Below are 57,671 nucleotides of genomic sequence, written 5' to 3'. Positions count from 1 at the left end.
GGGTCGCGCCCGTCATCGCGCAAGGCTCCCACCGCAGCGCGCCCGCGCAGTTGGTCGGTGCTCACGCGAAAATACTCGGCGATACGGGAGATGTGTTTATCCGACGGATCAACGATCTTGCCGCTGAGGATCCGGGACAGTGTGGATTGAGGCACGCCGGTGCGCCGATGAAGCTCCGTGGGGGAGATCCGGTCGCGATCCAGCAGCTCTCTTAAGACGATAGAAACATTGCGTTTTTGCATAACGCGGATAGTGACGGGAGTTTTTAAGGTTGGCAAATGCTAATTTGCATATTTATGCATTAAACATCCAATTGTGTTTAGCCTGAAACAAAATACTGTATATCCAGACAGTTAAATACTCACTATTATTGCGAGCGCCTGAGGTAAGACGCGGCAAATGAACAGCCTCCCTTGCTTATCGACAATTCAGGGGCTATGTATAAAACTCGTCAATCACCTAGCCAGCAACGACGGAGGTGCTCATGGCTTATTCAGCGCTAGCTGTTGCTAACGCCTTCATTGAACGCGCGAAGGAAGGCAAGGTTTCGGGCCTGACCCCGATGAAGCTGCAGAAACTGCTGTTCTATACACAGTCCTGGCATTTGCGCGAGCGAGACCAGCCCCTGATGGATGACCACTTCGCCCGCTGGCAATATGGCCCGGTCATTCCGTCGCTTTACCATGAGCTGAAATCCTACGGTAATCGCCCGGTGACCTCACTGCTCAGCAACCTGAAGCCCGACGCCGAAGACATTGTCTTCGTTACACCGAGGGTTCCGGAGAGCGATACCTATACCCATCGTTTGATTGACCGGATCATTAACAAATACGGCAAATGGTCCGGCACCCAACTGTCCAACCTGTCCCACGAGGACGGCACAGCCTGGGCCCTCAAGGGCGCCGACGGCTCCGCCATAGACTGGGAAGACATGGCAGCACTCATTCACCCAAAGAGCCGTATCCGTGAGTGAAGAACTCGACAACCTGGAACTCACCCTGCCCCCCGTGGCAGGGCCTGACCAGGACTCCCAGGCCGGTGGCGAGCAAGCCATAGGCACCGACGATGAAAGAAGCCAGAACCTCAAAGACCAGAAAGCCGAGCGGCAACTGCGCAAGAAGTATGCGGGGCGTGCGTTTTGGTTTGCTGCCTGCGGCGTGATCTTCTGGGCGGTCCTGCTGGTGTGGAATGGCTGGTCGACGTATTACTCGGGTAAAGCGCCGTTCTCGGACAATGTATTGATTGCCATCACTACGGCGACTTCAATCAACTTGTTTGCGGCGTTTCTTGGGGTGATCAGAGGGTTGTTTCCGGCCAGTGGGCGTAGATCCAAATAGTTTGGTCGTATTCACGATCTGCATCCTGCATTGAGATATGAAAAGTCAGCTCATCATCTTCCAGGCACTGACCGGATTGTTTAACGCTGCTGCAATGCCTGATTAAACCGCTAACCTGTGGCGAGGGAGCTTCTTGAGGCGACGCCGCTTTCGCGTTTTACCTGGCCGTTTGCGACCTGCGAAGGGCCGACCTCGCGTGTTAACCTTGCCTCCATCGCAAAAAATGCTGGGCCAAGCGCCCCCTTTGCCCCATCACTTTCAACGAATTTGCCTACTACCCAATGAGTAAAAACACTTCAGACCTGTCCTCCCACACCCCGATGATGCAGCAGTACTGGCGCCTGAAAAACCAGCACCCTGATCAGTTGATGTTCTATCGCATGGGCGACTTCTACGAGATCTTCTACGAAGACGCGAAGAAGGCCGCCAAGCTGCTGGACATTACCCTGACCGCGCGCGGGCAGTCGGCGGGGCAGTCGATTCCGATGTGTGGCATTCCTTATCACTCGTTGGAAGGCTACCTGGTCAAGCTGGTGAAGCTGGGCGAGTCGGTGGTGATCTGTGAACAGATCGGCGACCCGGCTACCAGTAAAGGGCCGGTGGAACGTCAAGTGGTGCGCATTATTACGCCGGGTACGGTGAGTGATGAAGCGTTGCTGGATGAGCGTCGCGATAACCTGATCGCTGCGGTGTTGGGCGATGAGCGTCTGTTCGGCCTGTCGGTGCTGGATATCACCAGCGGCAACTTCAGCGTGCTGGAGATCAAGGGCTGGGAGAACCTGCTGGCGGAGCTGGAGCGTATCAACCCGGTGGAGTTGTTGATCCCGGATGATTGGCCCAAGGACTTGCCGGCGGAGAAACGTCGTGGGACCAAGCGGCGTGCACCGTGGGATTTCGAGCGTGATTCGGCGCTGAAAAGTCTGTGCCAGCAGTTTTCGGTGCAAGACCTTAAAGGTTTTGGCTGTGAAACGCTGACCCTGGCCATCGGCGCTGCTGGCTGCCTGCTCAGCTACGCGAAGGAAACCCAGCGCACCGCCCTGCCCCACTTGCGCAGCCTGCGTCATGAACGCCTGGACGATACCGTGGTGCTCGATGGCGCCAGCCGTCGCAACCTGGAATTGGATACCAACCTGGCCGGCGGGCGCGATAACACCCTGCAATCGGTGGTCGACCGCTGCCAGACCGCGATGGGCAGTCGCTTGCTGACCCGTTGGCTGAACCGTCCGCTGCGGGACTTGACCGTGCTGCAAGCGCGTCAAACCTCTATTACCTGCCTGCTCGATGGCTATCGCTTTGAAAAGCTGCAGCCGCAACTCAAAGAAATCGGTGATATCGAGCGTATCCTGGCGCGGATCGGCCTGCGCAATGCACGACCCCGCGACCTGGCGCGCCTTCGTGATGCCTTGAGCGCCCTGCCGCAGTTGCAACTGGCAATGACTGAGTTGGATACGCCTCACTTGCAACAGCTGGCGGTGACTGCCGGCACTTACCCGGACCTCGCGGCGCTGCTGGAAAAAGCCATCATCGACAACCCGCCCGCGATCATCCGTGATGGCGGCGTGTTGAAAACCGGCTACGACAGCGAGCTGGATGAGCTGCAGTCCCTGAGCGAAAACGCCGGCCAGTTCCTGATCGACCTGGAAGCCCGCGAAAAAGCCCGCACCGGTCTGGCTAACCTGAAGGTGGGCTACAACCGCGTGCATGGCTACTTTATTGAGTTGCCGAGCAAGCAAGCGGAGTCGGCGCCTATCGATTATCAACGCCGCCAGACGCTCAAGGGTGCCGAGCGTTTTATCACCCCAGAGCTCAAGGAGTTCGAAGACAAGGCGCTGTCAGCCAAAAGCCGCGCCCTGGCCCGGGAAAAGATGCTTTACGAAGCCTTGCTCGAGGATTTGATCAGCCGTTTGGCGCCATTGCAGGACACTGCGGCCGCCCTGGCGGAGCTGGATGTACTGAGCAACCTCGCCGAACGAGCGCTGAACCTTGACCTGAACTGCCCACGGTTTGTCAGCGAGCCATGCATGCGCATTGTGCAAGGTCGCCACCCGGTGGTGGAGCAGGTATTGACCACGCCATTCGTCGCCAACGACCTGTCGCTGGACGACGATACCCGCATGTTGGTGATCACCGGTCCGAACATGGGTGGTAAATCCACCTATATGCGCCAGACCGCGTTGATCGTGTTGTTGGCCCATATCGGCAGCTTTGTGCCGGCGGCCAGTTGCGAGCTGTCCCTGGTGGACCGCATCTTCACGCGGATCGGCTCCAGTGATGACCTTGCGGGTGGCCGTTCGACCTTTATGGTGGAAATGAGCGAGACCGCCAACATCCTGCACAACGCCACCGAGCGCAGTCTGGTGCTGATGGACGAAGTGGGTCGCGGCACCAGCACCTTCGACGGCCTGTCCCTGGCTTGGGCGGCGGCCGAACGCCTGGCGCATTTGCGCGCTTATACACTGTTTGCCACGCACTACTTCGAACTCACGGTGTTGCCGGAAAGCGAGCCACTGGTGGCCAACGTGCATCTCAATGCCACCGAGCACAATGAGCGCATCGTGTTCCTGCACCATGTGCTGCCAGGGCCAGCGAGCCAGAGCTATGGCTTGGCCGTAGCACAGTTGGCCGGCGTGCCGAATGACGTGATTACTCGCGCCCGCGAACACCTCAGCCGCCTGGAAACCACAGCCCTGCCCCATGAAACCGTGGTCGCCAGCCCTGCCAAGGCCAGCAAGAAAACCGCCGCGCCGCACCAGAGCGATATGTTCGCCAGCCTGCCCCATCCGGTGCTGGATGAGTTGGCAAAGCTTGATCTGGATGACTTGACGCCGCGTAAAGCGCTCGAAATGTTATATGCACTGAAGACTCGGATATAACGCAGACGCTTGCAAGCTGATAGAATCTCGCGCGGTTTGGGATGCTGCGGGCTTTTAGCCTGGTCCGCAGACTATCGCTCTCAAACCTCGCGAACCCCACCACAAGGGGTTTCGCTGCCGCCGCCTGAGGAGAAAATTAGAAATGACCTTCGTCGTCACCGACAACTGCATCAAGTGCAAGTACACCGACTGCGTAGAAGTGTGTCCGGTGGACTGCTTCTACGAAGGCCCGAACTTCCTGGTTATTCACCCGGATGAGTGCATCGACTGCGCCCTGTGTGAACCAGAATGCCCGGCCGTCGCGATTTTCTCCGAGGACGAAGTGCCTGCGGAGATGCAGGAGTTTATTCAGCTGAACGTCGAGTTGGCGGAAATCTGGCCGAATATCACCGAGCGCAAAGACCCGATGCCCGATGCAGCGGAGTGGGATGGCAAAAAAGGTAAGATTGCAGACCTCGAACGCTGATAGCGTCGCCGCCCCCAAAAGGCCCCTTGCGGGCCTTTTTGCGTTTCTGATGGGAGCGTTTTTACTTTTCTACAGGCGAAAAAAGGGGCGGTATGACCCGCCCACATTTTTTCCCTAGTCCCTGTATTCCTTTTCATCATCCTGATGAATCGCATCCTGCGACGTTCCTTCAAACCATCGTTCCTTGATGGCTGTGTCAATCCGTGGACACAGGGCTGATGTTAGAGGGTTCGAAGATAAGTTCAACGCGACCCGGTTCGATCGACTGGCACGCTCTGACACCTAAACACAGATAAATAAGTCTTGTTTTTCAATGAGATGAAAAAAGTCTCAAAAAAATCGAGACGTCCATGCATGATAAAAAAACCGATCGCTTACGCAAAGGTAAGCAAATGCTTACACGCACAATTGCGGAAAAGGGCAATAAGCCTCATTGCCCCCACCGCTTACTGTTGAAAGGCATCAGTCGTCACTGACAGTAATGGTCGGCATCGCCGGCGCAGCAGCTTCCTGCAAGACAATTCTCGCGCCGACATGCCGGGCCAGTTCCTGGTAGATCATCGCGACCTGCCCGTCCGGTTCGGACGCCACGGTTGGTTTGCCACCATCTGCCTGTTCACGAATGCCCATCGCCAGCGGCAACGAAGCGAGCAGCTCGACACCGTATTGGGTCGCGAGCTTTTCGCCCCCACCTTCACCGAACAGATGCTCGGCATGACCGCAGTTGGAGCAGATGTGCACCGCCATGTTTTCCACGACGCCGAGCACAGGGATATTGACTTTGCGGAACATCTCGACGCCTTTCCTGGCGTCCAGCAGCGCGAGGTCCTGAGGCGTGGTGACGATCACCGCACCGGCCACCGGCACTTTTTGCGCCAGGGTCAGCTGGATGTCGCCGGTGCCTGGCGGCATGTCGATCACCAGGTAATCGAGGTCGCCCCAGGCGGTCTGTGTGACCAATTGCAGCAACGCCCCGGAAACCATCGGCCCGCGCCAGACCATCGGCGTGTTGTCATCGGTAAGAAAGGCCATGGACATCACTTCCACACCGAGCGACTCGATGGGTACAAACCATTTCTGATCCTTGACCTTCGGCCGCGTGCCTTCGGCGATGCCGAACATCACGCCTTGGCTTGGGCCGTAGATATCGGCGTCGAGAATCCCCACCCGCGCGCCTTCGCGGGCCAGGGCCAGGGCCAGGTTGGCCGCGGTGGTGGATTTGCCCACACCACCCTTGCCGGAGGCCACCGCCACCACGTTCTTGACGTTGGCCAGGCCCGGGATCTGCGCCTGGGCCTTGTGCGGGGCGATCACGCATTGGATATCGACCTTGGCCGAACCCACGCCGTCGATGCCCTCAATGGCCATTTGGAGCATCTGCGCCCAGCCGCGTTTGAACAAGCCTGCGGCATAGCCCAGTTGCATCTGTACCGACACCTGGTCGCCCTGGACCTCGATGCTGCGCACACAACCGGCACTGACCGGGTCCTGGTTCAAATAAGGATCGGTGTACTGGCGAAGAACGGCTTCCACCGCTGCGCGATTGACGGCGCTCATGGGCTACTCCCGAAAAAAGACTGACTGAAACAGGCGGCTATCCTAACCGTTCCGGCGGTTGAACGGCACGCTTTCGAGGTTCCGGAAGATTCTGAAACAGCGTCACGGGGTGAAATAAATTTCCCGGCGCTTTATAGTGGCCGACCTCCGTTTCATCAAGTAGCCGAGCCCCATGTCCGAGCCACGCAAGATCCTCGTCACCAGCGCCCTGCCCTATGCCAATGGTTCCATCCATCTTGGCCATATGCTTGAGTACATCCAGACCGATATGTGGGTGCGCTTCCAGAAGCATCGCGGCAATCAATGCATTTATGTCTGCGCGGACGACGCCCACGGTTCGGCCATCATGTTGCGCGCCGAAAAGGAAGGTATCACCCCGGAACAACTGATCGCCAACGTGCAGGCTGAACACAGCGCCGACTTTGCCGAGTTCCTGGTGAACTTCGACAACTTCCATTCGACCCACTCCGACGAAAACCGCGAGTTGTCGAGCCAGATCTACCTGCGGTTGAAGGAAGCCGGGCACATCGACCAACGTTCGGTGACCCAGTATTTCGACCCGGAAAAGAAGATGTTCCTGGCCGACCGCTTCATCAAGGGCACCTGCCCCAAATGCGGCACCGAAGACCAGTACGGCGACAACTGCGAAAAATGCGGCGCGACCTACGCACCGACCGACCTGAAGGATCCCAAGTCGGCGATCTCCGGTGCCACTCCGGTGCTCAAGGACTCGCAGCACTTCTTCTTCAAGCTCCCGGATTTCCAGCAAATGCTGCAAACCTGGACGCGCAGCGGTACCTTGCAGGACGCCGTGGCCAACAAACTCTCCGAATGGCTCGACAGTGGCCTGCAGCAGTGGGACATCTCCCGCGACGCGCCATACTTCGGCTTCGAGATCCCGGGCGAGCCGGGCAAGTACTTCTATGTATGGCTGGACGCGCCGATCGGCTACATGGCCAGCTTCAAGAACCTGTGCGACCGCACCCCGGAGCTGGACTTCGACGCGTTCTGGGGCAAGGACTCCACTGCCGAGCTGTACCACTTCATCGGCAAGGACATCGTCAACTTCCACGCGCTGTTCTGGCCGGCGATGCTTGAAGGCTCGGGCTACCGCAAGCCGACCGGCATTGCCGTGCACGGCTACCTGACGGTGAACGGGCAGAAAATGTCCAAGTCCCGTGGCACCTTTATCAAGGCGCGCACCTACCTGGACCACCTGTCGCCTGAATACCTGCGCTACTACTACGCATCCAAGCTGGGCCGGGGTGTCGACGACCTGGACCTGAACCTGGAAGACTTCGTACAGAAGGTCAACTCGGATCTGGTGGGTAAAGTCGTCAACATCGCCAGCCGTTGCGCCGGGTTTATCCACAAGGGCAACGCCGGTGTACTGGTAGCCGAGAACGCCGCACCGGAACTGACCGACGCCTTCCTGGCCGCCGCACCAAGCATCGCCGACGCCTATGAGGCCCGCGACTTCGCCCGCGCCATGCGCGAAATCATGGGCCTGGCCGACCGTGCCAACGCCTGGATCGCCGACAAGGCCCCGTGGTCGCTGAACAAGCAGGAAGGCAAGGAAGCTGAGGTTCAGGCTATCTGCGCCACCGGCGTCAATCTGTTCCGCCAGTTGGTGATCTTCCTCAAGCCGGTGCTGCCATTGCTGGCCGCCGATGCCGAGGCGTTCCTGAATGTGGCGCCGCTGACCTGGAACGATCACGCCACCTTGCTCGGTAATCATCAGTTGAACGCGTTCAAGCCCTTGATGACCCGCATTGACCCGGTGAAAGTCCAGGCCATGACCGATGCTTCGAAGGAAGACCTGGTCGCCAGCCAGACCGATACCGGCCAATCTGCGCCTGCGGGCAATGGCGAACTGGCCAAGGACCCGATTTCTCCGGAAATCGATTTCGACGCCTTTGCCGCCGTGGACCTGCGCGTAGCACTGATTATCAAGGCCGAAGCCGTGGAGGGCGCCGACAAGTTGCTGCGCCTGACATTGGATATCGGTGACGAACAGCGCAACGTGTTCTCCGGGATCAAGAGCGCTTACCCGGACCCGTCCAAGCTCGATGGGCGCCTGACCATGATGATCGCCAACCTCAAGCCACGGAAAATGAAGTTTGGCATTTCCGAAGGCATGGTGATGGCGGCGGGCCCTGGCGGCGAAGAAATCTACCTGCTGAGCCCCGACAGCGGCGCCAAGCCGGGCCAACGCATCAAGTAATCCCTGCAAAATGCCCCGCTATTGCCACGGCGGGGCTTTTCAGCTTGCCCACCTCCCTGGGCCGGGCGTAAACGCTATGATCACAGCATGAACCTCATTCAACGTATCGACGCGCTGCTGCCGCAGACTCAATGCGGCAAGTGCGGGCACCCGGGTTGCAAGCCTTATGCAGAAGGCATCGCCAGGGGCGAGGCCATCAACAAGTGCCCGCCCGGTGGGCAGGAAACTATCGCCGGGCTTGCGCAACTGCTGCACCTGCCAGTGCTGGACCTGGACACCAGCCGCGGGGAAGCGCCCGCGCAGATTGCCTATATCCGTGAGGCCGAATGCATCGGTTGTACCAAATGCATCCAGGCTTGCCCGGTGGACGCCATTGTGGGCGCCGCCAAGCTGATGCACACCGTGATTACCGACGAGTGCACCGGTTGCGACCTCTGTGTCGCCCCCTGCCCCGTCGACTGTATCGAGATGCGTGCGCTCGCTGACGTACTGCCTATCGTGGGCGGCTTGGCAGGCACCGATGACGAGCGGCGTGAACGCGACCTCAAACGTGATCGGGCGCGACGGCGTTTCGAACAACGCAACGCCCGCCTGCAACGTGAGGAAGCCTGCAAGCTCGCCGAACGCCTGACACGGGCCAAACGCGCAGCTGCGGTGGAAACGACACAGGTCAATAATCATCAGGCCGCTCAGGACGCCGCGATCAAGCAGGCCAAAATCAGCGTCACCATGAGTCGCGCTCAATTGCACAAATCGTTGAAGGCGTTTGGGCATCCCCCGACCTTTGAGCAACAGTCGCAATTGATTATGCTGCAACGGCAGTTCGAGGCTTGCGAACAGGCGCTTGCCGCGCTGGAGGCCAACAGTGCGCCGCCGACAACGCCCCCCAAGAGCGTTGACCTCAAGCGTGCAAAGATCCAACTGGCCATGCGCCGAGCCGAGTTGAAAAAGGCCCAGGCCGAGCAGGCTGGCGAGCAGCAACTGGCAGCCTTGAGCGCTGCGTTGAACGCCGCCGAGCAGACGCTGCAGGATGCCGAGGCCAACACCGACGCCTGAACCTGCGCTTTGCATTGCTAACATCACGTCGACCGTCAGCAAGGAAACGTCCGCCCCTATGAATGCCGCAAAACGCCTGGAAATCTTCCGCAGGTTTCATGAAGACAATCCGGAACCGAAAACCGAACTGGCCTACTCCTCCCCTTTCGAATTACTGATTGCGGTGATCCTGTCAGCCCAATCCACGGACGTCGGTGTCAACAAGGCCACGGCGAAGCTGTATCCCGTGGCCAATACCCCGGCCGCGATTTACGCCCTGGGTGTGGAAGGTTTGTCCGAGTACATCAAGACCATCGGCCTGTATAACAGCAAGGCCAAGAATGTGATCGAAACGTGCCGCCTGCTGGTAGAGCTGCATGGTGGTGAAGTCCCGAAAACGCGCGAAGCCCTGGAAGCCTTGCCAGGGGTGGGCCGCAAAACGGCCAACGTGGTACTCAATACCGCATTCCGGCAGTTGACCATGGCTGTGGATACGCACATCTTCCGGGTCAGTAACCGAACCGGCATTGCGCGGGGCAAAAATGTGGTCGAGGTGGAAAAGCAACTGATGAAGTTCGTGCCCAAGCCGTATTTGCTCGACTCCCATCATTGGCTGATCCTGCATGGGCGCTACGTTTGCCAGGCTCGCAAGCCCCGCTGCGGCAGCTGTCGCATCGAAGATCTGTGTGAATACAAGGACAAGACGTCCGACGATTGAGCGACCATTGATTTTTTTGATCAGTCGATTGAAAAAATCTTTTTTACCCGTTCGCCGATTATCGCTATAAGGAGCCCCAATGGCAGTCTTAGCCCGGAGTTAATCTTATGAGCGCTGGCAAAGAACAACTGGAAGTGGAAGACGACCTCGCTGAGTCGGATGAGGACGCGGTAGAGACACCTGTAGAGGTAGCCAAGACCAATTTGAGCAAACGTCGCACTATCGACAATCTTCTGGAAGAGCGACGCTTGCAAAAACAGCTGGCCGATTACGACTTCGATCTGTGATCGATGCGTGAACGACCGGAAGCCTCCCTGACGGAGGCTTTTTTCTGCCGGATACACGGGTTTTGAGTGGTGCAACGTCCTCCTACACCAAGCCGTTGCGCTGGGCCAACTCGATCAGGTCCACAAGGGAGCGGGCATTGAGCTTGAGTAGCAGGCGAGTCTTGTAGGTACTGACGGTTTTGTTACTGAGGAACATGCCGTCGGCAATCTCCTTGTTGGTTTTGCCACGTGCCAGTTGCTGCAGCACCATCATCTCTCGCCCCGACAAGCGTTCAACCATTTCAGCTTCGCTGGCATTGCCCATGGTTGAACGCACTGAATTGAGCGCCTGGTTCGGGAAGTAGCTGTAGCCTGAGAGCACCGCCTTGATGGCGCTCAACAACTCGGTAAGATCCTGCTGCTTGCAGACATAGCCGGCCGCCCCTGCCTGCATGCAGCGCATGGAAAAATGGCCAGGGGCCTGGGACGTCAGCACCAGCACCTTGAACGATATGGCTTGCTTGGTTGAAGCCAACCGGCAAATCACCTCCAGGCCGTCGAGCTTGGGGATTCCGATATCCAGTATCACAATATCCGGCATGTGTTCCCGTGCAAGTTGCAACGCATCGACACCGTTATCGGTCTCGGCAACGACCTCATAACCATGACGCTCCATTAGCATGCGCACAGCAAGACGAATGACGGGATGATCATCCACGATCAGCACTTTATTCATGAGAAAGTCCAATTTCGCTGTTCGAATTATTTAGAGCAAACACAATAGCCTAGTCGATTACTAGTTGGCATAGCATTCCACCCCGAGCAACGGCAGGGAGAGACCCAACCCACAGGAAGATAGGAATTAGCCTACAAAAAATCGCAAACTTAGATGTATAGGGCTTTATGGATGCTTTCAGACTTTTCTCGACGCGCACATATTTTGAGTGAAATGTCCTTGGCATAAGCCTATGAAGGTAAACGCACCGCACAAGACTTTCAGGAAATACCCCTTGCCTGGAGCCTGGCTGCACGCAGAACGACAAGGAAAGCCCGTCTGTATTAGTTCCATTTAACATATTTATAGATTTCCATAATTCCTACAGAAGATTCAACGAATAACCTCGCTTTTGCAGTTACATGAGTGAATTTTCTGTCAGACATAGTTCCTTAGCAGATGTAAAAAATCATTCAGCGTTAAAAACAAAACGCAAAAAAGTAAAACAACCAGTAAAGTTTCAGAAAAAACACACTCAAGCACCCGCTAAACACTGATAAACATCATTGCCCTATTTATGTTCATCCAATAATAAACAAGCAAAAAAAATGGCCCCTTGGATAAGGGGCCATTTTTCACAACCGAGGCAACACTCAGAACAACGAGCGGCCCTTGTTGGCAGCAATCCGCATACGCAGGGCGTTCAGCTTGATGAAGCCCGCCGCATCCGCCTGGTTGTAGGCGCCACCGTCTTCTTCAAACGTCGCAATGTTGGAGTCGAACAGCGACTCATCGGATTTACGACCCGTGACGATCACGTTGCCCTTGTAGAGTTTCAGGCGCACAACGCCGTTCACGTGGGCCTGGGAGGCGTCGATCATCTGTTGCAGCATCAGACGCTCAGGGCTCCACCAGTAACCGGTGTAGATCAGGCTGGCGTACTTGGGCATCAGCTCGTCTTTAAGGTGGGCGACTTCACGGTCCAGGGTGATGGATTCGATGGCACGGTGAGCACGCAGCATGATGGTGCCGCCCGGGGTTTCATAGCAGCCGCGGGACTTCATGCCCACATAGCGGTTCTCGACGATGTCGAGACGGCCGATACCATGCTGGCCACCGATACGGTTGAGGGTCGCCAGCACGGTGGCCGGAGACATTTCAACGCCGTCCAACGCGACGATGTCGCCGTTGCGGTAAGTCAGTTCCAGATACTGTGGCTTGTCTGGAGCGTTCTCCGGGGAGACGGTCCATTTCCACATGTCTTCTTCGTGCTCGGTCCAGGTGTCTTCCAGCACGCCGCCCTCATAGGAGATGTGCAGCAGGTTGGCGTCCATCGAGTACGGCGACTTCTTCTTGCCATGACGCTCGATCGGGATCGCGTGCTTTTCAGCGTAATCCATCAGCTTTTCACGGGAGAGCAGGTCCCATTCACGCCAAGGGGCGATCACTTTTACCCCTGGCTTGAGTGCATAGGCACCCAGTTCGAAACGCACCTGGTCGTTGCCCTTGCCAGTGGCGCCGTGGGAAATGGCATCAGCGCCGGTTTCGTTGGCGATCTCGATCAGACGTTTGGCGATCAGCGGACGTGCGATGGAGGTACCCAGCAGGTACTCACCTTCGTAGACAGTGTTGGCGCGAAACATCGGGAATACGAAATCGCGGACGAACTCTTCGCGCAGGTCGTCAATGTAGATCTCTTTCACGCCCATGGCTTGCGCCTTGGCACGTGCAGGTTCGACCTCTTCGCCCTGACCCAGGTCAGCGGTGAAGGTCACCACCTCACAGTTATAAGTATCCTGCAGCCACTTGAGGATCACCGAAGTGTCCAGGCCGCCGGAATACGCGAGAACGACCTTGTTTACGTCGGCCATGCCATCACTCCACGGGGTTGTACGGAAAGGCAACGATTCTACCGATCAAAACCGCGAAATTACAGGGGCGCGACAGCAAATGAAGATAAAGCGACAGATTATGTCGAGTGGGCGACCGATGGTCGCACCTACGAGGTAGCCGCCGGGTTGCTCGGTACCGTGGCTTGGGATGCCGGTTTCTCGGGGGCAGCGACCCGCTCAAGCTGGATATTCACACGGCGGTTGCGGGCGCGGTTGGCGGCACTGGTGTTGGGTGCCAGAGGGTAGCTCTCGCCGTGGAAACGCAGGGTGATCTGCGATTCCTGAATGCCATTGGCCTTGAAGTAATCCATCACCGCCAGGGCGCGGCGGCGCGAGACGTCGCGATTGGTCAGGCGATTGCCACTGTTATCCGAGTGGCCGTTCAACTCGACATGATTGACGGTAGGGTCGGCCTTCATGAACGCAAGAATCACAGACAGCTTCTTCCTGGCGGCAGCGTCCAGCTCAATGCCGCCACCGGGGAATCCGACTTCAGTCTGCTTGACCTGATCGTAATTCATGGGCAACAGCTTGGCAGTGCACGACTGATAGTCGCTGTAAGCCTTGCTGAACCTCACCGGCAGCAGACGCACCTCCGAGTACCCGCCCTCGCGCGCGTAATGCCGTACGGTCGGGCTGCGCCCCTCAAGCAATCCAGTGAACAGGCGCCCGGCCTGGGCCTGGGAGCTATTGAACAGTACGTCGCCACTGCCGACACGTACCGCCCCGAGGTTGATATCGCCTCGGCCCGGCTGCCAGGGCGCAGCGGCGGCCAACAAGGTTGCCGAGCCTGCGCCAAACGCACCGTTATAGGCTTTCAGGCGAAACGTCGCCTGCTCGCCGGCCCGGCGCACGAACTCCCCGGAACCAAAGTCGGTGATCGGCTGCGTCAGGCGGCACTCGAACTGGTCGCCCTCTACCTTCCACTCAATATTCTCCAGACGGGTCTGGAACGTGAGGGCCATAGCGGGCAGGCTGGCGAACACACTGAGCAGGGCTAGATAATGCTGGCGCACGGGAGGCTCCACTGGTTTCTACAACACTTCAAAGCGTCATACATCGTTAGGGCATACCCGGGGATATCGGTCGCATCCGGCAAAACTTGATAGCGAGTGCCTGCAAGAGTCTTTTCCGGTAGCATTCCCACCAGATTGACCCGCCTGGAATCCCCAATGTCCGACCGCCTGACCCTGCTGCGTCCCGACGACTGGCATATTCATCTTCGCGATGGTGCTGCGTTACCCCAAACCGTGGCCGATGTGGCGCGCACGTTTGGCCGTGCCATCATCATGCCTAACCTGGTACCTCCGGTGCGCAATGCCGCAGAAGCCGACGCCTATCGCCAGCGTATTCTCGCTGCACGACCGGCCGGCAGCCGCTTTGAACCGTTGATGGTGCTCTACCTGACCGACCGCACCCAGCCTGAAGAGATTCGCCAGGCCAAGGCTAGCGGCTTCGTCCACGCTGCCAAGCTCTATCCGGCCGGCGCGACCACCAACTCTGATTCCGGCGTGACCAGTATCGACAAGATCCTGCCGGCGATCGAAGCCATGGCCGAAGTTGGTATGCCGTTGCTGATCCATGGGGAAGTGACCCGTGGCGATGTGGATGTTTTCGATCGCGAGAAAATCTTCATCGACGAACACATGCGTCGTGTGGTCGAGTTGTTCCCGACTTTAAAGGTAGTGTTCGAGCACATCACCACCGCCGATGCCGTGCAGTTCGTCACCGAAGCTTCGGCTAACGTTGGCGCGACCATCACCGCTCACCACCTGCTCTACAACCGCAACCACATGTTGGTGGGCGGAATTCGGCCGCACTTCTATTGCCTGCCGATCCTCAAGCGCAACACTCACCAGGTGGCACTGCTGGATGCCGCCACCAGCGGCAGCCCGAAGTTCTTCCTGGGCACCGACTCGGCGCCCCACGCCCAGCACGCCAAGGAAGCCGCATGCGGTTGTGCCGGATGCTACACGGCGTTTGCCGCCATCGAGCTGTATGCCGAAGCATTCGAACAGCGCAATGCCCTGGACAAACTCGAAGGTTTTGCCAGCCTCAATGGTCCGCGTTTCTACGGCCTGCCGGCGAATACCGACCGCATTACCCTGGTCCGTGAAGATTGGACCGCCCCCGCCAGCCTGCCGTTTGGCGAGCTGACCGTTATCCCGCTGCGCGCCGGTGAAACACTGCGCTGGCGCCTGCTGGAGGAAAGCAAGTGAGTGAAGACCATTACGATGACGAACAAGAGCACAGTGGCGGCGGCTCGCGCCACCCGATGGCCGAGCGTTTTCGCGGTTATCTGCCGGTTGTCATCGACGTAGAAACCGGTGGCTTCAACTGCGCCACCGACGCCCTGCTGGAAATCGCCGCAACCACCATCGGCATGGACGAACAGGGTTTCGTGTTCCCGGAACACACCCACTTCTTCCGTGTCGAGCCGTTCGAAGGCGCCAATATCGAAGCCGCGGCCCTGGAGTTCACCGGGATCAAGCTCGACCACCCGCTGCGCATGGCCGTCAGTGAAGAAGCAGCACTGACCGATATCTTCCGTGGCGTGCGCAAGGCGCTGAAGGCCAATGGCTGCAAACGCGCGATCCTGGTCGGCCATAACAGCAGCTTCGACTTGGGCTTCCTGAATGCCGCCGTGGCGCGCCTGGACATGAAGCGCAACCCGTTTCACCCGTTCTCAAGCTTCGACACTGCCACCCTTGCAGGCCTGGCGTATGGCCAGACCGTACTGGCCAAAGCCTGCCAGGCAGCGGGTATCGACTTTGATGGTCGTGAAGCCCACTCGGCGCGCTACGACACCGAAAAGACCGCCGACCTGTTCTGTGGCATCGTCAACCGCTGGAAACAGATGGGTGGCTGGGAAGACTTCAACGACTGAGCCTGCACCGCCCCTCCCATAAAAAAACCGGCCTTTCAGGCCGGTTTTTTTGTACCTCGACGCAGGCTTACAGCTTGCCGGCGTTCTCGGTCAGGTAAGCGGCAACGCCTTCTGGCGAAGCGTTCATGCCTTTGTCGCCTTTTTTCCAGTTGGCAGGGCAGACTTCACCGTGCTCTTCGTGGAATTGCAGGGCGTCAACCAGGCGGATCAGCTCTTCCATGTTACGGCCCAGCGGCAGGTCGTTGATGATCTGCGAACGCACGACGCCCTTGTCGTCGATCAGGAACGCGCCACGGAAAGCGACGCCGCCTTCAGACTCAACGTCGTAGGCCTTGGCGATGTCGTGCTTCATGTCGGCAGCCATGGTGTATTTGACTTTGCCGATGCCGCCGTCGTTGATGGCGGTGTTGCGCCAGGCGTTGTGGGTGAAATGGGAGTCGATGGACACGGCAACCACTTCTACGTTGCGCGCCTTGAAATCGTCCATGCGGTGGTCCAGGGCGATCAGCTCCGAAGGGCAGACGAAAGTGAAGTCCAGCGGGTAGAAGAATACCAGGCCGTATTTGCCTTTGATGGCTTCAGACAGTTTGAAGCTGTCTACGATTTCGCCATTGCCGAGGACGGCTGGAACGTCAAAATCCGGGGCTTGTTTACCGACGAGTACGCTCATTGGATATCTCCTGATATAGGGGGTGACGATTGAAGTAAAAGGACCGGTCGAGTCTGCCTGTGGAAGCAGACAGAAATATGACGCAATCACGCTTCGTGAAGACCGACCATCATACACCGAAAAAACCGTTCGTCAGCGCACGGGCAATTCCTCTCGGATTGCTGCTGAAACTATTTTGACAATCATTCTCGTTAACATTAAGATCCATCGCACTTAAGCCATAAACCCGCGACGGTTCTCACTTATGTATGTCTGCCTCTGCACTGGCGTCACCGACGGACAAATCCGCGAAGCGATCTACGAAGGTTGCTGCAGCTACAAAGAAGTGCGTGAAACCACGGGCGTTGCCAGCCAGTGCGGCAAATGCGCCTGCCTCGCCAAGCAAGTGGTACGGGAAACCCTGACGCAGCTGCAAACAGCCCAGGCCGCGATCCCCTACTCGACAGAATTTACACACGCCTGATAGGCATGTTTTAAAGAGCCGGACCTTGTGTCCGGTTTTTTTATGCCTGTAATTCAATTAGTTAGCGCCAAGACGCGGAACACAAACATTCTTATTCCGATTAATTTTCATTTATTATTCAATAACTTAGGTTTGACACTGGGATTTTCACCGCTCAGACTCCCCCTTATACACAGCTATTACAGGGCAGGACCCCAGTCATGAAAGGCGACATCTCAGTCATCCAGCAACTCAACAAAATCCTTGCCAATGAACTGGTCGCGATCAATCAGTACTTCCTGCATGCGCGCATGTACGACGATTGGGGCCTGGAAAAGCTCGGCAAGCGTGAATACAAAGAATCGATCAAGGCCATGAAGGACGCCGACGCGCTGATCAAGCGCATCCTGTTCCTGGAAGGTCTGCCGAACGTGCAGGACCTGGGCAAGCTGAACATCGGCGAGCACACTCAGGAAATGATCGGCAGTGACCTGGGCTTTGAGCGCAAAAGCCACAGCGACATCAAGGTAGCGATTGCCCACTGTGAGACCAAAGGCGATTTCGGCAGCCGTGAGCTGCTGGAAGACATCCTGGAAGACCAGGAAGAGCATATCGACTGGCTGGAAACCCAGTTGGGCCTGATAGACAAGGTCAGCCTGGAGAACTACCTGCAATCGCAGATGGGTGAATAACCCCTACATACAAAAAAGCCCCGCTCTCGTCAGAGAAGCGGGGCTTTTTATTGCAGGTCAATCAAGCTTCAGTCTTGGCTGCCGCTTTTTCCGCTGCGTCTTTGATCAGCGCTTGCAGCGAACCATCGGCTGCCATTTCAGTGATGATATCGCTGCCGCCAACCAGCTCACCGGCTACCCACAGTTGCGGGAAAGTCGGCCAGTTAGCGTATTTAGGCAGGTTGGCGCGAATTTCCGGATTCTGCAGGATATCCACGTAGGCGAACTTCTCGCCACACGCCATGATGGCCTGGGAGGCTTTTGCGGAAAAACCGCACTGAGGAGCGTTAGGCGCGCCCTTCATGTAGAGCAGAATGGTGTTGTTGGCAATCTGGTCTTTGATCGTTTCGATGATATCCATGGAACACCTCGGCTGGAACTTTGCGACTCACAGGTCGGCACGGTGGCGCATTGTAACGCAAAATCCCAGCGCAGTGCTCGGGCACCTCACGCAGCCGCCACTTGCACCGGCACCCCATTGAGCGCCGCATTACCCGATAACTCATCCAGTTGCCGCTCGTCGGTCAAGTCATTCGCACTCGCACCCGGCTGGCCGCTTGCGATGCTCATCTGCACGCCCGGACGATCATGACCCCAACCGTGAGGCAGGCTGACCACACCCGGCATCATGTCCGTGCTGGCCACGACTTCCACTTCGATCATGCCGATGCGCGAACTCACTCGCACTCGCTGACCATCGCTCAACTGCCGACTGGCCAGATCGTCGGGGTGCATCAACAGTTGATGGCGCGGCTTGCCCTTCACCAGTCGGTGATAGTTATGCATCCACGAATTATTGCTGCGCACATGACGGCGACCAATCAGCAGCAGTTCGTCCACCGCAGGCACCGGTTGCGCGGCAAAACGCGACAGGTCCGCCAGGATCACCGGCGGTGCCGCCTGCACCTTGCCATCGGCGGTTTTCAGCCGCGCGCCCAGGTTTGGCTGGAGCGGGCCCAGGTCTACGCCGTGGGGGTGATCGGCCAGCATCGCCACCGACAGCTTATGTACAGACGCATCACCATAAGTGCCGGCGCGCAGCCCGAAATCGATCATTTGCGCGGGCGGCATTGTGGGTTTGAGTGACACGCCGGTCTGCGCCGCAAAGGCTTTGGCCAAGCCGACGAAAATTTCCCAATCGTGCAGCGCGCCTGCGGGTTTGGGCAGGATCGCGCGGTTGAAGCGCGTGACGTTGCGCACCGCGAACATGTTGAAGGTGGTGTCGTAGTGGTCATTTTCCAATGCCGATGTGGACGGCAGGATCAGGTCGGCATAACGCGTGGTTTCGTTGATGTAGAGATCGACACTGACCATGAACTCCAACCCATCCAGCGCCTGCTCCAGTTGACGGCCATTGGGCGTCGACAGGACCGGGTTGCCGGCCACCGTCACCAGGGCGCGGATTTGCCCTTCACCTTCGGTGAGCATTTCTTCGGCCAAGGCTGACACCGGCAGTCCCCCGCCGTACTCGGGACGCCCGGACACGCGGCTCTGCCAGCGATTGAAATGCCCACCGCCAGTCGACGCCACCAGGTCCACCGCTGGTGTGGTGCACAACGCACCTCCCACCCGATCCAGGTTGCCGGTCACCAGGTTGATCAACTGCCCCAGCCAATGACACAACGTGCCGAACGCCTGGGTCGAGACGCCCATGCGTCCGTAGCACACCGCTTTATCGGCGGCCGCAAAATCTCGCGCCAATTGACGGATCTGCTCGGCAGGCACTGCACATTGGCGGCTCATGGCCTCGGCGCTAAAGTTGGCGATCTCCCGGCGTACGTCGTCCAGGCCTTCAACCGGCAAATGGCTGGCGCGGGTCAGCCCTTCAGCAAACAGGGTGTTGAGCACCCCGAACAACAACGCCGCATCACCGCCGGGGCGTACGAACAAATGCTGATCGGCAATCGCCGCCGTCTCGCTGCGTCGAGGGTCGACCACCACCACTTTACCGCCCCGTGCCTGGATGGCTTTGAGGCGTTTCTCCACATCGGGCACGGTCATGATGCTGCCATTGGACGCCAGCGGGTTGCCACCCAGAATCAGCATGAAGTCGGTGTGGTCGATGTCCGGGATCGGCAGCAGCAAGCCATGGCCGTACATCAGGTGACTGGTCAGATGGTGGGGCAACTGGTCGACGGAGGTTGCAGAGAACCGGTTGCGCGTCTTCAAAAGGCCAAGAAAATAATTGCTGTGCGTCATCAGCCCATAGTTGTGCACGCTGGGGTTGCCTTGGTAAACCGCCACCGCGTTCTGGCCATGCCGGGCCTGGATACCCGCAAGGCGTTCGGCTACAAGCGCAAAGGCACTTTCCCATGAGATCGGCTGCCATTCGTTACCAACCCGTAGCATGGGCTGGTGGAGGCGGTCCGGGTCATTCTGGATATCCTGCAGCGCTACCGCCTTGGGGCAGATGTGTCCGCGGCTGAAGCTGTCCAGGGGGTCGCCCTTGATCGAGGTGATCGCCAGGCGACCGTCTTCGGCTTGAGTCGTTTCCAGGGTCAGGCCGCAGATGGCTTCGCACAGGTGGCAGGCACGGTGATGGAGAGTCTTGGTCATGGCCAGTCTCTTTATAAGGGCTTTGGCCAACTATGGCCCGCGACCGCCCAGGGCGCCAGCAACCTTCGCGCTGTGAATCGACGGGCATAGGCAAAGGCATGGCTAACCATGAGCAAATGTTTCAGAAGCCTCCCGCGCACCGACTAAAACCGACACAACCTGGCCTGGGCCCGCCCCCGCGCATTGCAAAAGGTCGCGGCGCCAGTGTACAAATGGCCCGCTGCTGTCAGGAAATCGTCTTCAAACGCGCGTCAGCGCCCTGCTTGAACACTCTTAAAAACCGTAGCCCTATTGGTAAGACGCGACATTTAATGTCAATATCGCGCCTTCCCCTATTTCGTCGCCCCGTGCGGCTTTCGCCGCAGGTCTCGCCCGTTGTCACAATAAACAAGGCTTTGAGTATCTGCGGTCTGTTGCAAAAAGGTAGTTAATGATGAGCGCAAGGCACTTTCTCTCCCTGATGGATTGCACGCCCGAAGAGCTGGTCAGCGTGATCCGTCGAGGCATTGAGCTTAAAGACCTGCGTAACCGCGGCGTACTGTTTGAGCCCTTGAAAAACCGTGTACTGGGGATGATCTTCGAGAAGTCTTCGACTCGTACACGCCTGTCTTTCGAAGCCGGCATGATCCAGCTGGGTGGCCAGGCGATCTTCCTGTCCCCGCGTGATACCCAACTGGGCCGTGGCGAGCCGATCAGCGATTGCGCCATCGTTATGTCGCGGATGCTCGATGCCGTAATGATCCGTACCTTCGCCCACAGCACCCTGACCGAATTTGCCGCCAACTCGCGCGTGCCGGTGATCAACGGGCTGTCCGACGACCTGCACCCCTGCCAGTTGCTGGCCGACATGCAAACCTTCCTCGAACACCGCGGTTCGATCCAGGGCAAGACCGTGGCCTGGATCGGTGACGGCAACAACATGTGCAACAGCTATATAGAAGCGGCGATCCAGTTCGACTTCCACCTGCGTATCGCTTGCCCTGAAGGCTACGAGCCGAGCGCCGAGTTCATGGCCAAGGCCGATGGCCGCGTGCAGTTGCTGCGTGATCCGAAGGATGCGGTGGTCGGCGCACACCTGGTCAGCACCGACGTCTGGACCTCTATGGGCCAGGAAGACGAAACGGCCAAGCGCCTGGCCCAGTTCGCACCTTTCCAGGTGACACGCGCCCTGCTCGATACCGCAGCGCCGGACGTACTGTTCATGCACTGCCTGCCTGCTCACCGAGGTGAGGAAATCAGCCTCGACCTGCTCGATGACCCACGCTCTGTCGCCTGGGACCAGGCCGAAAACCGCCTGCATGCGCAAAAAGCCTTGCTCGAGTTTCTCGTCCCACCGTCGTACCACCACGCATGAGCCAGCCATTACTGCTGAACCTGCGCAATCTGGCATGCGGCTATCAAGATCAACGGGTGGTGCAGAACCTCAACCTGCACCTCAATGCCGGCGACATCGGTTGCCTGCTTGGCTCGTCCGGTTGCGGCAAGACCACCACCTTGCGCGCCATTGCCGGCTTTGAACCGGTACACGAAGGCGAAATCAGCTTGGCGGGCGAAGTCATCTCCAGTGCAGGTTTTACCCTGGCACCGGAGAAACGGCGTATTGGCATGGTGTTCCAGGACTACGCACTGTTCCCGCATTTGAGCGTGGCAGACAACATCGTCTTTGGTATTCGCAAACATCCGCAAAAGGATCGTGTGGTCGCCGAGCTGCTGGAACTGGTCAACCTCAAGAATCTGGGCAAGCGCTTCCCTCATGAGCTTTCCGGTGGCCAGCAACAACGCGTCGCCCTCGCCCGCGCCCTGGCGCCAGAGCCGCAACTGTTGCTATTGGATGAACCCTTTTCCAACCTCGATGGCGAATTGCGCCGCAAGCTCAGCCATGAAGTGCGCGACATCCTCAAGGCACGCGGCACCAGTGCGATCCTGGTGACCCACGACCAGGAAGAAGCCTTCGCGGTCAGCGACCATGTCGGCGTGTTCAAGGAAGGTCGTCTGGAGCAATGGGACACGCCCTACAACCTTTACCACGAACCGCAGACGCCCTATGTCGCCAGCTTTATCGGGCAGGGTTACTTCATTCGAGGTCGCTTGAACTCACCGGAGTCAGTGAGCACCGAACTGGGAGACCTGCGCGGCAATCGCGCCTATACCTGGCCCACAGGTGGCGCGGTGGATGTATTGCTACGCCCGGACGACATCGTCTACGCACCGGACAGCGCATTGAAAGCCCGGATCGTCGGCAAGACGTTCCAGGGCGCCTCGACCTTGTACCGGTTGCAACTGCCAACGGGCGCTCAGCTGGAATCGATTTTCCCCAGCCATGTTGATCAACAGGTGGGGACGGACGTGGGGATTCGAGTGGCGGCCGAGCATCTGGTGCTGTTCCAGGCGTAAGCGGTTATACATGTGGGAGTGGGCAAGCCCCCTCCCCCATTAGATCTCCACACGGCTGATCATCAGGCCCGGCCGATGGCCGCGAATTTGGCTTGGGTATGTTCAGCCAGCACCGCGGCGGGCAATTCCACCTCCAGCCCTCGCCTCCCGGCACTGACAAAAATCGTTGCAAAGGGTTGCGCAGTTTCGTCGATAAACGTGCGCAAGCGCTTCTTCTGCCCCAGCGGGCTGATACCGCCCAACAGATAGCCAGTAGACCGCTGCGCTGCCGCCGGGTCTGCCATTTCGACCTTTTTTACGCCAGCCGCATGGGCAAGCGCCTTCAAGTCCAAACTTCCGACGACCGGCACCACCGCCACCAACAATTCGCCCTTCTCGCTGCTCGCCAATAACGTCTTGAACACCTGCGCCGGGTCGAGGCCCAATTTCTCCGCAGCTTCCAGACCATACGACGCCGCCTTGGGGTCATGTTCATAACTGTGAATGCGATGTTCGGCGCGAACTTTTTTCAACAAATCCAGTGCGGGCGTCATGGCGTCTCCGGCAGGGAAAACAGGTGCCCAATTCTAGGCCAAGCGCCGGCAAAACGCTCTAGTCCAAGCACTGCTGGGTCACAAGCTCGGTATAAAGGGCGTGATCATTCACCAGACCAATAGTTCGAAAGTGACCAATGGTTCACTTTCGACCTTTGACAGCGGTCATTCTTGTCTATATTTTTTCGTTTCCGAATACTGTAGGAATAGTCCATCAGTGCTCCAGCAGTAAGCCGCGGCTAAGGATGGGGATCCTCGTCACGGTGAAAATCGCGCAACCGCCCGTTGAGGCAGTGCGCCAGACAAGAACAACAACTGAGGTTTTCCATGACAACTGCTCTTCAACAGCCTTCACTTTCGAGCCAATGCATGGCCGAGTTCCTGGGCACTGCGCTGCTGATCTTCTTCGGTACCGGTTGCGTCGCTGCGCTCAAGGTCGCGGGTGCTAGCTTTGGGTTATGGGAAATCAGCATCATCTGGGGGATCGGTGTCAGCATGGCGATCTACCTGAGTGCCGGTATATCCGGGGCTCACCTCAACCCGGCGGTAAGTATCGCCCTGTGCCTTTTTGCCGACTTCGAAAAACGCAAACTGCCCTTCTATATTCTCGCCCAGGTCGCCGGCGCATTCTGCTCCGCCGCACTGGTGTACACGCTCTACAGCAATCTTTTTTTCGATTACGAACAAACCCACCAGATGGTCCGTGGCTCCCAGGCCAGCCTGGAACTGGCGTCGGTGTTCTCCACCTACCCCCATGCATTGCTGAGCACGGCCCAGGCATTCCTGGTGGAAATGGTCATCACCGCAATATTGATGGGCGTGATCATGGCCCTCACCGACGACAACAACGGCCTGCCTCGCGGCCCGCTGGCCCCGCTGCTGATCGGTTTATTGATCGCCGTGATTGGTAGCGCCATGGGCCCGCTGACCGGCTTTGCGATGAACCCGGCACGGGACTTCGGGCCCAAGCTGATGACCTTTTTCGCCGGTTGGGGTGAAATGGCCTTTACTGGCGGTCGCGATATTCCTTACTTCCTGGTACCGATATTCGCCCCGATTGTCGGTGCTTGCCTCGGTGCTGCCGCCTATCGCGGGCTGATCGCTCGCCACCTGCCGAGCGCAGCACCTGCTATAGCTGAAACACCTGACACGGCTGTCAACGGCAAGACTCGTATTTCCTGAAAGCGCCAGCCTGGTCCCCTGCCCTTCACGGCCCAGGCTGATTTCTGACTTCCTTATTTCGTTCAAGGCAATTGACATGACCGACCTTCAGAATAAGAACTACATCATTGCCCTCGATCAGGGCACCACCAGTTCGCGGGCGATCATCTTCGATCGCGACGCCAACGTGGTGTGCACCGCGCAACGTGAATTCGTCCAACACTACCCGCAGGCCGGCTGGGTTGAGCATGACCCGATGGAAATCTTCGCCACCCAAAGCGCGGTGATGGTAGAGGCGCTGGCCCAGGCCGGTTTGCACCATGATCAGGTTGCCGCCATCGGTATCACCAACCAGCGTGAAACCACCGTGGTCTGGGATAAAATCACCGGTCGCCCGATCTACAACGCCATCGTCTGGCAGTGCCGACGCAGCACCGAAATTTGCCAGCAACTCAAGCGCGACGGCCATGAGCAGTACATCAGCGACACTACCGGTCTGGTTACCGACCCGTACTTCTCCGGCACCAAGCTCAAGTGGATCCTCGACAACGTCGAAGGCAGCCGCGAACGTGCGCGCAATGGCGAGCTGTTGTTCGGCACCGTCGACAGCTGGCTGATCTGGAAATTTACCGGCGGCAAGACCCACGTCACCGACTACACCAACGCGTCGCGCACCATGCTCTTTAACATCCACACACTGGAGTGGGATGCGAAGATGCTGGAGATTCTCGACATCCCGCGGGAAATGCTCCCCGAAGTGAAGTCGTCCTCCGAAATCTACGGCCGCACCAAAAGTGGCATCGCCATTGGCGGTATTGCCGGTGACCAACAGGCCGCGCTGTTCGGCCAGATGTGCGTCGAAGCCGGCCAGGCCAAGAACACCTATGGCACCGGTTGCTTCCTGCTGATGAACACCGGCGACAAGGCGGTGAAATCCAAGCACGGCATGCTCACCACCATCGCCTGCGGCCCCCGCGGTGAAGTGGCTTACGCTCTGGAAGGCGCGGTATTCAATGGTGGTTCCACTGTGCAATGGCTGCGTGACGAGCTGAAAATCATCAACGACGCCCACGACACCGAATACTTCGCCGGCAAGGTCAAGGACAGCAACGGCGTGTATCTGGTACCCGCCTTTACCGGCCTGGGCGCACCGTACTGGGACCCGTATGCCCGTGGCGCGCTGTTCGGCCTGACACGAGGCGTACGCGTAGACCACATCATTCGTGCGGCGCTGGAGTCGATTGCCTACCAGACCCGCGATGTACTCGATGCCATGCAACAGGACTCGGGCGAACGCCTCAAGGCCCTGCGCGTGGACGGTGGTGCGGTCGCCAACAACTTCCTGATGCAATTTCAGGCCGACATCCTCGGCACTCAGGTCGAACGCCCACAAATGCGCGAGACCACTGCCCTCGGCGCCGCCTACCTGGCGGGCCTGGCGTGTGGCTTCTGGGGCAGCCTGGAGGAGTTGCGTGGCAAGGCGGTGATCGAGCGCGAGTTCGAACCACAGCTGGATGAAGCGGCCAAAGAGAAACTCTACGCCGGCTGGCAAAAAGCGGTGAGCCGCACCCGTGACTGGGAACCGCACGAAGGCGCTGAATAAGGTTGTAACTGGCAGGGAGCGGATTCCTGCGTCATCATGGGCCACTTTTGTATGGCAGCCCAAAGGACGCCCCATGAATCTGCCTCCCCGCCAACAACAAATCCTCGAACTGGTCCGCGAACGCGGCTACGTCAGTATCGAGGAAATGGCGCAGCTATTCGTTGTCACCCCGCAAACCATCCGCCGCGATATCAACCAACTGGCGGACGCCAATCTGCTGCGCCGCTACCACGGCGGCGCGGCCTATGACTCCAGTGTCGAGAACACCGCGTACGCCATGCGGGCCGATCAGATGCGTGACGAGAAGCAACGCATCGGCGAAGCCATCGCCGCTCAGATTCCCGATCATGCCTCGCTGTTCATCAACATCGGCACCACCACCGAATCCATCGCTCGTGCGCTGCTCAATCACAGCCACCTGAAAATCATCACCAATAACCTCAACGTCGCCACCATGCTCAGTGCCAAGGACGACTTCGATGTGTTGCTGACCGGCGGCAACGTGCGCCGCGATGGCGGCGTGGTGGGCCAGGCCAGTGTCGATTTCATCAATCAGTTCAAGGTCGACTTTGCCCTGGTCGGTATCAGCGGGATCGACGAGGACGGCAGCCTGCTGGACTTCGATTACCAGGAGGTACGGGTTTCCCAGGCCATCATCGCCAATGCGCGGCAGGTGATCCTGGCGGCGGACTCCAGCAAATTCGGGCGCAATGCCATGATTCGCCTGGGGCCGATCAGCCTTGTGGATTGCCTGGTGACTGATCAACAGCCAGTGCCCGCATTGGTGCAAGTGTTGAATGAGCATAAGGTGCGGCTCGAGGTCGTGTAGCGCCTGCACTGCCGCCATCGGGAGCAAGCCCCCTCCCACATTTTGAGCTGTGAACACATACCAAAGTGGGAGGGGGCTTGCTCCCGATGGCGATCTATCCAGCACTCAACCTCTTGAGTCTTCCCCCGACTCATGTTCACAAATTTTCCTTTTCCTGCCCTTCGATGAGTTTTTTCAATCGAAGTAAGCTGGCTGTGCCCGCATTTATCAGCTACCATTTTCGCAAATGAACATTAATGTTCGAATTCCAAGACGAAAAGATCGCGAGGCTAGCCGATGAACCCTTCCACCTTGCCTGCTCCACCGCTTGCCGAAGTCTATGACGTTGCCGTGATTGGCGGCGGGATCAACGGCGTCGGCATTGCAGCAGACGCAGCCGGGCGCGGTTTGTCGGTATTCCTTTGCGAAAAGGATGACTTGGCCAGCCACACGTCTTCGGCCAGCAGCAAGCTGATCCACGGTGGCCTGCGTTATCTGGAACATTACGAATTCCGCCTGGTGCGTGAAGCCCTCGCCGAGCGTGAAGTACTGCTGGCCAAGGCCCCGCACATCGTCAAGCAAATGCGCTTCGTACTGCCACACCGCCCGCACCTGCGCCCGGCGTGGATGATTCGTGCCGGTCTGTTCCTTTATGACCACTTGGGCAAGCGCGAAAAGCTGGCAGGTTCCAAAAGCCTCAAGTTCGGCGCCGACAGCCCGCTCAAAAGCGAAATCACCAAGGGCTTTGAATACTCCGACTGCTGGGTCGACGACGCCCGCCTGGTGGTACTCAACGCCATGGCTGCCCGCGAGAAAGGCGCGCACATCCACACCCAGACTCGTTGCGTCAGCGCCAAGCGCAGCAACGGCATGTGGGAAATGAACATGGAACGTGCCGACGGCAGCCTGTTCTCGATCCGCGCACGCGCGCTGGTGAATGCCGCCGGCCCGTGGGTAGCCAAATTCATCAGGGACGACCTGAAGCTGGATTCACCTTACGGCATCCGCTTGATCCAGGGCAGCCACCTGATCGTGCCAAGACTGTACGAGGGCGCCCACGCGCATATCCTGCAGAACGAAGACCAACGCATCGTCTTCACCATTCCGTACCTGAACCACCTGACCATCATCGGCACCACCGACCGCGAATACACGGGCGACCCGGCTAAAGTAGCGATTACCGAAGGTGAAACCGACTACATGCTCAAAGTGGTCAACGCGCACTTCAAGAAGCAGCTGAGCCGCGAGGATATCGTCCACACGTATTCCGGCGTGCGCCCACTGTGCAATGACGAGTCGGACAACCCATCGGCCATTACGCGTGACTACACCCTGTCGCTGTCCGGCGGCTCCGGCGAAGCGCCGATCCTGTCGGTATTCGGCGGCAAGCTGACCACCTATCGCAAGCTGGCCGAATCGGCCATGGCCCAACTGGCGCCGTACTTTACCCAGATGCGCCCAAGCTGGACCGCCACCGCCAGCCTGCCCGGCGGCGAAAACATGAGCACGCCTGAAGCGCTGGCCGAAGCCATCCGCAACAAGTTCGACTGGGTGCCGAGCGAGATCGCCCGTCGCTGGTCCACCACTTATGGCAGCCGCACCTGGCGCCTATTGGAAGGCGTGCAATCGCTGGCCGACCTCGGTGACCACCTGGGTGGCGGCCTGTATACCCGCGAAGTCGACTACCTGTGCGCCGAAGAGTGGGTGACCCAACCGCAGGACGTGCTGTGGCGCCGTACCAAGCTTGGCCTGTTCACCACACCGCAGGAGCAGGAAAACCTGCAGCGTTACCTGTCCAAGGTCGAGCAGAGCCGCAGCAAGATCGAAGCGGCCTGACCGCCCAATTGTAGGAGCGAGCTTGCTCGCGAAAAACCTGAGAGCGCCGCGTTTATTCAGCATAAACGCGGCGTTTTTGCGTTTTTCGCGAGCAAGCTCGCCCCTACGGACTATTCGGTTTTCCGAACACACCCCTCCACCCTATTCGGTTTGCCGGACCTCCGCCTGAAAATATCGCCGAAACAAAAAGTTAATCTCCATATAAATCATGTAGTTACCCTTTTATTTTCGGTATGGCACGACTCATGCTCTACACTCTCTGACGATTACCTGAGGCGCCTTAGGAGCCGTCACGGGCATTCGCTATACAAGAGAGCCGTTCACCTGGCTTCATAAAAAAAACAAATGTCGAGGAAGTATTGATGCGTATCGTTCCCCATATCCTGGGCGCAGCTATCGCTGCTGCTCTGATCAGCACTCCAGTTTTCGCCGCAGAACTCACCGGCACGCTGAAGAAAATCAACGACTCCGGCACCATCACTCTCGCTCACCGCGACAGCTCTATTCCGTTTTCCTACATTGCGGATGGTTCGGGCAAACCCGTGGGCTACTCCCACGACATTCAGTTGGCCGTCGTTGAACAACTGAAAAAAGACCTGAACAAACCCGACCTGAAAGCCAAATACAACCTGGTGACCTCGCAAACCCGTATCCCGTTGATCCAGAACGGCACCGCGGATCTGGAGTGCGGCTCCACCACCAACAACGCCGAACGCGCCCAGCAAGTCGACTTCACCGTCAACATCTTCGAAATCGGCACCCGCCTGCTGGTCAAGAAAGACAAGGAAGGCAAGCCGTCCTACGCTGACTTTGCCGACCTCAAAGGCAAGAACGTCGTGACCACCGCCGGCACCACGTCCGAGCGCATCATCAAGGCGATGAACGCCGACAAGCAGATGGGCATGAACGTTATCTCCGCCAAAGACCACGGCGAATCCTTCCAGATGCTCGAAAGCGGCCGTGCCGTTGCGTTCATGATGGACGACGCGCTGCTGGCCGGCGAAGAAGCCAAGGCCAAGAAGCCGGATGACTGGGTTATCACAGGCACCCCGCAGTCCTTCGAAGCCTATGCTTGCATGGTTCGCAAAGGCGACCCGGACTTCAAGAAAGCCGTGGATGACGCCATTGTCGCCCTGTACAAGTCCGGCGAGATCAACAAGATCTACGCCAAATGGTTCGAAAGCCCAATCCCACCGAAGGGCCTGAACCTGAACTTCCCGATGAGCGACAAGGTCAAGGAGCTGATCGCCAACCCAAGCGACAAACCAGCGCCAGAAGTAAAAATCTGATACCTGACTAAGCTTATCTCCTGAGGGAGCCAACCCTCCCTCAGGCGTCTGTAATTACCTGCTAGCTTCAACTTGGAACACTCGACCTGGCGGTTTTCGAGCCGATCGCGTGTGCCTGGCATTCATTGTCGGGCGGAAAAGGATCTTCCCAAGCGGGTGCTTGTACATCGATCGATCTCGAGGGGAGACCCTAATGAATTACAACTGGGACTGGGGCGTGTTCTTCAAGTCCACCGGCGTGGGCAGCGAGACTTATCTCGACTGGTACATCTCCGGGCTGGGCTGGACCATCGCCATCGCCATCGTGGCATGGATTATCGCCTTGCTGCTGGGCTCCATTCTGGGGGTCATGCGCACGGTGCCAAACCGCCTCGTGTCGGGCATTGCGACCTGCTACGTAGAACTGTTTCGTAACGTGCCGCTGCTGGTTCAGCTGTTCATCTGGTACTTCCTGGTACCGGACATGCTGCCGCAAAACCTGCAGGACTGGTACAAACAAGACCTGAACCCGACCACCTCGGCCTACCTGAGCGTTGTGGTGTGCCTGGGCCTGTTCACCGCCGCCCGTGTGTGTGAGCAAGTACGTACAGGCATCCAGGCGCTGCCACGTGGCCAGGAATCCGCCGCGCGCGCCATGGGCTTCAAGCTGCCGCAGATCTACTGGAACGTGCTGCTGCCCCAGGCGTATCGCATCATCATTCCACCGCTTACCTCCGAATTCCTCAACGTGTTCAAGAACTCCTCCGTGGCGTCCTTGATCGGCTTGATGGAACTGCTGGCGCAAACCAAACAGACCGCCGAGTTTTCGGCCAACCTGTTTGAAGCCTTCACCCTGGCCACGCTGATCTACTTCACCCTGAACATGAGCCTGATGCTGCTGATGCGCGTAGTGGAGAAGAAAGTCGCAGTGCCCGGCCTGATCTCCGTGGGGGGTAAATAATGGACTTCGATTTCAGCGGCATCATCCCCGCCATCCCGGGCCTGTGGAACGGCATGGTCATGACCTTGAAGCTGATGGTCATGGGCGTGGTCGGCGGCATCATCATCGGGACCATCCTGGCCCTGATGCGCTTGTCGTCCAATAAACTGCTGTCGCGTGTGGCCGGCGCCTATGTGAACTACTTCCGCTCGATCCCGCTGCTGCTGGTGATCACCTGGTTCTACCTGGCGGTGCCGTTCGTACTGCGCTGGATCACCGGCGAAGATACGCCGATCGGTGCGTTCACTTCCTGCGTCGTGGCATTCATGATGTTCGAGGCTGCGTACTTCTGCGAAATCGTGCGGGCCGGCGTGCAGTCGATCCCCAAGGGCCAGATGGCAGCGGCACAAGCGATGGGCATGACCTACGGCCAGACCATGCGCCTGATCATCCTGCCCCAGGCGTTCCGCAAGATGACGCCGTTGCTGCTGCAACAGTCGATCATCCTGTTCCAGGACACCTCCCTGGTCTACACCGTGGGCCTGGTGGACTTCCTCAACTCCGCCCGCTCCAACGGCGACATCATCGGCCGCTCCAATGAGTTCCTGATCTTTGCCGGTGTCGTCTACTTCATCATCAGCTTTTCCGCCTCGCTGCTGGTCAAGCGTCTGCAAAAAAGGTTTGCCGTATGATCTCTATCAAGAACATCAACAAGTGGTATGGCGACTTCCAGGTGCTGACCGATTGCAGCACCGAGGTTAAAAAAGGCGAAGTGATCGTGGTGTGCGGGCCCTCCGGCTCGGGCAAGTCCACCCTGATCAAGTGCGTCAACGCGCTGGAACCGTTCCAGAAGGGCGACATTGTGGTCGATGGCACCTCCATCGCCGACCCGAAGACCAACCTGCCAAAACTGCGTTCACGCGTTGGCATGGTGTTCCAGCACTTCGAGCTGTTCCCGCACCTGACTATCACTGAAAACCTGACCATCGCGCAGATCAAGGTGCTGGGCCGCAGCAAGGAAGAAGCCACCAAGAAGGGCCTGCAACTGCTCGACCGCGTGGGCTTGTCGGCACACGCCCACAAGCACCCTGGCCAGCTCTCCGGCGGCCAGCAGCAACGTGTGGCGATTGCCCGCGCCCTGGCCATGGACCCGATCGTCATGCTGTTCGACGAACCGACCTCGGCGCTGGACCCGGAAATGGTCAACGAAGTGCTCGACGTGATGGTGCAACTGGCCCATGAAGGCATGACCATGATGTGCGTGACCCACGAAATGGGCTTCGCGCGCAAAGTGGCCGACCGCGTGATTTTCATGGACGCCGGCAAGATCATCGAAGACTGCCCGAAAGAAGAGTTCTTCGGCGACATCAGCGCACGCTCCGAACGTGCGCAGCACTTCCTTGAGAAAATCCTGCAGCACTAAGTACTAAACAGCTCCCACTGTAGGAATATGGCCAATGTGGGAGGGGGCTTGCCCCCGATAGCGGTGGATCAGTGACAGATGTATCGACTGACACACTGCTATCGGGGGCAAGCCCCCTCCCACACTGGATCGCACAGGCTGGCAGCTCTGGTTGACCCAAGGCATCTGTGATGAAATGCGACCCCAATCAATATCGCGCCGCGCCGCCATCACTTGCCGTGAAGCCTCGTCTGATACGCCAACTGTTCCTTCCGCCGTTGATCATCGCCCTGATGATCGGCCTGGGTTATATCGGCTTTTGGGTCAGCGAGTACTATGGCATCCGCACCCTCAGCGACAACGGCGAACGCCAGTTGGAGTTGCACGCCCGCACCGTCGAAAGTGAACTGAGCAAATACACCTATCTGCCCAGCCTGCTGGAGCTGGAGTCCAGCGTGTCGCAATTGCTGGCCGAGCCGAACCAGGAAACCCGCAAAACGGTCAACGACTACCTTGAGGGCCTGAATCGTCGCAGTCGCAGCCGAGCCATCTACGTGATGGACACCACCGGCCGCGTGCTGGCCACCAGTAACTGGCGCGATGCCGACAGTTACCAGGGTGAGGACCTGTCTTTTCGCGCCTATTTCCAGAATGCCGTACGCGGCCAGCCCGGCCGTTTCTACGGTATCGGCAGCACCAACGGCGAACCCGGCTATTACCTGGCCCATGGCCTGGAAGAGCACGGCAAGATCATCGGCGTCGCCGTGGTCAAGGTGCGCCTCGAAGCCCTCGAAGAACGCTGGCAGCGCGCCCGTCTCGAGGCGTTCGTGAGCGACGAGAATGGCATCATCATTCTGTCCAGTGACCCGGCGCGCCGCCTCAAGGCTGTACGCCCGCTGAGCGATGACACCAAGGATCGCCTGGCCCACAGCCTGCAATATTACTGGGCGACGCTCAATGAACTGCAACCCCTGGCCCGCGAGCGCCTGAACGAAGGCACCGAGAAACTGACCTTCCCGGCCAATTCGGAAGTGGTCAACGACCAGCACGCCGTCAGCTACCTGGCGCAAACCCGACCGCTCAACGACACGCCGTGGAATTTCACCCTGCTCACCCCGCTCAATGATCTGCGCCGTGCCGCGATCAATCAGGGCATCCTGGTGGCAGTTGCCTTCGGCCTTGTCGCCTTCCTGCTGATTGCCTGGAACGAGCGACGCAAGGTCATCGCCACCCGCCTCGCCGCTCGGGAAGCCCTGCAGGAAGCCAACAGCCAACTGGAGCGGCGGATCGCCGAACGCACCGCCGACCTGCGCGCCAGTAACGAACGGCTCAAGGGCCAGATCCGCGAACGGCGCCAGGCCGAAGAGACCCTGCGCCGCGCCCAGGACGAACTGGTGCAGGCCGGCAAACTCGCCGCCATCGGCCAGATGTCCACCAGCATCGCCCACGAGTTGAACCAGCCGCTGGCCGCGCTGCGCACCCTGTCCGGCAATACCGTGCGCTTCCTTGAGCGCGGCGCCCTGGACACCGCCAGCACCAACCTCAAGACCATCAACGAACTGATCGACCGCATGGGCCGTATCACCGCCAGCCTGCGCTCGTTCGCCCGGCGCGGCGATGACCAGGGCGAAGCCAGCCTGGGCAAGGCCGTGGACGCTGCGTTCCAGGTGCTGGGCGCACGCCTGGACGGTTTGCCACTGACCTTGCACCGCGACTTCGCACCCGCCCAGTTGCAGATCGACCAGACACGCCTGGAACAGATTCTGGTCAACCTGATCGGTAATGCTCTGGACGCGATGCAGACGCAACCGGCGCCGCAATTGTGGTTGGAGGGCCAGAGTACCGAGGGCAAATACCGCCTGCTGGTACGCGACAATGGTCACGGCATCGCCCCTGAGGCACGCAAGCATTTGTTCGAACCCTTCTTCACCACCAAGCCCGGCGAACAAGGCCTGGGCCTGGGCCTGACCCTGTCCGCGAGCCTCGCAGCCGCGACCGGTGGCAGCCTGGCCGTGGAACACCCGGCCGGTGGTGGTACTGCCTTTGTCCTTAACCTGCCGCTGGCGGGCGCTAAAAAAGTTGAGTCGACATGAATACTGATCCCCAAGAACTGACCGTGCTGATCGTCGAAGATGATCCCCACGTGCTGCTCGGTTGCCAACAGGCCCTGGCGCTGGAAGACATCCACAGCGTCGGCGTGGGCAGCGCCGAAGAAGCGCTCAAACGTATCGGCGAAAACTTTGCCGGCATCGTCATCAGCGATATTCGCCTGCCGGGCATCGATGGTCTGGAGCTGCTGACCCGCCTCAAGGCGTTGGATAAAAGCCTGCCGGTGGTCCTGATTACCGGGCATGGCGATATTTCCATGGCCGTCGGCGCCATGCGCAACGGCGCCTACGATTTCATGGAAAAACCCTTCTCTCCCGAGCGCCTGGTCGACGTTGCCCGTCGCGCCCTGGAGCAGCGTGGGCTGGCGCGAGAGGTCTGGTCACTGCGCCGCCAGTTGGCCGAGCGTGATTCGCTGGAAGGCCGCATCATTGGCCGCTCGCCGGCGATGCAGAACCTGCGCGAGCTGATCGCCAACGTCGCCGACACGTCGGCCAACGTGCTGATCGAAGGTGAGACTGGCACTGGCAAGGAGCTGGTTGCCCGTTGCCTGCATGATTTCAGCCGACGCCACTCCCATCAGTTCGTCGCCTTGAACTGCGGGGGCCTGCCGGAAAACCTGTTCGAAAGCGAAATTTTCGGCCACGAGGCCAATGCCTTCACCGGCGCCGGCAAACGCCGCATCGGCAAGATCGAACACGCCCACCAAGGCACGCTGTTCCTCGATGAAGTGGAAAGTATGCCGATCAACCTGCAGATCAAACTGCTGCGGGTGCTGCAGGAACGCACCCTGGAGCGCCTGGGTTCGAACCAGAGCGTGGCAGTGGATTGCCGGGTAATCGCTGCCACCAAGTCCGACCTCGACGAACTGAGCCGCGCCAACCAGTTCCGCAGCGACCTGTACTACCGCCTCAACGTGGTCACCCTGGAACTGCCGCCTTTGCGCGAGCGGCGCGAAGACATCCTGCAACTGTTCGAACACTTCCTGCAGCAATCGTCGCTGCGCTTCGACCGGGCGGTGCCGGAGCTGGACAACCAGACCTTGTCGAGCCTGATGAGCCACGACTGGCCGGGCAACGTGCGTGAACTGCGCAACGTCGCCGAACGTTTTGCCCTGGGGCTGCCCGCCTTCAAGAAAAGCGGCGCCAGCAGCGGCAACCATGGCCTGGCCTTTACCGAAGCGGTAGAAGCCTTTGAGCGCAACTTGCTGGTGGACGCCCTGCAGCGTAGCGGCGGCAACCTGACCCAGGCCAGCCAGGAATTGGGCATGGCCAAGACCACGCTGTTCGACAAGGTCAAGAAATACGGGTTGAGCCACTGATGGATCTGTTCTTGAAGGCCGCACTTGGCGCGGCGGTGGTGCTGATCCTGGCGGCACTGGCCAAGACCAAAAACTATTACATCGCAGGCTTGGTGCCACTGTTTCCGACCTTCGCGCTGATCGCCCACTACATCGTCGGCAAAGGGCGTTCGGTGGAGGATTTGAAGACCACCATCGTGTTCGGGATGTGGTCGATCATTCCGTACTTTGTGTACCTGGCAACCTTGTATGTGATGGTCGATCGGATGCGACTGGAAGCGTCCCTGGCAGTGGCCGCCGTGGCCTGGTTGATGGCCGCCTCGATCCTTGTCAGCATCTGGGTTCGCCTCCACTCCTGACTCAACTCGGTAAGAAATGTGGGAGGGGGCTTGCTCCCGATAGCGGTGGATCAGGGAAATATGTACTGACTGACACACCGTTATCGGGAGCAAGCCCCCTCCCACATTTTTTAGCTACGCAGCATCAGCGGACTATTTTGTCGACCTGAATGCCCAGTTTCTTCAGTCGATACCAGAAACTGCGCTCGGAAATCCCGATCCGCTGCGCCGCCGCGGCCTGCACCCCGTTGCTCTCCTGCAACGCCGCCAGAATGTAGGCTTTCTCCACCTCGGCCAGCGCCGCATCCAGATCCTGCGGCACGCCCGGGCCGTCGCTGAGGATCGCCGTCACATCGCCCTCGCTCGGTTTTGAAGCAAACAGATAACCCGGCAAATCAATATCCTCGATCACCGGCGACGCTGCCACGATGGTCGCGCGCTCCACGCAGTTTTGCAGCTCGCGGATATTGCCCGGCCAGTGATACGCCGCCATCGCCTGCAATGCCTCGGGGCTGAAGCCGGTAGTGCGCTTACCGGCGGTGGCGCTCAAGGTCTGGGCGAAATGCCGGGCCAGGGGCGCGATATCTTCCACGCGCTCACGCAGGGCCGGCAATGGAATCGGGAAGACGTTGAGGCGGTAGTAGAGGTCTTCGCGAAACTCTTTGTTCGCCACTGCGTCCAGCAGGTTCTTGTTGGTGGCGGCAATGACCCGCACATCCACCTTGCGCTCGCGTGGGTCGCCCACCGGCTCGATGACCCGCTCTTGCAAGGCGCGCAAAATCTTGGCCTGCAACGCCAGGGGCATGTCCCCCACTTCATCGAGGAACAGCGTGCCCTTGTCGGCCTGCATGAAGCGCCCTACCCGGTCGGCCACGGCGCCGGTGAAGGCGCCTTTGCGATGGCCGAACATCTCGCTTTCCAGCAAACCTTCGGGAATCGCCGCGCAGTTGACGGCCACAAAGGGTTTGTCGGCGCGGCTGCCATGCTTGTGGATGGCGCGGGCGACCATTTCCTTGCCGGTGCCGCTTTCGCCGGTCAGCAGGATGGTTGCGCTGCTGTCACGCACCGAATCCACGGCTTGCAGCACCTTGCGAAACGCCGGGCTGTCGCCCACCAGGCTGTCGAACTGCGCATGTTCATCCAGCTCGGCGCGCATCCGCGCGTTATCGCGCATGATGTCGCGAAATTGCAGGGCCTTGGCCACGGTGATGTCCAGCTCGTCGATATCGAACGGCTTGGCGATGTAGTCATAGGCACCGTTGCGCATCGACTGCACGGCATTTTTTACCGTGCTGTAGGCGGTCATCACAATCACCGGCACCTGTGGATAGCGCACCTTGATCTCGGCCAGCAATGCCGGCCCGTCCATGCCCGGCATACGCCAGTCGCTGATCACCAGGTCGATGTCCTCCTCGCCCAGCACCTTGAGCGCATGCAGGCCGTTGCCCGCGCTGAACACCTGGATACCGTTCTGGCTCAGGGCCTGGGTCAGCAAATCACAGAGCTTGGGCTCGTCGTCCACCACCAATACGTTATGCGTCATGCCCGTCCTCATCCTCGCCGTCGTCTTCACCGTTAGCCGGAATGTACAGGCTGAAGGTGGCGCCGGCATCTTTCTCACTGGCGCATTCGATGCTGCCGTCGTGACTTTCCATGATCGAATAGACTTTGGCCAGGCCCAGTCCGGTGCCCGATGCCTTGGTGGTGACAAACGGCGTGAAGATACGCTCGACCATATCCGCCGGGATACCCTGGCCCGTATCGGCGATGCTGATCACCGTGTTGTCGCCCACGTTGCGGATGCCCAGGGTCAGGCGCCCGCCTTCGGGCATCGCGTCGATGGCGTTGAGTATCAGATTGAGGCAAGCCTGCTTGAGCTGCTTGGCATCGGCATAGATCGTGGCGTCGGGCGCCTGATCGTCAATCTGTGCATCAATATTGTGAGTGCTCAGCTCCGGGCCGCAGAAACCGAGGATTTCTTCCACCAGGGCACGTACCGGCTGCAGCACGCGTATCGGTGGATTGGGTTTGGCGAAATCGAGAAACTCGGTAATCAGCTCGTTGATGCGGCTGACCTCGCTGATGACGTACTCCAGGTGACGCTTATCGGTTTCCGCGAGGTCGGCCCGCCGATGCAACAATTGGGTGGCGGTCTTGATGATGCCCAGCGGGTTGCGGATTTCATGGGCCAGGCCCATGGCGACTTCACCCAGGGCATGCAGCCGATCACGCCGGCGTAGTTGGGCTTCCAGGTGGTGCAGTTCGCCGAGGCGCTCGGTCATGTGGTTGAAGGTGCTGCTCAACTGCGCCAGTTCATCACCGCCACTGACCACCACGCGATGCGCGTAACTACCGGAGATCACCGCGTTCACACCTTGGGACAAGTCGCGCAGCGGTTTGGTCAGGCGCTGCGACACCAGCACCCCAGCCGCCAGTGACAGCGCCGAGCTGAGCAGGAAGATCAGCACGAACAGGTTGCTCTGGTTCACCAGCCCTACCAGGCTGGTGTGACGCAACAGGCCGCTGAATATAACGCCTTGCAGTTCGCCGGCATCATTGAAGATCGGCCAGTACAAACCGCTGTACTGGTTAGTGAATTGCTCGCTGGGCTGCTTGGTGCTGCGCAGCGCGGCCTCGACGTTCTTCGGGATGCGCGAAGGGTGATTCTCGAAACGCTGGGTGGAAAATATCTCGGAAAAACCCGCCGGGTTGGCCAGGTACAAACGCAGGTCCAGGGAGTGCACATCGGCCACGCTGGTGAGGAAACTGCTGTCCAGGTAGGTCGCCACCAACAACAGGTAATCAACGCCATCGCGGCTGGTCTCGAAGGTTGACACCACCAGCCCCGTGCTCACCCCCGCGACTTGCACGGTCTGCAGCACGGCATTGCTGGTCAGGTTGATCTGCCTGACGATGTCATCGGCGGCTGTGCTGAACACCACTTTGTGGTCGCTGGTGCGAATCAGCGCGACCACGTCGATATCGGTGGCATCGGCAATGTCGGCGGTCAGCCGGTCATGCTTGGCCGCCTGTTTGGACGACGGTGGGCTGGTATAGCGCAAGAACAGCTTGGCCATGCGCGCGTTGTCATGAAGGATGTCACCGATCTCATCCTTGACGATCTTGGTCGATTCTTGCAGCCAGATACGCACGTTGCTGTCGAAAATCTGCGACAGCGTGGTGGCGGCCAGCTCAGCGGCGATCATGGTCGGAATAACGCTGACCAGCCAGAACGCCAGCACCAGCTTGCGCTGGACGCTCCAACGCGAAATGGCAAAGGGGCGGGCTTTCTGGCGGGTCTTGGTGATCATCAGGTTTCGCTTATCGCAGCAGCCATGGCAGGGTCGGAACGATCCGGTCGAATAAACAGTTTTACAAGCTTGAGCAGGCCGTTGACCAGCCGGTTGCGGTGGCGGAAGAACAGGCTGTTGCCCTCGAACTCGCACCCCAGCCGCAGTTTACTGGCATACCCGGCCTGGCCGCACTCGTACACCGGGATATTGTGCTCAATACAATAGTCGACATTGGTCAGCCAACTGCGAAAGTACAGGTTGTACTCACGGCTGAATTCGATGTCGTGGCCAAAGAACTTATCCACCAGCCGCTGCTCATCCAGCAGGATCAGGTTGAACGCCACCAGGCGTTCGTCCACCCAGTAAAGAACACAGACCGCCCGTTCGTGAAGGTGTTCAAGCACGCCGGTGAAGTAAGCGGCAGGCAGGCGCTCGAACTGTAGATCTGCGCGCGCAAGCGTGGCCTCGTACAGGCGCATGATCTGGGGCAGCACATCATCGACGTTGTGCCGCCACTCGATGCGCGGCCCGGGTGCCCGTAGCTTGCGACGCAGGTCCTTGCGCGTGGATTTGCCCAGCGAGCCCAGGTACGCATCCACCGACCCATAGGGCAACGGCAACACCCCGGTCGGCAAGCTCGGCATGGTCTGAAAGCCGGCCGCACGACAACTGTCGGCCCAATGCGGGTCGTTGGTCGGCGCGTCCTTGACCGCCACCAGCCCAATACCGAAATGGTCGGCATCCCGACGCGCAGCCGCCAGTAACTGGCGCAACAACAACGCGCGGCGGGCCTCGGGCACATGGCTGGCGACCCCCGCATCACAACGCTCAGCCACCGGCGAACCAATGGCGTACAGCGCCAATTGCAAAGCCTGCGGCCACAGGCGAGCCAGGCGTTCGGTCACGCGCTTGCCCGCCCCCGACACCGTGGTGTCGAGGCGATAATGGGTAATGAACGCAGCAGCCACAGCCACTAACGTTTCATCTTCGTAGACCGCCAGGTAACGCCACTGAAAATCATCGATAGCGGCGTTTTCCACGGCCAGATAATAGTCCCAATCCTCCAGGGCACCGGGAAAACAATCATTCCAGGCATCGCGCTGGATCGCCCGGATGGTCGGGAAGGCTTGGGTGGTTATCACAGATTGCCCTTATTTCTATGGCGAACGCCGATCAAATGTGAGAGCTGGCCTCGGTGCGTCAGGCAGACCGCAGTGATGCCATGGCTGGCAAGCCAGCGCCCACCTTGACCGGCGTTGACCTGAAGGCTGTGTGCTGCTCGACAAACTCGGCACTCAACTCGATCACCCGTCGGTATTGCAGGTCGACGGTGATCATGTGGTAGCAGTTATCCAGCAAAATCTTGGTCACCGGGCCGCCGAGGTGGCGTTCCACGTAGTCGGCGTTCCAGCGGCTGGTGATGTCGTCTTCGATCGAATGCAGCACCAGCGCCGGCACCTTGATGTCGGGCATGCGCTTTTTGACCACCGCGTTCATGCGGTGCAATTCGCGCACGGTAATGCCTTCCATGGTCAGTAAACCGGCCTCGCTGCTTTCGCCTTCCTTCATCTGTCGCTCGACGATGGCCCGCAGGCGCTCATTCTTGATGCCGTAGGGCGGCTTTTCTTCGAAGCTGCAAACGTGCACGCCGAATGGAATCTTCATCAGCAACGGCGTGAGGAACGCCAGCTTGTTGATGCTCCAGCCGTCGTACTTCAGGGTGGTGGAGTACATCAGCAGCCCGGCGACCTGGCCTGGGTGTTCGGCGGCCACATACATGGACATCACCGCGCCCATGGACAAGCCGCCGACAAACACCTGCCCGTGGCGTTGCTTGACCTGCAGGAAGGTCTTGCGCACGCCTTCGTACCAGTCACGCCAGCCGGTAGCCTGCAAGTCGCTGTTATCGCCGCAGTGCCCGGCCAACGTGGGCACATACACCGTGCAATTGCCTGTCTTGGCCAGGCCCTTGGCGACCTGGCGCAACTCGGTCGGTGTGCCGGTCAGGCCGTGGATCAACAGGATCCCGACCGGACCTTCACCGAGAACGAAGCCGGCGGTACCTTCACCGAGGTCGATCCCTTGCGCATTCACCGATTGGTCGCTCGCACCAGCAGTTGCTCAAGCAGCTTGAGACCCAATTCGATTTCCGGGTAGCTGATTTCCAGGGACGGTGCCAGGGTGATCACGTTCTTGTAGTAACCGCCCACGTCGAGGATCAGACCCAGCTTCTGGCCGTCCACCACCATGTCGCCTTTCATGCCTTCCTCGACCATGTAGTCCAGGGTCGCCTTGTCTGGGGTGAAGCCGTCCGGGCCGCAGATTTCGCAGCGCAGCGCCAGGCCCAGGCCGTCGACATCGCCGATGATCGGGAAGCGTTTTTGCAGGTCCTGCAAGCCTTCCAGGAAGAACTTGCCCTTGGCCATGACCATCGCGCCGTAATCGACTTCGTTGGTCATCTTGAACATTTCCAGGCCGACGGCGGTGCCCAACGGGTTGGAGGCGAAGGTGGAGTGAGTCGAACCTGGCGGGAACACCTTCGGGTTGATCAACTCTTCACGGGCCCAGATACCGCCCAATGGGTTGAGGCCATTGGTCAGGGCCTTGCCGAACACGATCACGTCCGGCTGCACATCGAAGTGCTCGATCGACCAGAGCTTGCCGGTGCGGTAGAAGCCCATCTGGATTTCGTCGGACACCATCAGGATGCCGTGCTGGTCCAGGACGTGCTTGAGCTCGCGGTAGAAGTTCATCGGTGGGATCACGTAGCCGCCGGTGCCCTGGATCGGCTCGACATAGAAAGCTGCGTATTCGCACTGGTTGGTTTTGGGGTCCCAGACGCCGTTGTATTCGGTCTCGAACAAACGGGCGAACTGCTGCACGCAATGGCTGCCGTACTCTTCCTTGGTCATGCCCTTCGGGCCACGGAAGTGGTAAGGGAATGGGATGAAGTTGGCGCGTTCGCCAAAGTGGCCGTAGCGACGACGATAGCGGAAACTGGAGGTGATCGACGAGGCGCCGAGGGTGCGGCCGTGGTAGCCGCCTTCAAAGGCGAACATCAGGCTTTTGCCGTTGCTGGCGTTGCGTACCACCTTCAACGAGTCTTCGATGGACTGCGAACCGCCGACGTTGAAGTGCACGCGGCCGTCGAGACCGAACTTCTTCTTGGCGTCGACCGCGATCATTTCCGAGAGCTCGATCTTGCCTTTGTGCAGGTACTGGCTGGCAATTTGCGGCAGGGTGTCGATCTGTTGTTTCAGCGCATTGTTCAGACGCGGGTTGGCGTAGCCGAAGTTGACCGCCGAGTACCACATTTGCAGGTCGAGGTAAGCCTGGTCTTCGGTGTCCCACACGTAGGAGCCTTCGCAACGGCTGAAAATACGCGGAGGCTCGATGTAGTGAACGGTGTCGCCGTAGGAGCAATACTTGGCTTCTTTATCCAGAAGGATCTGGTCTTCGGCGGTAGCGATACGGATATCAGACATGATGGAAGAGTTCCTGAGTGTCAGAAGAGGTGTTGAAGGTGGTGGCGTTGGCCGCGATGCCTTGGGGCAGCTTGGCCAGCAGTGCGGTCACTTGCGCAAAGGTGTCGAAGCGCGCGTGAGGAATCTGGTTGGCGACGCAGTACTCGGCGAGGCTGCCCTTGGCGAACACGAAGTCGGCGGTGGAAGCCACGCACATGTCGGACTTGCCGTCACCTATCACCAGTACGCGCTTGTTGCGCGGGGTGGATTTGCACTTGCAGTTGCCGGAAGCGGCGCGGCAAGCATCGCTGGCGTAGGGGAAGTCGATACGCCAGCTGTTCTGGTCGACCTGGCGCAGGCGGTTGGCGAGGATCGGCAACAAGGTCACGTAATTGCGCGACAGGATGCGCGCGATGCCCTGCTCGATGCCGTCGCTGACCACCTCGATAGAGGCGCCCAGGTCCATGACGTGATCAACGAAATCCGGGAAGTCCGGGTCGATCTCGACGCTGTCGAAATACGCCAGCAGTTCGCTTGGGGTGGCCTTGATCAGCGCCAGTTGGCGGCTCAGGCATTCGCGTGAACCGATATGCCCGTCCAGCCATTGCTGTTCAATGGTTTCCCACTCGGGGCCGGCGAAGCGTTGGAGGACGTTGTCGATGACATCCGTGGGGGTAATGGTCCCATCGAAGTCACACACGATATGCCAGTGGATCATCTACCTGTACCTGAGAGAGCGCGCTGTATGCGCTTGCAACAGGGATAGAGCAGGGAGTGTGCCAACTAGTCAAAACCCAGTGGGGCTGGGGGTTTGCCGGCAGAGTCGCAGTGATAGGCGTGCTGCAAGCTACAATTTTTGTAGCTTGCTACAAACAACATGAGTGCTTGCGCAGGCGCGAGGGTTTGCGCGTTCATGCGCGCCTGTCACCTCAGGAACGTACACCATGACCAACATCACTTCTGCCGTATTCGCAGGTTTGCTCGGCCTATGGGGCTGCTCCAGTGCCGCCTGGGCAGACGGCATCAGCGGCGACGTGGGCGCGGGCCTGAGCTATCAGCCCCATGACCCCACCGGCAGCCGCTACGAAACCCGACCCGTGCCCTACCTGGACCTGGATTGGGGCGACGTCAGCCTGAGCACCGACGACGGCTTGACCTGGAGCGCGCTGAACACCCACGGCATCACCGCCGGCCCCTATATCAATTACCTGGCAGGGCGTACCTCCAACGGTGAGTTGCAGGGCTTGCGCAATGTGTCGGACATGGCTGAGGTCGGCGGTTTCATCCAGTACGCCCCGGCCAACTTCTGGCGGGTCTACGCGCAACTGGGCCAGGCCGTGGGCGGCGGGCATTCCCAGAGCGGCACCCTGGGTAAGATCGGCGGCGAACTGGGCTACCCGTTGGGCGGCGGGATTATCGGCAGCAGTGGGCTGGTGGCGCATTTTGCCGATGCACGCCAGGCCAATACCTTCTTTGGCGTAGACAACAACGAAGCCGCCGCCACCGGCTTTCGGCCCTACAACGCCAGCGGCGGCTTCCAGAACGTGACGTTGAGCCAAAGCTTCGCCTTTCCCCTGGCGCCCCACTGGTCGCTGCTGACCAGCGCAAGCTGGGTGCATCTGGTTGGCTCGGCGGCCCGAAGCAGCATCGTCAAGCAGGCCGGCGAGGTGAATCAGGGGCAGGTGCAGACGGCGATCAGCTACACCTTCGATTAGAACCCGATGCAGTTCTGCCTTAGGTAAGCACATCCAAATGTGGGAGGGGCAAGTCGCATCGTCGCACCGCCCCTCCCACATTTTGCCTGTGATTCGCAGCACAGTTTTCAGTGCTCTTCGCCCTCAGCCAAAAGCGCGATACCACCGATAATCACCCCCACCCCCACCCAATGCAACAGGCTGATGTGCTCACCCAACCCCAACCACGACCCCAGCAGCACCGCCACAAACACCAGTGAACTCAGGGGAAACGCCAGCGACAAACTGCTGCGCCGCAAGATCAGCATCCACACAAAAAACGCCCCCAGGTAACTGGCAATCGCCGCCAGGATCCCCGGGTTACGCGCCACGTCGGCCAGCCACTGCCAAGTGAAATCCATCTGCCCCAATTGATCACCGGCCACCTTGGTAAACAATTGCCCGGCGCTTTCGGTGGCAATCAGCAGCGCCCACAGCACCAGGGTGCCCAGGCGCCCATGTAACCAACCGCTATCGACTGTCTGCGTCGTCATGCCTGACTCCCCGCAATCGCTACCAACATCACACCCAAAGTAATCACCAGCGTACCCAGCCAACGCCTTGGGCTGACCCTTTCCTTGAGCACCACCCTGCCCGCCAGAACCACCAGGCAATAGGCCAAAGCCGCCAACGGAAACAGCAGACTCAATGGCGCACGGGACAGGGCTTCGAGCCAGACGAAAAACTCGATGACATAGGCGCCCACACCGGCCCAGAGCAACGGTGCATTGAACACCTGACCCCAGAATGCGCGCAGGCTGAACCCGCCATCGAGTTGCGGTAAGCGGTCCACGCCCAGTTTGAAACACAGCTGGCCAATCACATCGAGAACAATGGAAAACGCCAGCAGCAACACCACGGTCAGGGTCACGGGAACAGCTCCTCAAACAGGTTGATCAAGGCCTCATTGGTCGCGGCATTGCGCTGCAAATCTTGCGCGCTCCAGCGCTGCGGCGGCGGCTGGTCGGACTTGGCTTCCCAGCGCTTGAACGCGTTGCTGAACTCCGGCGTGGCGAACTCACCGCACACGTCGATGCCAATGATGCGTTTGTGCGCCGCCAACGCCCGCAGGGCCTGGAGCAGATGGGTCAGGCGCATACCGCCCTGATCCCAATTGGTGGCGGCGTCTTCGCTGGCAAGCACATCCTTGTCGATGGTGATCCAGATCGCTTCGGTGGGCAGGCTGGCGATCATCTGGTCGAGGAATTTCGCCCAATCGAGCTCTGCCAGGTTGCGCCAGTGCAGGTGGTTTTCCTGCTGCTGGTGACCCGCTCCATCACCGACCCGACCCCAGACCTTCGACGGCGGGTGCTGCCAGGGAAACAGCTGCAATTGCCCGCGCTTGAGCGCGCCAAGGTTGCCGCCACGCAGTTGTGGGTTATGCAGGTCATCGCTGCACGGGCCGAGGGTGACGATGCGCTTGATCGCCGGCATCTTCAGTGCGCGGTTGACCCAAGAACCACAGTGGCGCTTGGGCGCAAAGCGTACCCAGTCGGGGTGGTTGTCGAAGTGGATCAGGCTGACGGGCTCTTTCAAATCAGCCAAAAAGGCCGGCGTAAGGTGGTGATAGTCACCGGAGCCGACAAACAGGATTTCCGGGCGCGCATCCCTGGGCCGAGGCCGTTGGGCCAGGCGTTCGGTGAATCGTTTCCAGGTTTTTTCTGTGGACCACAGGCGCAGTTTCGGCCCCAGATCGAGCAGGTCCAGACGCGTGGCCCGGCCGTTGGCCAACCGTCGGGCAATGGGTGCCTGGCCGGTAAGGCTGTGGTCGAGGTCAAGTATGTTCAAGGTAGTGTTTCACCCCTAATGGCAGCGCCCAACCGCAGGCCGGCCGGGCTTTAGGGGGGTAATGCAAGGGATGGGCCAGCGTTTGGATGAGCGCCGTTTTTGAAAACAATGAGTATCAAGTGTGGGAGCTGGCAAGCCAGCTCCCACATTAGAGCGGCGTCAGGATCGCGCTTCGGCAATGATCTGGCGAATCGCGCCCACAAAGGCTTCAGCCGGCTGGCCGCCGCTGACAGCGTACTGGTCGTTGAACACAATGGTCGGCACCGAGGTCACTCCGCGGGTGATCCACAGTTTTTCCTGCTCGCGCACTTCGGCGGCATATTCATCAGAGGCGAGAATTTCGGCGGCGCGCTTCAAGTCCAGGCCGACGCTTTCGGCAATGATCGCCAGGGTCGCGTGGTCGGACGGGTCCTGGCCATCGCTGAAGTACGCCTTGAAGAGTGCTTCCTTGAGGTTGTACTGCAAGCCTTCCAACCCGGCCCAATGCAACAGGCGATGCGCATCGAAGGTGTTGTAGATGCGGCTCTGGCCGTCGGTGCGAAAAGCGAAGCCCAACGCTGCGCCCATGTCGCGGATGCGCGCACGGTTGGCCTGGGATTCTTCGGCGGTGGGGCCGTATTTTTCAGTGATGTGCTCGACGATGTTCTGACCTTCGGCGGGCATGTTCGGGTTCAGCTCGAACGGCTGGAAATGAATCTCGGCCTGCACCTCGGCACCAAGCTGGTCGAGGGCTTCGGTCAGGCCGCGCAGGCCGATGATGCACCAGGGGCAGGACACGTCGCTGACGAAATCGATTTTCAGGGGAGTACTCATGGTAGGCAACCTCGCTGGCTTGAATGCGCCGCAAAGGTTGCACGATACACCAACTTCACAACACCTTCGAAGGCTCACCCAAGTCGATCTGCGCCCAGTGCGCGGTATCTTCACGATGAGACTGCAGGTAGGGCAACACCGCCGCCAGCAACGGCGCCTTGAACGCTTCCTGGAAACGGTGGGCCAGGCCGGGTATCAGTTTCAACTGGCTACCCTGGATATGCGCGGCCAGGTGCACGCCGTGCATCACCGGCAACAACGGATCGGCCGTGCCGTGCACCACCAGGGTCGGCACGCGCAGTTGGTTGAGCAACGGCACGCGGCTGGGCTCGGCGAGGATCGCCATGATCTGGCGCTTGACGCCCTCGGGGTTGAACGCACGGTCGTAGGACAGCGCCGCCTGATGCAGCAACGCCTGACGATCATCCTTCACATTCGGGCTGCCCAGCGCCGCAAGCAAATCGGCTTGCTGCTCCAGGGCCACCTCACGATTGGGCGCGCTGCGCCGTGACAATAATTGCACCAGCGCCGCGTTCGGGGCGGGCAGGCCCTCGGCGCCGGAGCTGGTCATGATCAACGTGAGGCTTTCCACCCGCTGCGGCGCCATTGCCGCCAGGTGCTGGGCGATCATGCCGCCCATGCTTGCGCCAAGGACATGGAATTGCTGCACCTGCAACGCATCCATCAAGCCCAGCGCGTCGTCGGCCATGTCGGTCAATGTATACGGCGCAGCCACCGGCAAACCGAGCTTGTAGCGCAGCACCTCGAAGGTCAGGTTGGCACTGGCCGGCGCTTGCCGCCAGGTGGACAGGCCGACGTCACGGTTGTCGTAACGGATCACCCGAAACCCTTGCTCGCACAGGGCGACCACCACTTCATCCGGCCAATGGATCAACTGCCCACCCAGGCCCATCACCAGCAGCAACGCAGGGTCCGACGCCCGCCCGATACTTTGGTAGGCGATGCTCACCTGTTCCAGGTCGACGGTTTGGGTCGGGACATTGACATCACATCGAGAAGCCGCAAAGGACGGCAGGCCGAATAGCAGAGCGGCCAGTAAAAGCAACACACGCATGAAAAACACCGAAACGCAGAACCCCAGTAGAGCGCGAGTCTGATGAAGTTTGTTCAAGCGCGCTGCCACAGTTGCGTGACAATTTGATGAATGACGCCGAGCGGTCATCGGCCTCTAACTATGTAGGCCACAACCTTCCTCTTGCTCAACGTTAATGAGGCTCTCTTTTTTCGTGAGCACCGTCCCCTTTGGGTCGCCAGCGAATAAAGCTTGTTCACTTCAGCACAGTCCGCAACGTAGCGGCCTGTGCGCTCCAACGCCCTACTTCAAGGATTGAAACCATGACCCACACTACAGGCCCCACCGATTTCGGCGTCTGGTCTCCACTGCCGCTACCGAGCATTGACGAAGACCTGTTGGTCGACGCCACCCAACGCTGGCAAGACTGCCGCCGCGATATGCTCACGCTGATGGCCGGCATTCCGACGGTTCGCAGTTCGATCAACCGCCTGCTCCAAACCGATCTGCAACTGGACGGCGAGCGCGTGATGCTGCAATTCCCCGCTACCGAACAACGCGGCCGTAGCCTGATCAGCCTGACCGATGCCTGCCTCTACCTGCAACAACACCCAAACCTGGACACGACGCAAATACCGGAATGCAACCTGCTTTACCTGCCGGCGCAACCACCCCTGGCGCAACACACCGTTGCCCAACTGCTCGATGAGCTTAAAACCCTGGATCTGGAGCAAGCGATCGAGGACAACTGGTTGCGCTATTGGCGCACGGAGCGGGCCCCCAATACGCCTCTGACCTGCCTCAACCGGGCGACCGAACTTTACCGGATCCACTTCGAAGCCAGTGGTGAACACTTGCTGGCCGAAAAAAAGATCCATCCCGAAGTGCTCACACCGTTGTTCTCGCTGATCAACCCGGTAGCGCCCACGGCCGACGCGCCAAAATTCTGCGTCGAGCAGCTGTTGCTCAAGCGCACCGGGGCCAATGCCATCGCGCTGCCCGGCGCCTGGGTCCTGACCCTGGATACAGAACAACCGGTCAGCCAACTGGTGTACCTGCCGACACAGGCGCCTGCCTGGCATACCTTTAGCCGGCGCCTGGACCTGGAGCGTTGGTTGCTCGACCGGCAAACCACATTGTTCGCAGCCAGCAATATCGATCCCCTGGCCAGTATCGAGTACAAGATCAACAACAACCCGCTGGAAGCCGGCCTCAACCTTTGGCTCAAGCAGTTGGCCAACCAGCAATACCAGGACGCGATCAAGCCGTTGGCCCACGTCAAGCTCCACGATGCCTTCCAGGCCAGCCAGCATATTGACCAACGCGATGTTCAGCGCCGGGCCCAGGCACTCTTTGCGCAAGCGCCCGACCAACCGGGGACGACCGTCGATGCACAGGTCGACAGTAACCTGCCACAGTTCGGCCTGCTGCATAACGGCATGCACGCCAGCCGACGCAAGGTCCTGATAAGACAGCACCGCCGCGCCCTGGAAAAACTGTTCGGCAGCAACACCCCGACGAGCCCAGCCTGGCAATCGTTCAAACAGCAACTGGACAACCTGAAAGTGCAGCAACGCGCCGCTGAAGACGCGGCACGCGCCATGCTGAACCGTAGACACTTGGATTTCGCCGCACTCAACACCCACTACTCCGCGCTCTACCAGGCGCGCCTGCAGGGGCTGCGGATCGAGGCGAACATTCAGCGGGCCCTGGACCAGATCACCGAAGCCGAACTGCTACAGATCACCAGTGCCCTGGATACGCCTGAGCCTGACGTCATGACGTTGGTGTTGTCGGTCAAGCGGCCCGGCGATCTCCAGCCGACACACACCGAACTCAACGGGCCGCTGGTCTTGCTTCCCCCCCAGGACACGCAAACCCCAACCACCGGCAGCGGCACGCATTTCGTCTACTGGCCCGGTAACGACGGCGGCTTGCAACGCTTCGCCTCCCGACAGGCGCTGGAAGAAGCTTTGTTCGCCATCCATCCCCAAGATGAGGTACTGGCCCTGCAGTTCAAGCCATTGGCCCAAGATCCCTTCGAGTACAGCCTGAGCAGTCAACAAACCGCCTTCGAAGAAAAAGCCGCGAGACTGCGCCAAACCTGGTCCGCCCCGGAAGACGCCGCAACGCTAGCCGGTGAGTTGGAAAGACTGCGTGCACAAACGCTGCCGAGCTTGCTGATCCCGGATAACGCGGCACGCGAAGCCGCGTACCTGCAACTCATCGAGCAATACAATGCCCAGGTGCTGGCCAACGACATGCAACCGTGGATGCGCCTACCGTCCACAGAAAAACACGAAACCCTAAAGAAACTGCTGAGCGCCTATATCCCCGCGCTGACCCGTTCACAGGCCTTGTTTGGACGCTCGCTGCCAGCACGTGACGTGTTTGTCAGCCAACAGCTGGATGCACGCTTGCGCAAGGATTTCGGCATTAAAAAAGGTTTTACCCTGGAGCTGGAGCTGCCCGACTCGGTGGCGCAAAAGCGCGATATCGTTGCCGGTGCCGCGCCGGGCTCGCCAATCAAAATGATCGATGTCCCCAGCGCTAAACGCAGCAAGATGACCCTGGACACCCTGGCCTTACTCAACATCGGCGCTGATATAAGTCTGCGCCTGGGGTTCGTGAGCGTCGAAGTGACGGCCGATGATCCCCTCGAAGGCAACACCCTGAAGGCGGGTGTCACCAGCCACTATCTGGCGGCCATGGTCAAGGACCTCAATCTGGCGCAACGCTATGAAACGCGGATTATCAGGGCCTTCGATGGTTCACCGGAGGAGTCTACATTCCAAAAACAGTACCGCCGCGAATGCCTGGTCGAACCCCTGCGTCTGATGCTCAAGGCCCAAGGCCTGCTGGCGGTCATGCAAAACCATATCAACAGCGACGAACTGAGTACCCTCAATACAGCGATCGATGCCGATACCCAGAGCGCCTGGGATGTCGATGGCAAGCGCATCCGCCTGTTGCCGGCCCACCTGAGCATAGGCGGCAAGGACACAAACCAGGAAAGCCCGATCACACTATCGGGTATCACATTCATTGAGGAACAGAACAGCGGGAGCATCGTGCTCTACCTACCCGACGCCCCCGACCAACGCTACCTGCGCGGTTATGCCAGCCTTGAAAAGGCGCGCCTTGCTCTGTTTGAACTGTGCCGGCTCGACAGCATGTTGGAGTATGTCGCGGGCCGTGCAATCAAGGGGGACGTACGGGCACACATCAGCCGCATCGGCCAGGCCATCGACAAAGACCAAAACGCGATGATCCAGTCAGGCTTTGCTTGGCCGGCCACCACTTCGCTGGCTGTCCATCAGTTGAATGCCCATAGGGGCCGCCTGCTCGAAGCCCATCGTAATGACTCGCGCTCCAACGATGATCTGGCCAATGAGAGGTACCATCTTCAAAGCGCCAGGGTGTTCAACGGCATCAAAATTGCCCTCAGTATTGTCCCGGTGGTTGGCACCGCCGTCTCCCTGGTAGACGCTGGCATCAGCCTATATCAGGCGGTTGCTGCGTTCCGGCGCGGTGATATCGGCGATGGCATCGACCTGCTGGCCTCGGTGTTCGAAAGCCTGTTGTATGCGGCCATGGATGCCCTGGCCATGGCCGCGGTGCCCAGCGCACGCGCCAGCACCGCCCGCCAACTGAGCGCAGCACGCCAAGGCAAACAGGCACCAAGCCCAAGCTTCTGGCGATCCTTGAAACGCCGCCAGGGCACCACCACTCGCCAGCGCTTCGCTGGCTTCGAACACCCCGACCCCCTTGCAAGCGGCAGCCTGCAACCGGTGTTGACCGGGCCCTATCGCCACACCTTGCGCCATAACGTGTCCGGCGATTACTTCATCTTCAGTGAAGGGCGTTATTACAGAGTCAGGTACGACGCCGGCACCGGAGAAATGCGCCTGATTGCCAGAAACAGGTACGACAGTGTGGTCGTTGAACTGGACCCTGCCCTGCAATGGGACACTTACGGAGCGCTGCATGGTGGTCGCAACACCGTTTATGGCGGTGGCAGCCGGCGCAGAGGGCGTGGGGAAGCCCAGCCGGGCAGCGTTCCACCGGCGGTCAATCGGCAACTCCCGGCACCCGCGCTGGAGGTCAATACGCAGCGCGCTACGCTCGGTAACGATGTGACAACCCAATACAACAACCTTAAGACCCAAGTCGATGCCAGCACCGCAAAGTTAAGAAAATACGCAAGCGACTATCCAACCCCCTCAACCACGTCCACTCAAAGAACAACAGACAGCAAAGCCCTGGATGTCGACCTGGCCAGGGACATCGAAAGCGCCAAGAAGATGTATACGTCGCTCGAACTGGCCCAGCAACAGCAAGTCCGCCTACCCGACTTCAACTATGCAGCAGAACTGAGTAAAACAGCCCACATTGTGTCGGACCGACTCAATCACCTGATTCACCATGCCAGCAACCGTTCCGTGGCGTCACTTGACCGATCCATCGCGATCACCCAGCAACTGGATAACCTGTCTCCAGCCTCCCCCATCACTCAAACACTGCTCAATGAAGTGAGGCAATGCCGCCTGAACATACTTGATGATCTTAACGTGATAGAGCGCTCGATGAAGGACATGGGCACCTGGAGCAAACGCATTACCGCCAGAACGGCGCGCACTGAGGTCGCGGCCAACCTGGCTCATTGGAAGCAGAAATTTACCGACCTGCGCATTACCAGTATGCGCAGCGGCCAACTGTTGCACCCCATCACCCGCCGACAGCAAACCGTGGGCATTGACTGGATCTACCAGGAAACTGCGGTGAATCAGGCCAGGCACAACGTCAGCCGCGCTCTAACCGCGCACATGACCCTACCCGAAGCCAATATCAGCCGGGTCGAACGCAATCGAATATTGCAGAACTGCATCAAGGTCTATGAAGAATTCTCACGTGATCTGAGTGCCTGGAACGAGAGGTCACCAGATCATTTCGATCCGAACTTTTTCCAACTCATGCAAAAAGACCTTGACCGCTTGATTCGAAAAGCCGAACGGGCCATCAAGAAACCCGCCTCCGAGCCCAATCCAAACGCTACTCGGAAGGCCTTTGAAACCGAGGACGGGCAACTATTGATAGGCACCGAAAAACCCGCCGGGCAACAATCACCGCGACAATTCATCATCAGCGACGCCGACGGCAATCCCACTGAGGTATGGGATAGGGTTGGCGACAGCAACACCTACCGTTTGAACCCGACCCAGAGCCAACCTGCCGCCGCCCCGCCTGCGCTGCCCACCGACCGCCGCGCCACGCTTGCGGATGCCCGTACCCGCCTGGACGCAGTGGATGCTTTTGAAAAGCAGGTGCGAGGGTACAAAACCATGGAGCCGATCAACCTCGAACACAGGCTGGTCACCGAAGCCAAACAACTCAGGATTCGCGCCAACAACGTGCAAAGCCTGGACGCGGGCAACCCGATTGTCGATCAATTACGCACTCGTGCAACCGCGCTTGAACAGGCAGGCGAAGCCTTACGGATCCAACGCAGCCTGGAAAGCCCAACGCCGACTGAAGGCTACCTGGACTATCTGGCCGGTAAAGGCCGAGTGGTGATTCGAAAAATCGGCGCGCGTAAAAAGCTAAGGGACAAACGCCCTGACGGCAAAGACGACTACCTGCAGGAATACGAGATCTACGACTCGAACCGGCAGGCTAAGGCTGACCAACCGATCTGGTACGCGCACTTTCACTATGACGCGCTGCAGTCCTCGTTCGACAGTTTCCCCAAGGCGCATTTAAAGCGCTTTGAACAACGCTACCTGGGCATGAAATGGCAAGCCGCAGCAGAGGGACTGGCATTTGCAGACACTAAAATCTGGCGTGGGTCTATCGAAAAGCCCTTCGCCAGAATGCACTTCCAGGCGCTGAAGTAAGCCCAATAGGTGGACGGCCAACATGAAGAGCTTTCAATGAATTATCATTGTGCGCAAATACTATTCATGGAGGCGACAGTGCTGGAAATCCGTCATCTAAAAACACTGCATGCCCTGCGTGAAGCCGACAGCCTGGTGGAGGCAGCCGAGCGCCTGCACCTGACACAGTCCGCCTTGTCCCACCAGTTCAAGGAACTGGAAGAGCGCCTGGGCATGCCGCTGTTCGCGCGCAAGACCAAGCCTGTGCGCTTCACCAGCGCAGGACTGCGTCTGCTGCAACTGGCGGACGCCACCCTGCCCTTGCTGCGTGGTGCCGAACGCGACATCGCACGGCTGGCAGGCGGCACCGCCGGGCGCCTGCACATGGCCATCGAATGCCACAGCTGCTTCCAGTGGCTGATGCCCACTATCGACCAGTTCCGCGATGCGTGGCCGGAGGTCGAGCTCGACCTGGCCTCCGGCTTTGCCTTCGCCCCCCTGCCGGCCCTGGCCCGTGGCGACCTGGACCTGGTGGTGACTTCCGACCCGCTGGAGCTGCCGGGTATCACCTATGTGCCGCTGTTCACCTACGAAGCCATGTTGGCCGTGGCCAACCAGCACCCGCTGGCGAACAAGTCATACATCGTGCCGGAAGATCTGCTGACGGAAACCCTGATCACCTACCCGGTGGAAAGAGACCGCCTGGACATCTTCACCCGCTTCCTGGAACCGGCCGACGTGGAACCCGCCCTGGTACGCACCTCGGAGCTGACGGTGATGATGATGCAACTGGTGGCCAGCGGCCGAGGCGTCTGCGGTATGCCCCACTGGGCGCTGCATGAGTACAGCTCACGCGGGTATGTGAAGGCCAAGCGCCTGGGCGAGAAAGGTCTGTTCGCCACGCTGTACGCGGGCATTCGGGCGGACATGCTGGATGCGCCGTACATGCGCGACTTCTTGCTGACGGCCAAGGACACGTCGTTTTCCACCCTGGATGGGGTCAGCGCAGTGCGTTAAGCGACTTCGCAGCCGCCAACGGTAACCACGATGCGAAGCGAGCCGCTCTTGATCCTGATCTGCTTTTGATTTTAAGCGCCCCGTCAAACCACGCTGGCCGAACGCAGGCTTGAATCCGTGGGTAACCCGGCAGGACGCCGGGTTAGCCGTCCTGGGCCAAGGATGGCCCATGACGGCGGCCCACGGATTCAAGCCGGAGTGAGGGCACACCGAGCCTAAGCGAGGTGCCGAGTGGTGGGGCAAGAGCGCTTTGGTTACTTTCGCGCTTTTCGAAAGTGACCCGCTGTAAAAGCGGAACCAATAGCAGCCGTGCCCCAAATAACGGATATGTACTCGGTCTGATTCAGCATCCCAACCAACCCTGAGGCCGCCATCGGGGGCAAGCCCCCTCCCACATTTGAATCGTGTGGCATCAGTTAGATCGTCGTCGGCTTTCAGGCCGCCATCGGGAGCAAGCCCCCTCCCACATTGGATATCACTGATCTTTTAACTCACGCCACATGTGGATCTTGTCGAAATACTCCTCACCTACCCGCACCGCCAACGGCTCCAAGCCGTACTGAATGAAGCCGCAACGCTGGTACAGCGCAAACGCTGCCTCATTCCCGGCAGTGACAGTCAGTTGGATCAGTTCCAGCCGCGGGTGCCTACGGGCCTCCTCCAGAGCGGCCTCTACCAGTTGCCGGCCCAAGCCTCGCTGTTGATAAGCCGCACTCACATACATGCCGAATAATGTTGCCTTGTGCCACGCCTTCTCCCGCGGTTCGAACGCCAGACCGACGATACCCGCCAATTGGTCGCCCTCGAATGCGCCAAGCAGATGATCCAGCGCGCTGCTCACGCGTTTTTCCCACCAGCTCAGGGGCATCGCGGCGCGCTCGGCAACACTGGAGGTAAACGCCTGGGGATAAGCGCCATAAGCCTCAAGCATCAACGCCCGATACGCCAGGGCATCGCTAGCCTGCAGCGGGCGAATCATCATGCGCTGAACAAGGAAGCACGATAATGCGGCAGGATGAACTCACGCGTCAGCGGCGCCAACTCCAGGCCACCGTCGCCCATGGGGTCGATCCAGCATATTTCTTCTATTTCAGCCGCCGGTTCGACCGCCACGTCGATATGCAGCTGGTACATATCGGCCTGCACCATAAAACCCGGCTCGTTTGCGGCCCGGCTCGAGAATTGGCCGAGGTACACGGCTTCTTGCGGATTGATGTGCAGGTTCAGCTCTTCGTGCAGCTCACGAGCCAACGCCTGGAGCGGGGTTTCGTCAGCGTCGATCTTGCCGCCAGGCTGCATGAAGGCCCGGGTGCCGCGCTTGCGTACCAGCAGGGTTTGGCCGTCTTTATCGATCAGGACGGCGGCGGCGATGCGGATAGTTGAATGGCTCATGAAGGAATCGAGGTCTCGTCCGGTTGTTTGATGAATATGCTGTATTTGGCACCCTCCATGGCTTCGAAGGCAATCAGCTTGTCTACCAGCGGCAGGTTCAACACCTTGCCGGCGTTGAGCAGCAACATGCCGTTGTCGGCATTGAGGTTGCGGGCAAGCACCATCCCGGCTTCAAGTTCGCGGGTAGTGAGGACTTTGACCGTGGGGTCGCCCAGGGTCACGTCACTGAGGAAAGTCGCGCAGGCCAGCACAAAGTCTTCCACCAGCGTCGGGTCATACAAACGCCCGGCGTATTTGCGGATATACAGCAGCGCTTCGTCGCTGTTCAGGTGCCGCTCCAGGATCAAGCCCTTTTGCAGCTCGATGAAATCCACCGCCAGCTTCAACAACCGCGCCCCCGCCGGAATGGCCTCGCCCTTGAGGTGGTCGGGAAACCCCGAGCCGTCCCACCGTTCCTGATGATGACGAATGATCCGCGCTGCATCCTTCATCGGCTCCAGGGTCATCAACAGTGATTCGCTTTGCGTCGGGTACTCGCGATACTGCGCGCGGTCGGTGCTGTGCAGCTTGTCCGCCGGCGACACCATCATGCTGTCGCTCCAGCTCAGCTTGCCGATGTTGTACAGCGCGGCGGCCATGGTCAGGTCGCGGGTGCTGGCTTCGTCCAGGGACTGGGCGGCGCAGCACACGCGGATCAGCTCGATCAACGCGCGGTTGGTCTGCTTGTTCTTGGGCAAGCGCAGGTTGGCCAACAGCGAAAACACTTCAGTGCCGGTCACGTAGCTGCGCTTGAGCTCGTCATAGGCCAGGTCGAGCATATCGGCGGTCTGCTGCAACTCGGCGGTGCGCGCGGTCACGCGTTTTTCCAGGGTGGCGTTGAGCGCTTTGAGCTGCTCGTTCTGCTCGCGGGTCAGTTGTTGGAGCCGCTGGTGTTCGAGGCACTGCTGCAGCACCAGTATCAGCTCTGCGTCATTCCAGGGCTTGCTGATGTAACGGTGGATCTGCCCGTCATTGATTGCCTTGATGATGGTGTCATGGTCTGCGTAACCGGTGAGCAGGATGCGGCCGGTGGCGGGATACAGGCGGTGAACCTGCGCCAGAAGCGTGGCCCCGTCCATACCGGGCATACGCGCATCGCTCATCACCAAATCCACGGGCCGACTGGCCATGATCTCCAGCGCCTGGGTGCCGCTGGTGGCCAATAACA

51 protein-coding genes (2 of these 51 cut by a window edge) are annotated in these 57,671 nt (G+C 59.4%); 28 read left to right on the top strand and 23 right to left on the bottom strand.

Annotated features, from left to right (window positions below):
• Positions 1–251 carry the 5' end (the start) of an XRE family transcriptional regulator gene (locus E4O97_RS09275; RefSeq protein ID WP_177327421.1) on the bottom strand. 493 nt of this gene lie to the left of the window's left edge, so the window shows 251 of its 744 coding nt (coding positions 1–251); its start codon is at positions 249–251; its stop codon lies off the left edge, out of view.
• 233 nt (positions 252–484) lie between these two features.
• Between E4O97_RS09275 and E4O97_RS09270 the strand changes: the two genes are divergently transcribed.
• The 4 genes from E4O97_RS09270 to fdxA all read left to right on the top strand — a co-directional run bounded on the left by E4O97_RS09270 (position 485) and on the right by fdxA (position 4,676).
• A complete protein-coding gene (locus E4O97_RS09270; protein ID WP_032877518.1) occupies positions 485–973 on the top strand; it encodes a type II toxin-antitoxin system antitoxin SocA domain-containing protein in 489 nt (162 codons plus the stop codon).
• Positions 966–1,337, top strand: a complete 372-nt coding sequence (locus E4O97_RS09265) for a hypothetical protein (protein WP_032877520.1) — start codon at positions 966–968, stop codon at positions 1,335–1,337. Before E4O97_RS09270 ends, E4O97_RS09265 begins: the two co-directional genes overlap by 8 nt.
• Positions 1,338–1,618: 281 nt before the next feature.
• Positions 1,619–4,210, top strand: coding sequence for a DNA mismatch repair protein MutS (gene mutS / locus E4O97_RS09260; protein ID WP_078820416.1), 2,592 nt, complete (start codon positions 1,619–1,621; stop codon positions 4,208–4,210).
• Between the two features lie 142 nt (positions 4,211–4,352).
• On the top strand, positions 4,353–4,676 hold the full coding sequence (gene fdxA, locus E4O97_RS09255) for a ferredoxin FdxA (protein ID WP_003208688.1): 324 nt from the start codon (positions 4,353–4,355) through the stop codon (positions 4,674–4,676).
• A 462-nt stretch (positions 4,677–5,138) separates the two neighbouring features.
• On the opposite strand, the gene apbC is transcribed toward fdxA, so the two are convergent.
• A complete protein-coding gene (gene apbC / locus E4O97_RS09250) occupies positions 5,139–6,233 on the bottom strand; it encodes an iron-sulfur cluster carrier protein ApbC (RefSeq protein WP_032877523.1) in 1,095 nt (364 codons plus the stop codon).
• A gap of 172 nt (positions 6,234–6,405) precedes the next feature.
• On the opposite strand from apbC, the gene metG reads away from it, so the two are divergent.
• The 4 genes from metG (at position 6,406) to E4O97_RS09230 (ending at position 10,497) form a co-directional block, all read left to right on the top strand.
• Positions 6,406–8,457, top strand: a complete 2,052-nt coding sequence (metG, locus tag E4O97_RS09245; RefSeq protein ID WP_248161196.1) for a methionine--tRNA ligase — start codon at positions 6,406–6,408, stop codon at positions 8,455–8,457.
• Positions 8,458–8,544: 87 nt separating this feature from the next.
• Positions 8,545–9,513, top strand: coding sequence for an electron transport complex subunit RsxB (gene rsxB, locus E4O97_RS09240; protein ID WP_248161194.1), 969 nt, complete (start codon positions 8,545–8,547; stop codon positions 9,511–9,513).
• A 58-nt stretch (positions 9,514–9,571) separates the two neighbouring features.
• Positions 9,572–10,210, top strand: a complete 639-nt coding sequence (nth, locus tag E4O97_RS09235; RefSeq protein WP_032877527.1) for an endonuclease III — start codon at positions 9,572–9,574, stop codon at positions 10,208–10,210.
• Positions 10,211–10,317: 107 nt separating this feature from the next.
• Complete coding sequence (locus E4O97_RS09230; protein WP_005785279.1) at positions 10,318–10,497, top strand: hypothetical protein; 180 nt, start codon at positions 10,318–10,320, stop codon at positions 10,495–10,497.
• Between the two features lie 82 nt (positions 10,498–10,579).
• Here the strand turns inward: E4O97_RS09230 and E4O97_RS09225 are convergent, their stop codons facing one another.
• The 3 genes from E4O97_RS09225 to E4O97_RS09215 all read right to left on the bottom strand — a co-directional run bounded on the left by E4O97_RS09225 (position 10,580) and on the right by E4O97_RS09215 (position 14,099).
• Positions 10,580–11,212: a response regulator transcription factor gene (locus tag E4O97_RS09225; RefSeq protein ID WP_005785278.1), complete on the bottom strand. Its 633-nt coding sequence runs from the start codon at positions 11,210–11,212 to the stop codon at positions 10,580–10,582.
• 632 nt (positions 11,213–11,844) lie between these two features.
• Positions 11,845–13,062 carry an argininosuccinate synthase gene (locus E4O97_RS09220; RefSeq protein ID WP_005785276.1) on the bottom strand — a complete coding sequence of 406 codons (1,218 nt, stop codon included), beginning with the start codon at positions 13,060–13,062 and terminating at the stop codon, positions 11,845–11,847.
• A 128-nt stretch (positions 13,063–13,190) separates the two neighbouring features.
• A complete protein-coding gene (locus tag E4O97_RS09215; protein WP_032877528.1) occupies positions 13,191–14,099 on the bottom strand; it encodes an OmpA family protein in 909 nt (302 codons plus the stop codon).
• A 156-nt stretch (positions 14,100–14,255) separates the two neighbouring features.
• Here E4O97_RS09215 and pyrC point away from each other — a divergent pair, with 156 nt between their 5' ends.
• Both pyrC and rnt read left to right on the top strand, forming a co-directional pair.
• Positions 14,256–15,302: a dihydroorotase gene (gene pyrC / locus E4O97_RS09210; RefSeq protein WP_005785273.1), complete on the top strand. Its 1,047-nt coding sequence runs from the start codon at positions 14,256–14,258 to the stop codon at positions 15,300–15,302.
• Complete coding sequence (gene rnt, locus E4O97_RS09205) at positions 15,299–15,970, top strand: ribonuclease T (RefSeq protein WP_005785271.1); 672 nt, start codon at positions 15,299–15,301, stop codon at positions 15,968–15,970. The genes pyrC and rnt overlap by 4 nt, the downstream gene beginning before the upstream one ends.
• A 67-nt stretch (positions 15,971–16,037) precedes the next feature.
• On the opposite strand, the gene E4O97_RS09200 is transcribed toward rnt, so the two are convergent.
• Entirely contained in the window at positions 16,038–16,640 is a 603-nt protein-coding gene (locus E4O97_RS09200) for a peroxiredoxin (RefSeq protein ID WP_003172097.1), read from the bottom strand.
• A 244-nt stretch (positions 16,641–16,884) separates the two neighbouring features.
• Between E4O97_RS09200 and E4O97_RS09195 the strand changes: the two genes are divergently transcribed.
• Both E4O97_RS09195 and bfr read left to right on the top strand, forming a co-directional pair.
• Positions 16,885–17,103, top strand: coding sequence for a bacterioferritin-associated ferredoxin (locus tag E4O97_RS09195; RefSeq protein ID WP_005785268.1), 219 nt, complete (start codon positions 16,885–16,887; stop codon positions 17,101–17,103).
• Between the two features lie 200 nt (positions 17,104–17,303).
• Entirely contained in the window at positions 17,304–17,774 is a 471-nt protein-coding gene (bfr, locus tag E4O97_RS09190) for a bacterioferritin (protein WP_248161193.1), read from the top strand.
• 61 nt (positions 17,775–17,835) lie between these two features.
• Here the strand turns inward: bfr and grxD are convergent, their stop codons facing one another.
• The gene (gene grxD, locus E4O97_RS09185; protein WP_005785264.1) at positions 17,836–18,174 is read right to left on the bottom strand and encodes a Grx4 family monothiol glutaredoxin; all 339 of its coding nucleotides are present in this window, start codon (positions 18,172–18,174) and stop codon (positions 17,836–17,838) included.
• A gap of 86 nt (positions 18,175–18,260) precedes the next feature.
• The gene (locus tag E4O97_RS09180; RefSeq protein WP_248161192.1) at positions 18,261–20,369 is read right to left on the bottom strand and encodes a molybdopterin oxidoreductase family protein; all 2,109 of its coding nucleotides are present in this window, start codon (positions 20,367–20,369) and stop codon (positions 18,261–18,263) included.
• 433 nt (positions 20,370–20,802) lie between these two features.
• On the opposite strand from E4O97_RS09180, the gene argF reads away from it, so the two are divergent.
• Positions 20,803–21,723 (top strand): ornithine carbamoyltransferase, encoded by a 921-nt coding sequence (gene argF / locus E4O97_RS09175; protein WP_057701405.1) that lies wholly within the window; start codon positions 20,803–20,805, stop codon positions 21,721–21,723.
• Positions 21,720–22,763: an ABC transporter ATP-binding protein gene (locus E4O97_RS09170; RefSeq protein WP_078820412.1), complete on the top strand. Its 1,044-nt coding sequence runs from the start codon at positions 21,720–21,722 to the stop codon at positions 22,761–22,763. Before argF ends, E4O97_RS09170 begins: the two co-directional genes overlap by 4 nt.
• 62 nt (positions 22,764–22,825) lie before the next feature.
• Here the strand turns inward: E4O97_RS09170 and ybaK are convergent, their stop codons facing one another.
• Positions 22,826–23,296: a Cys-tRNA(Pro) deacylase gene (ybaK, locus tag E4O97_RS09165; RefSeq protein WP_005785257.1), complete on the bottom strand. Its 471-nt coding sequence runs from the start codon at positions 23,294–23,296 to the stop codon at positions 22,826–22,828.
• A 327-nt stretch (positions 23,297–23,623) separates the two neighbouring features.
• Here ybaK and E4O97_RS09160 point away from each other — a divergent pair, with 327 nt between their 5' ends.
• From E4O97_RS09160 to E4O97_RS09110, 11 genes are all read left to right on the top strand, one after another.
• Positions 23,624–24,478: an MIP/aquaporin family protein gene (locus E4O97_RS09160; RefSeq protein ID WP_005785255.1), complete on the top strand. Its 855-nt coding sequence runs from the start codon at positions 23,624–23,626 to the stop codon at positions 24,476–24,478.
• 76 nt (positions 24,479–24,554) lie between these two features.
• Positions 24,555–26,060, top strand: a complete 1,506-nt coding sequence (glpK, locus tag E4O97_RS09155) for a glycerol kinase GlpK (RefSeq protein ID WP_005785253.1) — start codon at positions 24,555–24,557, stop codon at positions 26,058–26,060.
• Positions 26,061–26,133: 73 nt separating this feature from the next.
• Positions 26,134–26,889 carry a DeoR/GlpR family transcriptional regulator gene (locus E4O97_RS09150; RefSeq protein ID WP_003188962.1) on the top strand — a complete coding sequence of 252 codons (756 nt, stop codon included), beginning with the start codon at positions 26,134–26,136 and terminating at the stop codon, positions 26,887–26,889.
• Between the two features lie 276 nt (positions 26,890–27,165).
• A complete protein-coding gene (gene glpD, locus E4O97_RS09145) occupies positions 27,166–28,704 on the top strand; it encodes a glycerol-3-phosphate dehydrogenase (protein ID WP_078820410.1) in 1,539 nt (512 codons plus the stop codon).
• A 362-nt stretch (positions 28,705–29,066) separates the two neighbouring features.
• The gene (locus tag E4O97_RS09140) at positions 29,067–29,993 is read left to right on the top strand and encodes a glutamate/aspartate ABC transporter substrate-binding protein (RefSeq protein ID WP_005785249.1); all 927 of its coding nucleotides are present in this window, start codon (positions 29,067–29,069) and stop codon (positions 29,991–29,993) included.
• A gap of 193 nt (positions 29,994–30,186) precedes the next feature.
• Positions 30,187–30,933, top strand: a complete 747-nt coding sequence (locus E4O97_RS09135) for an amino acid ABC transporter permease (RefSeq protein ID WP_005785247.1) — start codon at positions 30,187–30,189, stop codon at positions 30,931–30,933.
• The gene (locus E4O97_RS09130) at positions 30,933–31,604 is read left to right on the top strand and encodes an ABC transporter permease subunit (RefSeq protein ID WP_003188954.1); all 672 of its coding nucleotides are present in this window, start codon (positions 30,933–30,935) and stop codon (positions 31,602–31,604) included. The genes E4O97_RS09135 and E4O97_RS09130 overlap by 1 nt, the downstream gene beginning before the upstream one ends.
• The gene (locus tag E4O97_RS09125; RefSeq protein WP_003188952.1) at positions 31,601–32,335 is read left to right on the top strand and encodes an amino acid ABC transporter ATP-binding protein; all 735 of its coding nucleotides are present in this window, start codon (positions 31,601–31,603) and stop codon (positions 32,333–32,335) included. Before E4O97_RS09130 ends, E4O97_RS09125 begins: the two co-directional genes overlap by 4 nt.
• Positions 32,336–32,505: 170 nt before the next feature.
• On the top strand, positions 32,506–34,407 hold the full coding sequence (locus E4O97_RS09120) for a sensor histidine kinase (RefSeq protein ID WP_032877539.1): 1,902 nt from the start codon (positions 32,506–32,508) through the stop codon (positions 34,405–34,407).
• Positions 34,404–35,741 (top strand): sigma-54 dependent transcriptional regulator, encoded by a 1,338-nt coding sequence (locus E4O97_RS09115; RefSeq protein WP_032877540.1) that lies wholly within the window; start codon positions 34,404–34,406, stop codon positions 35,739–35,741. Before E4O97_RS09120 ends, E4O97_RS09115 begins: the two co-directional genes overlap by 4 nt.
• Positions 35,741–36,079, top strand: a complete 339-nt coding sequence (locus E4O97_RS09110; RefSeq protein WP_034118321.1) for a GlpM family protein — start codon at positions 35,741–35,743, stop codon at positions 36,077–36,079. Before E4O97_RS09115 ends, E4O97_RS09110 begins: the two co-directional genes overlap by 1 nt.
• A 124-nt stretch (positions 36,080–36,203) precedes the next feature.
• Here the strand turns inward: E4O97_RS09110 and E4O97_RS09105 are convergent, their stop codons facing one another.
• The 6 genes from E4O97_RS09105 to E4O97_RS09080 are packed head-to-tail and all read right to left on the bottom strand — an operon-like array spanning position 36,204 to position 43,533.
• The gene (locus tag E4O97_RS09105; protein ID WP_078820408.1) at positions 36,204–37,601 is read right to left on the bottom strand and encodes a sigma-54 dependent transcriptional regulator; all 1,398 of its coding nucleotides are present in this window, start codon (positions 37,599–37,601) and stop codon (positions 36,204–36,206) included.
• Entirely contained in the window at positions 37,591–39,369 is a 1,779-nt protein-coding gene (locus E4O97_RS09100) for a HAMP domain-containing sensor histidine kinase (RefSeq protein ID WP_216090813.1), read from the bottom strand. Before E4O97_RS09100 ends, E4O97_RS09105 begins: the two co-directional genes overlap by 11 nt.
• Positions 39,369–40,493: a GNAT family N-acetyltransferase gene (locus E4O97_RS09095; protein ID WP_032877545.1), complete on the bottom strand. Its 1,125-nt coding sequence runs from the start codon at positions 40,491–40,493 to the stop codon at positions 39,369–39,371. The genes E4O97_RS09100 and E4O97_RS09095 overlap by 1 nt, the downstream gene beginning before the upstream one ends.
• Positions 40,494–40,551: 58 nt before the next feature.
• On the bottom strand, positions 40,552–41,445 hold the full coding sequence (locus E4O97_RS09090) for an alpha/beta fold hydrolase (protein ID WP_005785233.1): 894 nt from the start codon (positions 41,443–41,445) through the stop codon (positions 40,552–40,554).
• A complete protein-coding gene (locus tag E4O97_RS09085) occupies positions 41,442–42,836 on the bottom strand; it encodes an aminotransferase class III-fold pyridoxal phosphate-dependent enzyme (RefSeq protein WP_005785231.1) in 1,395 nt (464 codons plus the stop codon). Before E4O97_RS09085 ends, E4O97_RS09090 begins: the two co-directional genes overlap by 4 nt.
• Complete coding sequence (locus tag E4O97_RS09080) at positions 42,829–43,533, bottom strand: MtnX-like HAD-IB family phosphatase (protein ID WP_032877547.1); 705 nt, start codon at positions 43,531–43,533, stop codon at positions 42,829–42,831. The genes E4O97_RS09085 and E4O97_RS09080 overlap by 8 nt, the downstream gene beginning before the upstream one ends.
• Before the next feature lie 226 nt (positions 43,534–43,759).
• Between E4O97_RS09080 and E4O97_RS09075 the strand changes: the two genes are divergently transcribed.
• On the top strand, positions 43,760–44,530 hold the full coding sequence (locus E4O97_RS09075) for a MipA/OmpV family protein (protein WP_005785228.1): 771 nt from the start codon (positions 43,760–43,762) through the stop codon (positions 44,528–44,530).
• 107 nt (positions 44,531–44,637) lie between these two features.
• On the opposite strand, the gene E4O97_RS09070 is transcribed toward E4O97_RS09075, so the two are convergent.
• The 5 genes from E4O97_RS09070 to E4O97_RS09050 all read right to left on the bottom strand — a co-directional run bounded on the left by E4O97_RS09070 (position 44,638) and on the right by E4O97_RS09050 (position 48,224).
• Positions 44,638–45,042, bottom strand: a complete 405-nt coding sequence (locus E4O97_RS09070) for an EamA family transporter (protein ID WP_078820405.1) — start codon at positions 45,040–45,042, stop codon at positions 44,638–44,640.
• On the bottom strand, positions 45,039–45,419 hold the full coding sequence (locus tag E4O97_RS09065; RefSeq protein WP_032877549.1) for an EamA family transporter: 381 nt from the start codon (positions 45,417–45,419) through the stop codon (positions 45,039–45,041). The genes E4O97_RS09070 and E4O97_RS09065 overlap by 4 nt, the downstream gene beginning before the upstream one ends.
• The gene (locus E4O97_RS09060) at positions 45,416–46,336 is read right to left on the bottom strand and encodes an arginase (protein ID WP_216090812.1); all 921 of its coding nucleotides are present in this window, start codon (positions 46,334–46,336) and stop codon (positions 45,416–45,418) included. The genes E4O97_RS09065 and E4O97_RS09060 overlap by 4 nt, the downstream gene beginning before the upstream one ends.
• A 159-nt stretch (positions 46,337–46,495) precedes the next feature.
• Positions 46,496–47,149 (bottom strand): DsbA family oxidoreductase, encoded by a 654-nt coding sequence (locus tag E4O97_RS09055; protein ID WP_248161190.1) that lies wholly within the window; start codon positions 47,147–47,149, stop codon positions 46,496–46,498.
• A gap of 55 nt (positions 47,150–47,204) precedes the next feature.
• Entirely contained in the window at positions 47,205–48,224 is a 1,020-nt protein-coding gene (locus E4O97_RS09050; RefSeq protein ID WP_032877553.1) for an alpha/beta hydrolase, read from the bottom strand.
• 281 nt (positions 48,225–48,505) lie between these two features.
• Between E4O97_RS09050 and E4O97_RS09045 the strand changes: the two genes are divergently transcribed.
• Positions 48,506–54,076 (top strand): DUF6543 domain-containing protein, encoded by a 5,571-nt coding sequence (locus E4O97_RS09045; RefSeq protein WP_248161189.1) that lies wholly within the window; start codon positions 48,506–48,508, stop codon positions 54,074–54,076.
• Positions 54,077–54,154: 78 nt separating this feature from the next.
• Positions 54,155–55,072, top strand: coding sequence for a transcriptional regulator MetR (gene metR / locus E4O97_RS09040; RefSeq protein ID WP_005785216.1), 918 nt, complete (start codon positions 54,155–54,157; stop codon positions 55,070–55,072).
• A 475-nt stretch (positions 55,073–55,547) separates the two neighbouring features.
• Here metR and E4O97_RS09035 read toward each other — a convergent pair whose 3' ends face one another.
• The 3 genes in view from E4O97_RS09035 to E4O97_RS09025 are tightly spaced (each overlapping or abutting the next) and all read right to left on the bottom strand, a layout consistent with a single transcriptional unit that may run on beyond the window.
• Positions 55,548–56,054 (bottom strand): GNAT family N-acetyltransferase, encoded by a 507-nt coding sequence (locus E4O97_RS09035; protein ID WP_032877554.1) that lies wholly within the window; start codon positions 56,052–56,054, stop codon positions 55,548–55,550.
• Positions 56,051–56,464, bottom strand: a complete 414-nt coding sequence (locus E4O97_RS09030; protein ID WP_078820390.1) for an NUDIX domain-containing protein — start codon at positions 56,462–56,464, stop codon at positions 56,051–56,053. Before E4O97_RS09030 ends, E4O97_RS09035 begins: the two co-directional genes overlap by 4 nt.
• Positions 56,461–57,671, bottom strand: partial view of an HD domain-containing phosphohydrolase gene (locus E4O97_RS09025; protein ID WP_078820389.1) — the 3' portion only. The gene runs 103 nt beyond the window's last position; only the last 1,211 of its 1,314 coding nucleotides appear in the window; its start codon lies beyond the right edge, outside the window; the stop codon is at positions 56,461–56,463. Before E4O97_RS09025 ends, E4O97_RS09030 begins: the two co-directional genes overlap by 4 nt.

It is taken from the genome of Pseudomonas sp. W15Feb34 (assembly GCF_023127765.1).
In the GTDB taxonomy this organism is placed as follows: Bacteria; Pseudomonadota; Gammaproteobacteria; order Pseudomonadales; family Pseudomonadaceae; genus Aquipseudomonas; species Aquipseudomonas synxantha_A.
This window is presented reverse-complemented; position numbering and strand designations above follow the sequence as displayed.

Excerpts from the sequence above, each read along its gene's own strand:
- E4O97_RS09030 (WP_078820390.1), bottom strand. The coding sequence starts at position 56,464 with ATGAGCCATTCAACTATCCGCATCGCCGCCGCCGTCCTGATCGATAAA.
- E4O97_RS09230 (WP_005785279.1), top strand. The coding sequence starts at position 10,318 with ATGAGCGCTGGCAAAGAACAACTGGAAGTGGAAGACGACCTCGCTGAG.
- bfr (WP_248161193.1), top strand. The coding sequence starts at position 17,304 with ATGAAAGGCGACATCTCAGTCATCCAGCAACTCAACAAAATCCTTGCC.
- E4O97_RS09195 (WP_005785268.1), top strand. The coding sequence starts at position 16,885 with ATGTATGTCTGCCTCTGCACTGGCGTCACCGACGGACAAATCCGCGAA.
- rsxB (WP_248161194.1), top strand. The coding sequence starts at position 8,545 with ATGAACCTCATTCAACGTATCGACGCGCTGCTGCCGCAGACTCAATGC.
- E4O97_RS09130 (WP_003188954.1), top strand. The coding sequence starts at position 30,933 with ATGGACTTCGATTTCAGCGGCATCATCCCCGCCATCCCGGGCCTGTGG.
- E4O97_RS09220 (WP_005785276.1), bottom strand. The coding sequence starts at position 13,062 with ATGGCCGACGTAAACAAGGTCGTTCTCGCGTATTCCGGCGGCCTGGAC.
- E4O97_RS09170 (WP_078820412.1), top strand. The coding sequence starts at position 21,720 with ATGAGCCAGCCATTACTGCTGAACCTGCGCAATCTGGCATGCGGCTAT.
- E4O97_RS09045 (WP_248161189.1), top strand. The coding sequence starts at position 48,506 with ATGACCCACACTACAGGCCCCACCGATTTCGGCGTCTGGTCTCCACTG.
- E4O97_RS09070 (WP_078820405.1), bottom strand. The coding sequence starts at position 45,042 with ATGACGACGCAGACAGTCGATAGCGGTTGGTTACATGGGCGCCTGGGC.
- E4O97_RS09270 (WP_032877518.1), top strand. The coding sequence starts at position 485 with ATGGCTTATTCAGCGCTAGCTGTTGCTAACGCCTTCATTGAACGCGCG.
- E4O97_RS09050 (WP_032877553.1), bottom strand. The coding sequence starts at position 48,224 with ATGCGTGTGTTGCTTTTACTGGCCGCTCTGCTATTCGGCCTGCCGTCC.
- E4O97_RS09110 (WP_034118321.1), top strand. The coding sequence starts at position 35,741 with ATGGATCTGTTCTTGAAGGCCGCACTTGGCGCGGCGGTGGTGCTGATC.
- E4O97_RS09150 (WP_003188962.1), top strand. The coding sequence starts at position 26,134 with ATGAATCTGCCTCCCCGCCAACAACAAATCCTCGAACTGGTCCGCGAA.
- grxD (WP_005785264.1), bottom strand. The coding sequence starts at position 18,174 with ATGGATATCATCGAAACGATCAAAGACCAGATTGCCAACAACACCATT.
- E4O97_RS09085 (WP_005785231.1), bottom strand. The coding sequence starts at position 42,836 with ATGTCTGATATCCGTATCGCTACCGCCGAAGACCAGATCCTTCTGGAT.
- E4O97_RS09180 (WP_248161192.1), bottom strand. The coding sequence starts at position 20,369 with ATGACCAAGACTCTCCATCACCGTGCCTGCCACCTGTGCGAAGCCATC.
- E4O97_RS09115 (WP_032877540.1), top strand. The coding sequence starts at position 34,404 with ATGAATACTGATCCCCAAGAACTGACCGTGCTGATCGTCGAAGATGAT.
- fdxA (WP_003208688.1), top strand. The coding sequence starts at position 4,353 with ATGACCTTCGTCGTCACCGACAACTGCATCAAGTGCAAGTACACCGAC.
- glpD (WP_078820410.1), top strand. The coding sequence starts at position 27,166 with ATGAACCCTTCCACCTTGCCTGCTCCACCGCTTGCCGAAGTCTATGAC.
- E4O97_RS09100 (WP_216090813.1), bottom strand. The coding sequence starts at position 39,369 with ATGATCACCAAGACCCGCCAGAAAGCCCGCCCCTTTGCCATTTCGCGT.
- E4O97_RS09105 (WP_078820408.1), bottom strand. The coding sequence starts at position 37,601 with ATGACGCATAACGTATTGGTGGTGGACGACGAGCCCAAGCTCTGTGAT.
- E4O97_RS09135 (WP_005785247.1), top strand. The coding sequence starts at position 30,187 with ATGAATTACAACTGGGACTGGGGCGTGTTCTTCAAGTCCACCGGCGTG.
- E4O97_RS09120 (WP_032877539.1), top strand. The coding sequence starts at position 32,506 with ATGAAATGCGACCCCAATCAATATCGCGCCGCGCCGCCATCACTTGCC.
- glpK (WP_005785253.1), top strand. The coding sequence starts at position 24,555 with ATGACCGACCTTCAGAATAAGAACTACATCATTGCCCTCGATCAGGGC.
- E4O97_RS09160 (WP_005785255.1), top strand. The coding sequence starts at position 23,624 with ATGACAACTGCTCTTCAACAGCCTTCACTTTCGAGCCAATGCATGGCC.
- E4O97_RS09140 (WP_005785249.1), top strand. The coding sequence starts at position 29,067 with ATGCGTATCGTTCCCCATATCCTGGGCGCAGCTATCGCTGCTGCTCTG.
- argF (WP_057701405.1), top strand. The coding sequence starts at position 20,803 with ATGAGCGCAAGGCACTTTCTCTCCCTGATGGATTGCACGCCCGAAGAG.
- E4O97_RS09125 (WP_003188952.1), top strand. The coding sequence starts at position 31,601 with ATGATCTCTATCAAGAACATCAACAAGTGGTATGGCGACTTCCAGGTG.
- metG (WP_248161196.1), top strand. The coding sequence starts at position 6,406 with ATGTCCGAGCCACGCAAGATCCTCGTCACCAGCGCCCTGCCCTATGCC.
- E4O97_RS09055 (WP_248161190.1), bottom strand. The coding sequence starts at position 47,149 with ATGAGTACTCCCCTGAAAATCGATTTCGTCAGCGACGTGTCCTGCCCC.
- E4O97_RS09225 (WP_005785278.1), bottom strand. The coding sequence starts at position 11,212 with ATGAATAAAGTGCTGATCGTGGATGATCATCCCGTCATTCGTCTTGCT.
- E4O97_RS09200 (WP_003172097.1), bottom strand. The coding sequence starts at position 16,640 with ATGAGCGTACTCGTCGGTAAACAAGCCCCGGATTTTGACGTTCCAGCC.
- apbC (WP_032877523.1), bottom strand. The coding sequence starts at position 6,233 with ATGAGCGCCGTCAATCGCGCAGCGGTGGAAGCCGTTCTTCGCCAGTAC.
- E4O97_RS09075 (WP_005785228.1), top strand. The coding sequence starts at position 43,760 with ATGACCAACATCACTTCTGCCGTATTCGCAGGTTTGCTCGGCCTATGG.
- pyrC (WP_005785273.1), top strand. The coding sequence starts at position 14,256 with ATGTCCGACCGCCTGACCCTGCTGCGTCCCGACGACTGGCATATTCAT.
- E4O97_RS09080 (WP_032877547.1), bottom strand. The coding sequence starts at position 43,533 with ATGATCCACTGGCATATCGTGTGTGACTTCGATGGGACCATTACCCCC.
- mutS (WP_078820416.1), top strand. The coding sequence starts at position 1,619 with ATGAGTAAAAACACTTCAGACCTGTCCTCCCACACCCCGATGATGCAG.
- ybaK (WP_005785257.1), bottom strand. The coding sequence starts at position 23,296 with ATGACGCCCGCACTGGATTTGTTGAAAAAAGTTCGCGCCGAACATCGC.
- E4O97_RS09035 (WP_032877554.1), bottom strand. The coding sequence starts at position 56,054 with ATGATGATTCGCCCGCTGCAGGCTAGCGATGCCCTGGCGTATCGGGCG.
- nth (WP_032877527.1), top strand. The coding sequence starts at position 9,572 with ATGAATGCCGCAAAACGCCTGGAAATCTTCCGCAGGTTTCATGAAGAC.